The sequence below is a fragment of the Chromobacterium sphagni genome, from assembly GCF_001855575.1.
In the GTDB taxonomy this organism is placed as follows: Bacteria; Pseudomonadota; Gammaproteobacteria; order Burkholderiales; family Chromobacteriaceae; genus Chromobacterium; species Chromobacterium sphagni.
Genome location: NZ_MKCS01000004.1, coordinates 163,982 through 221,652, shown reverse-complemented (window position 1 = coordinate 221,652; position 57,671 = coordinate 163,982). Strand labels below are relative to the sequence as shown.

The following is a 57,671-nucleotide window of genomic DNA, read 5'->3' as shown; positions in this document are numbered from 1 at the left end:
CAGAACAAGAGCCCCATCTGCCGGCTCAATCTGATTCCCACCCCAACGCGGGAGAGGCTCGCCTTCTTCACGCTGACGCATATGCAGCTGCCGTTGCAGGTAATCATCCGCCGCGAAGTGGCGGCGAAAGCGCCATTGAACGACAAAGGCGAGGTAGTACTGGAACAACTGATCCGCCAACCGGATCTGCGCGGCATCGTCGCCGCCGGCAGGAGCTATACCGCCGGCATCGACAGGCAGCTGGCCAGCGACAAGGACAAGTCCAATCTGCGAGACATCCAGAACCTGCCGTCGAATGAGGGCTTGTTCAAGCTGCTGCAGCTGGGCCGGGCCGACTACACGCTGGACTACGAATCCGATCTCAATTACCAACAGCGGAGCCATGGCAACCAGGCTCTGGTCAGCCTGCCGCTGGCCGGCGCCGCGCTGATACCGGTCGGCATCGCCTGCCCGCGCACGGAGTGGGGTCGGCAGGCCATCCTGAAAATCGACGCGCTGCTTGCCCAGGTGGTGAACGACCCCGCCTACCGCGCGGCGCAGGAGCGCTGGCTGTCGCCGGCATCGCTGCAACGCTACAAGCCGGAGCTGGACAAGTTCTACCGGCAACGCGGCCATGCATCCGACCCCGCGCGGTTTTCGCTGACCGCCCATCCCTGACCCAGCGGAAGCGAAAAAGGCCAGGCGGCAACATCCATCCGGCCCCATGCCGCTGACCAGCAGCCTTAAACCTGGAACTGCGCCACCGACTGCCTGAGGCTGCCGGTCACCTCGTCTATGCGCTGTATGCTCTCGGACGCCTGGGTAGCCGCCACCGCGTTGCCGGACGCCACCTGGGCGATCTGCTCGACGTGACGGGCGATGTCCTGGCTGGCGGTGCCCTGCTCCTGCAGCGCGTGCGAGATGTCGTTGACCACCCGCACCACTTGGCTGGCGCTGCCATGAATCTGCTGGATCAGCTGGCCGCCGTGCTCGGCCAGCTCCAGGCCGGTTTTCACCCTGGTCACCGTCTCGCTCATATTCTGCCGCGACAGGTCGGAACTGGCCTGGATCTCGTCGATCATGGTCGCGGTCTGCTCCGTCGCCTTGGCGGTGCGTTCGGACAGCTTGCGCACCTCGTCGGCCACCACGGCGAAACCGCGGCCGCTCTCGCCGGCCCGCGCCGCCTCGATGGCGGCGTTCAAAGCCAGCAGATTGGTCTGGTCGGCGATATCCTTGATCACCTGCATGATATTGGAGATGGTGGCGGTCTTGCTGGCCAGGTCGGCAATCGCCGCTTCGGTCATGTCCACCGTAGCGCTGATGCCCTGCATCTCCTCCACGGCGCGGGCGATCACTTCGCTGCCGGTCTCCGACAACTGGCCGGAATCCTGCGACACCGAGCGAGCATCCTTGGCGTGCTGGGCGATATGGTTGATGCTGACGGTCAGTTGCTCCACCGACGCCGCCATCGCCGCCGCGCCCTCGCTCTGCCCCTGGGAATTGTCGGCCACCATGCGGGCGCCGCCCACCACGTCGGCGTTCAGCCTGCCCAACTCCTCGGCGTCGCGCATGATCTCGCCCACCAGTTGGCGCAACTGAGCCTGCATCTCGCGGATGTGGGCCAGCAGGCTGTCCTTGTCCCCCGCGGCCAGACGTATCTCGCGGTCCAGCTTGCCGGCGGCGATTTCACGCACAATGGCGGCGGCCTCGGACGGCTCGGCGCCCAGTTCGCGCATCACGCTGCGGTACACCCACCAGCCCAGCGACAGGCTTACCACCATGAACAGCAACACCTGCGCGCCCACGCTCAACACCTGGTCAAGCAGCACCGCGTTGATGTCGTCCAGATACAAGCCCGTGCCAACCACCCACCCCCAACGGGAGGTGGTCTGGAAATAGGCCAGCTTGGGCTGCGGCACGCGGGCTCCCGGCTTGTCCCAGTAATATTGGGCGAAGCCCTTGCCGCCGTTCTCTCGCAGCACCCGGTCGAACAGCTGGCCCATGCCTATGCCGGTCGCGTCCTTGACGCCGTGCATGTCCTTGCCCACCAGCTTGGGATTCATTCCATGGGCCAGCCACACCATATTGCGGTCCAGAGTGAAGAAATACTCGTTGCCGTCGAAACGCAGCCGCGCCAGCTCCTGCAAGGCCTGGCGCTTGGCATCGGCCTCCGGCACCATGCCGGCGGCCGCCTGCTCCTCATGCGCCGCCACCAGGCTGGCGGCGGCCTCCACCTGATGGCGCACCAGATCGTGCCGGTCGGACAGCATCTGCTGGCGCAAAGCATTCATCAACAACGCGCCCAGCACACATACCAATACGATGGTGCCGGCCGTCTGCAGCAGCAATCGTCGCTTCAATGAAATTGTTCTCGCCATTGCCCCATCCAGTTGATTTGTAAACAACGGGCAACGATAACGCATTCGATTATTCAATTTCAATATCAATCTTAATATTATTGACTTTTGTCATTAAATAACCCACACACAAAACCGGATTTTTCCAGACAACTGAACTTGCCGCTTGACTTTCATATCTTAAGACATATATCTTAAGACTGTTTTTCGTATTAGGAGCCGTCATGCGCCCCCTACACCACAGCCCCTCGCAACGCCCCAACTCGCTCCGTCGCCTGTTGCAGGCCATGACGGGACATCATCGCCGCGGCGGCGGCAGACGCCACGCCCACTACGCCGGCGACAACGAACATCTGTCGCGCGGCCGCAAATTCAGTTCGGACGACCTGCAACTGCTGCTGCTGGCGCTGATCGCCGAACGCTCCAGCCACGGCTACGAACTGATCAAGGAGCTGGCCGGCCGCTCCAACGGCTATTACAGCCCCAGCCCAGGCATGGTCTATCCCGCCCTCACCTATCTAGAAGAAGTCGGCCATGTCACCGTCGCCAGCAGCGGCAACCGCAAATGCTATTCGATAGCCGAGTCCGGCCATCAGCATCTTGCGGTCAAGCGCGAGCATGTGGGGCTGATGCTGGCCAAGCTCAACCACATCGGCCGCAAGATGGAACTGGCGCGCCGCGCCTACGCCGGCGAGGAGATCGGCGAAGACGGCGCCGCCGGCTGGATCAAGGAGCTGATAGAAGCCCGCCGCGCGCTCAAGCACGCGCTGCTGCTGCGCGACAAGGCAGACTCCTGTGAGCAGCGCCGCATTGCGGAGATCCTGCAGCGCGCCGCCACCGAAATCACCGGCCCAACAAAATAAAGGAACCCACCATGCATCAGGATCTGACCATACAAAAACTGCGCCACCCGCTGAAATTCCGCCTGCTGCAGGTAAGCCGCGTCCAGCGGCTTGCCGGGCGCATGCTGCGCATCACGCTGAAGGGTGAAGACCTGGCGGGCTTCGTCTCCGCCTCCTTCGACGACCACATCAAACTGTTCTTCCCCGCCGCGGGCGAGAGCCAGCCGGCCATCCCCACAGTCGGCGAAAGCGGCATCACCTTTCCCGCCAGCCAAGCGAAGCCGGCGATGCGCGACTACACCCCGCGCCGTTACGATGCCGCCGCCGGCGAGCTGGACATCGACTTCGTGGTGCATGACGGCGGCGTCGCATCCGACTGGGCGGCACAGGCGCAAGTCGGCCACTACCTGGGAATAGGCGGCCCGCGCGGCTCGCGCGTGGTGCCGACCGGTTTCGACTGGCACTGGCTGATAGGCGATGAAACGGCGCTGCCGGCCATCGCCCGCCGGCTGGAGGAACTGCCGGCGGACAGCGTCGGCACCGCGCTGATCCTGGTGGACGATGAGACCGCCCGCTTGCCGCTGAGCCGCCCCGCCGGCGTGGAAATCGTCTGGCGGCACCGCGATCAGCAGCAGAATCTGCTGCAAGCGGTGGCGCAAATGGCTCTGCCGGCCGGCGCGGGCTATGTCTGGGCTGCGGGAGAAAGCGGCGAGATGCGCGCGCTGCACAAGCATCTGCAACAGCTGGGAATAGACAAGGACAGGATGCGCGTGGCCGGCTACTGGAAAAGCGGCGACGTCGGCGCGCATGAAACCATAGGAGAATGATGAAAAGCCCGGCGCCATGAGGCCCGGGCTTTTTCGCGGCGGCGCGGGCCGCTTACTTGCTGCCGCTGGAGGAGTATTCCACGTCGCTGACGACATCTCGCTCATCGAACGACACCACCAGCAGCTTGCTGTAAAGCTTCATATTGAACACAGTGCCGGTAACGTGGGTATAGGCATATACCACGCCCTTGCCGGTCTTGCTTTTGATAATGGGATAGATCGCCTCGCCGCTGGGCTTGCCCAGCAGCGCGATCACCTCGGAGCGGGTGGTCGCGCCCTTCCGCAACGCCGACACCTTGCCTTCATCAAAATCGGTGGCGTCTTCGGCGAACGAACTATTGAACTCCTCGCCAACCAGCACATCCTTGAAAGTGGAAAATACCATGGCGCGGGCCGGTGTGACACCGGGGTAGCGGGCCGCGCCCGACGTGGAAGCATAAGCATAACGCGCCAGTTTGATGGTTTGGTCGTTCTTCATCGCCTCGCCGCTTTGCTGCGGCTCGCCCATCACCCTGGCCACGTCCGCCGCCGTGGATTGGCCAAGCGTCAGCGCGCCGGCATCCGGTCTTTTGAAATTGGTTCCCGCGCAACCGGAAAGCATGGTCGCCGCCAGCAGGGAAAGTGTCAGGATAGTCTTTTTCATTTTAATCTCTTCACGGAATCGGCAATGATTGGTATCAAGCGCCAGGTACGCCATTTCCTGGAGCGTATCCGGCCGGGCCATATTCGTCCTCAATGGATTCCGGCCGGACAGGCGGCGATTATCGCAAAAACGCTTTTCCCCGCCAATGACAAAGCAATGAGAGACCGCAAACAGGCGCGATTCCAATTCAAAACGGAAAATTCCCGATTGGATTTTGCCTGCATGATTTCCCGCAAGCGCCGCCATCGCGTCATGAAAAGGCCGACGGATACGTCCGCGCGGAAAACGAACCAGACGCGCAAGCATCCGCGGCAAACCAAACGCATTGTCATTGCGGTTGCCCGCCGGCGCAACGCACGTTCTTCCCGCAACCATCGCCCAGGCCCCGGAAACGAAAAACGGAAGCCATCTGGCTTCCGTTTGCTTTCGCTGCTCACAACCGCACTGCCGAATCAACCCACCCAGCGCCGCGCCGAGGCGAACATGCGGAACCAGGCGCCGTTCTCGCCCCATTCAGCCGGATGCCAGCTGTTCTGCACTGTGCGGAACACCCGCTCGGGGTGCGGCATCATGATGGTGAAGCGGCCGTCCGGCGTGGTGACGCCGGTGATGCCCGCGGGAGAACCGTTGGGGTTCAGCGGATAGGTTTCGGTGGCGCGGCCGTCGAAGTCGATGTAGCGCAACGCGGTCAGCACCTGGTCCTGGCTGCCCGGCGCGAACACCGCGCGGCCTTCGCCATGGCTCACCACCACCGGCAGGCGGCTGCCCACCATGTCCGCCAGGAAGATCGACGGCGACGCCGTGACCTCCACCATAGTGAAGCGCGCCTCGAACTGCTCCGACGCGTTGCGGCGGAACTTCGGCCAGTACTCGGCGCCGGGAATGATGGACGACAGGTTGGACATCATCTGGCAGCCATTGCACACGCCCAGCGCGAAGGTGTCCTTGCGGCCGAAGAAAACCTCGAACTGTTGGCGCGCGCGCGGATTGAACAGAATGCTCTTGGCCCAGCCCTCACCGGCGCCCAGCACGTCGCCGTAGCTGAAGCCGCCGCAGGCCGCCAAGCCCTTGAAGTCGGCCAGTTGCACGCGGCCGGCGATGATGTCGCTCATGTGCACGTCAACCGCGTCGAAGCCGGCGCGGTCGAACGCCGCCGCCATCTCCAGCTGGCCGTTGACGCCCTGCTCGCGCAGGACGGCCATGCGCGGACGCGCGCCAGTGGCGATGAACGGCGCCGCCGGGTTGCCCTGCACGTCGAAGCTCAGCTGGGCGAACAGCCCGCGCGGCTTGGCGTGGCTGCGCAGCAGCTGTTCGCTGTCGGCGCAGGCCGGATTGTCGCGCAGGCGCTGCATGCGGGCGCTGGTTTCCGACCAAGCGCAGAACAGCTCGCTGCGGCTCTCGCTGAACAGGTCCTTGCCCTTGTGCTTGATCACCAGGCGATCATAACCGTTGATGCGGCCCAGCACGAACAACTCGCGGCCGATGCCGGCTTTCATGAAGCGCGCGATCACCTCGGGCGTGTCGCCCTTGCGCACCTGCAGCACCGCGCCCAGCTCCTCGTTGAACAGCACGCGCATGATGCGGCCATGGGTTGCCGCCTCTAGCGAAGGCTGCACGTAGTCGTCGATGATGCGCTGGGTGTTTTGCCGCTCTATCACCAGTTCCTGCAGATCGACGCTGATGCCGACATGGCTGGCGAACATCATTTCCGCCAGCGTGGCGAACAGGCCACCGTCGGAGCGGTCGTGGTAGGCCAGGATCTTGTCGTCGCGCAGCAGCGACTGCACGGTGCCGAAGAAAGCCGCCAGCTGCTGCGGGCTTTCCACGTCCGGCGCGCGGCCCTTCATGTCTTTCCACACCTGGCCGTAGATCGAACCGCCGAGGCGGCAGCGGCCATAGCCCAGATCGATCAGGATCAGATCGCTGTCCTTCACGTCCTGCAGCGCCGGGGTGACGGTCTTGCGCACGTCCTCCACCGGGGAGAAGGCGGAGATCACCACCGACATCGGCGCGGTAACCGACTTTTGCTCGCCGTTCTCCTGCCATACCGTCTTCATCGACAGCGAGTCCTTGCCCACCGGGATGCTGACGCCCAGGCTCTGGCTCAGCTCGGACACCGCTTCAACCGTGCGGTACAGGCGCACGTCTTCGCCCGGATGGCCGGCCGGCGCCATCCAGTTGGCGGACAGCTTGACATTGCCCAGATGGCCGACGAAAGCCGCGGCGATATTGGTCAGCGCCTCGCCTATGGCCATGCGGCCCGAGGCCGGCGCGCTGAACAGCGCGGCCGGCGTGCGTTCGCCCATCGCCATCGCTTCGCCGCGATAGGTGTTGAAACCCATGGTGGTGACGGCAACGTCGGCCACCGGCACCTGCCAGCGGCCCACCATCTGGTCGCGCGCGGTCATGCCGCCGACCGAGCGATCGCCGATGGTGATCAGGAAGGACTTGTCGGCCACCGTCGGGTGGCGCAGCACGCGGTAGGCGGTTTCGCGCAGCGGATACCTGGACGCGTCGAAGGTCTGGAACTCGGGCTCCAGCGTCTTCACGTCGCGGGTCATGCGCGGCGGCTTGCCCAGCAGCACTTCCAGCGGCATGTCCACCGGATTGTTGTCGAAATGGTCGTCGCGCACCTGCAGATGGCCGTCGTCGGTTGCCGTGCCCAGCACCGCGAACGGACAGCGCTCGCGCTCGCACAGCGCGCTGAAGCGCTCCAGGTCCTGAGGCAGGATGGCCATCACGTAGCGCTCCTGCGCCTCGTTGGACCAGATCTGCATCGGCGTCATGCCCTTCTCTTCCAGATGCACCTTGCGCAGGTGGAAGACGGCGCCGCGGCCAGCGTCGTTCACCAGCTCCGGGAAGGCGTTGGACAAGCCGCCGGCGCCCACGTCGTGGATGGAGACGATGGGGTTAGCCTCGCCCAGCTGCCAGCAGCGGTCTATCACCTCCTGGCAGCGGCGCTCGATTTCCGGATTGCCGCGCTGCACCGAATCGAAGTCCAGGTTTTCGCTATTGGCGCCGGTGTCCATCGACGAGGCGGCGCCGCCGCCCAGGCCGATCAACAGGCCCGGACCGCCCAGCTGGATCAGCAGCGCGCCTTCCGGGATTTCGTTCTTGTGGATCTGCTGCTGCTGGATGCTGCCCAGGCCGCCAGCCAGCATGATGGGCTTGTGGTAGCCGCGCATCTCGCCGTTCACTTCTTCTTCAAAAGTGCGGAAATAGCCGGTGAGGTTGGGACGGCCGAACTCGTTGTTGAACGCCGCGCCGCCTATCGGGCCTTCCAGCATGATCTGCAGCGCCGAGGCGATGCGGCCGGGCTTGCCGTACTCCGCCTGCCCATCGCGGTACAGCTCCCACGGCTGCTTGAAGCCGGGAATATTCAGATTGGACACCGAAAAGCCGGTCAGACCGGCCTTGGGGCGCGAGCCGCGTCCGGTGGCGCCTTCGTCGCGGATCTCGCCGCCGTTGCCGGTGGAGGCGCCGGCGAAGGGCGAAATGGCGGTCGGGTGGTTATGCGTTTCCACCTTCATCAGGATGTCGGTGGGCTCGCTATTGTAGGCGTACTGATGGCTGCCCGGCTGCGGGTAGAAGCGCTCGATGAAAGCGCCTTCGATCACCGAGGCATTGTCCTTGTAGGCCACCAGGGTGCCCTGCGGATGGGCGTCGTGGGTATCGCGTATCATGCGGAACAGCGATTTGCCCTGTTCGACGCCGTCGATGATGAATTGGGCGTTGAATATCTTGTGGCGGCAGTGCTCGGAGTTGGCCTGGGCGAACATCATCAGCTCGACGTCGCTGGGGTTGCGCTTCATCCGTTGGAAGTTTTCCACCAGATAATCCACTTCATCTTCGGACAAGGCCAGACCCAGCTTGGCGTTGGCGTCGGCCAGCGCTTCGCGACCGCCGCCCAGCACATCCACGCGGGTCATCGGCTGCGGGTCGATATGGACGAACAGTTTCTCCACCTCGTCGAACGAGGCCAGCACCGTTTCGGTCATCCTATCGTGCAAGAGGCCCGCCAGAATGTGGCGAGCCTCTTTACTTAAAGATTTATTTGCGGACTTGACCCGGAATGCGGTGCCGCGTTCGATTCTGCGGATTCTTGGCAGGCCGCAGTGCCTGGCGATGTCGGTGGCCTTGGACGCCCATGGCGACAAAGTGCCGATACGCGGCGTCACCAGGAACAGTTCGCCTTCCGGCTCCGCGCTCAGCGGCGGCTCGCCGTAGCTGAGCAATTGGCCCAGCACGCCTACCTCTTCCAGCGTCAATTCGCTGTCGCTTTCCGCAAAATGCCAATACTCGGCCATCAGGACCAGATCCTTCAAACCGGCATCGGCCGCTGCCGCCTGCAGTTTTTCAAGACGAAACGGTGACAGGGCAACGCCACCGCGCAGCTTGGTAATGTAAGACATTAGACACCCGCGACAAGTACCAGGAAAGGGCGTCATAATACAGCAAAACATCGTTGTATTTAAGGCCACGCCGGACTTTCCGGACGCATATTGGCAATTTTTGCGATTTACCCCTCCGTCATCCCGTTCTATCAGGAGCATTCCGCAATGAAAAAGGTCGAAGCCGTCATCAAGCCGTTCAAGCTGGACGAAGTGCGCGAGGCGTTGTCCGAGATCGGCGTCAACGGCCTCACCGTTTCCGAAGTCAAAGGCTTCGGCCGGCAAAAAGGCCACACCGAACTGTACCGCGGCGCCGAATACGTGGTGGACTTCCTGCCCAAGGTGAAGATAGAGGTGATCCTGCCAGACGACCTGGTGGAGCGCGCGATCGAGACCATCGTCGCCACCGCCCGCACCGGCAAGATAGGCGACGGCAAGATCTTCGTCACCCCAGTGGAGCAGGTGGTGCGCATCCGCACCGGCGAAACCAACGAACAGGCGATCTGACACCCGGACCGTCCAATAAAAAGCCGCCCCTGACTGGGACGGCTTTTTTGCGCCTAGCGTAAAGATCGGGACGCGCTCACTTCCACAATTTCCACCACGGCATTTCCTCAACCGTCCACTGGGCGGACAGGTAATGGCTCTTGGGATAATTCAGCGCCAGCACGCGGCGGGCGTCGTCGCGCAGCTGCGGCAGCTGCAGCTTGTCGTAGGCGGTTACCATGATGGCCAGCGCCTCTTCCGGGTACTTGGTATTGGCGAAGTCCTTCACCACGCCCTGCGCGCGGTTGGCGGCGGCCAGATAGGCGCCGCGCTTCATGTAGTAGCGCGCCACATGCATCTCGTTGCCGCCGAGCGCATCCACCAGCTTGGTCATCTTGGCGCTGGCATCCGGCGCGTAAGTGCTGTTGGGGAAGCGGGTAACCAGCTCGCGGAAGGCGGTGAAGGCCTCGCGCGCCGCGCGCGGATCGCGTTCGCTCATGTCCTGGCCGGCCCATTTGGCGAGCAGGCCGGAATCGTCATTGAAATACACCAAACCCTTCAGATAATAAATGTAATCGAGGTTGGGGTGGGTCGGGTGCAGCTTGATGAAACGGTCCGCAGAAGCGATCGCCTGCTCCGGTTCCCCATCCTTGTAGTGGGTGTAGGCCAGGTCCATTTGCGCCTGCTGCGCATAGCGTCCGTAAGGGAAGCGCGACTCAAGCGTTTCATAGAGCTTGACAGCACGGGTATAATTGCCGCTGTTCAACTCGTCGTGAGCTTCCGAATACAGCTTTTCCACGGTCCAGCCGCGCGTTTCGTCGTAGGTTTCCGTGGTTGCACATCCGGCAAGCCCCATCACCAACATTGCTGCAACAACGTATCTTTTCATGACTGATCCTTACATTGACCCGGACGATTATAGCGACATCTCGGAAAACGAGATATCTGCTACGCAACATCTCGAAATTCCGCTGTCGCTCGGCGGCGAAAGACTGGACGCCGCGCTGGCCAAACTGCTGCCCGATTACTCGCGCAGCCGGCTGACCCAATGGATAAAAGACGGCTTGGTCACGGTGGACGGCCAGGTGATGGCGCCCAAGACCAAGATGCTGGGCGGCGAGAAGCTGGTGGTCACTTTACAGCAGACCCATGAAGAAATGGCTTTCCAGCCGGAGGCGATGGATCTGCCCATCGTGTTCGAAGACGAGCACATCCTGGTAATCAACAAGCCAGCCGGCCTGGTGGTGCATCCCGCCTCCGGTAATTGGAGCGGCACCCTGCTCAACGGCCTGCTGCACCACTGCCCTTCGCTGGCGGGCGTGCCGCGCGCCGGCATCGTGCATCGTCTGGACAAGGACACCTCCGGCCTGATGGTGGTGGCCAAGACCCTGCCGGCGCAAACCGAACTGGTGCGCCAGATGCAGGCCCGTACCGTCAAGCGCATCTACCGCGCCATCGCCGACGGCGTGGTACCGTTCGACGGCACCATCGACGCCAATATCGGCCGCGATCCGCATAACCGTCTGAAGATGGCGGTGCTGAAATTCGGCGGCAAACCCGCCATCACCCATATCCGGGTGCTGGAGCGCTTCGCCAGCCACTCCTATATCGAATGCAAGCTTGAAACCGGCCGCACCCACCAGATCCGCGTCCACATGCGCGAATCCGGCCATCCGCTGTCAGCCGATCCGGTTTACGGCAATCCGCGCCACAAGATGGACGACGACACCGCGGCCGCGGTGAGGGCGCTGGACCGCCAAGCGCTGCACGCCTATGCGCTGGCCCTGGTGCACCCGGCCACCGGCGAAGAGCGCAGCTGGAAGGCCCCGCTGCCGGAAGACTTCCGCCGTCTGCTGGACCTGCTGCGCGGCGATGGCGCGCTGCCCGACGAGGACGCCTTCGTCCCGGCCGAGGAGCTGGACGATGAAGACTGGGATGACGACGACGAGGACGACGGCGACGTCGAAGTAATCTATGCCCGCTGAAAACTGGATCGCGGCGGACTGGCCGGCCCCGGCCAATGTCCGCACCCTGGCCACCACCCGCCAGGGCGGCGTCAGCCAGCCGCCCTACGCCAGCCTGAACCTGGGCGCGCACGTGGGCGACGACCCTGCCGACGTCGCCGCCAACCGCGCGCGGCTGCGCGCAGCGCTGCCGGCGGAGCCTTTCTGGCTCAATCAGGTGCACGGCACCGCGGTGGCCAATGCAGCCTCGGCGGCTGAGCTGCCGCCGGACGCCGACGCCAGCTTCGCGCGCGCTCCGGGCGCGATCTGCGCGGTGATGACCGCCGACTGCCTGCCGGTTCTGCTATGCGACGACGCCGGCAGCGCGGTCGCGGCTGCCCACGCCGGCTGGCGCGGGCTGTGCGACGGCGTGCTGGAGGCCGCCATCGCGGCCATAGGGCCGGCGCCATCGACGCTGATGGCCTGGCTGGGTCCGGCCATCGGTCCGGACGCATTCGAAGTGGGCGCGGAAGTGCGGGAAGCCTTCATCGCCCGCGACCCCGCCGCCGTGGAAGCCTTCGCCGACATCGGCGAAGGCAAATACCTGGCGGACATCTATGCGCTGGCGCGCCAGCGCCTGGCCGCGGCCGGCGTCAGCCGGGTGTACGGCGGCGACTTCTGCACGGTGATAGACCGCGAGCGCTTCTTCTCCTACCGCCGCGACCGCCAGACTGGCCGCATGGCCTCGCTGATCTGGCTGCAGGACTGAATCCTGGCGCCCCGCCTCCCGGCGGGGTGTTTATTTTATTCGCCTCCAGACAATTATTCCCCAGCAATTTCCCGCCGCCGCATTGACCCCGCCCGGCCACGCGAACATCATCAAGCCTATCCCCACTCGCCGATCACAACGCCGCATGGACATCGCCATCGTCACGCTGGACTGCTTCAATGAACTGGACTCCTTCATCGCGCTGGGCATGCTTGGCCGCATGCAGCCTCATGGTTGGAACGTGCGCATCAGCAGCCCCTTCGCCACGCTGCAATCGAAGAACGGCGTGCGCATGCAGCGCCAAGAAAACCTGGAATTCGCCAACCGCGCCGACGCCGTGCTGATAGGCAGCGGCTTCCGCACCCGCGACTGGGTGGCTGACGATGCCATTACGCGCCAATTCCGGCTGGATCCGCAGCGCCAGCTGATCGGCGCCCAGTGCTCAGGCGCGCTGCTGCTGCACCGGCTGGGACTGCTGCCGGACAATATCGCCTGCAGCGACGACCTCACCCGGCCCTGGCTGGAGCAGGCCGGCGTCGCCGTGCCGCGCCAGGCCTTCCGCGCGAGCGGCAACATCGCCACCGCAGGCGGCTGTCTGTCCTCGCAATACCTGGCCAGCTGGGTGTTGCTGCGCTTGGCCGGCATCGAGCGCGCCCGCGAAGCGCTGTCCTACGTCGTGCCGGTGGGAGAAGAAGACGCCACCATCAGTCGCCTGTTGGCCACCGTGTCCACTTCCGCCGCGGCAGAAGCGGAATGAGAGTCGCCGATCTCGCAAGGTTGTCGTCCGCCGACCTGCACCCCTGCTTTCTGGAGGCCTTCAGCGACTATCTGGTGCCCGCCCAGCCCGATCTGGAACAACTGCGCCGCATGCTGCTGCGCCGCGGCTGGGTGCCGGAACTGAGCGCCGGCGCGTGGCAGGGCGGCAGGCTGGTGGGTTTCTGGCTCTGCGCCACGCCGGAGATCGCCGGCCGCGTCGAAGGTTATTGCATCGCCGCCGGCGTCTCGCCCATCGCCCGCCGCCACGGCGCGCTCAGCGGGATGGCGGCAAAAGTATCGCAGCTGCTGGCAAAGCGCGGCATCTTCCAGCAAAGACTGGAAGTGATGGAAGACAACCAGCGCGCTCGCCCTGCCTACGCCAAGCTTGGCTTCCAGCCGGCGCGGCAACTGGACTGCTATCAGATCCAGATGCTCATCGCCGGCTCGCGCTACTGGCCGGTCACCACCCACGCCGGCTATCTGCCGGCGCAATGGCCGCAAACCGACTGGCTGGCCTACCCCCCGGCCGTACCCAACCGTCGGGACTCTCTGCTGCGCGCCGACCCAGCCCCGCGCTGGCTGAGCGTGCGCAGCGGCGATGTCCTGCAGGGCTCGCTGCTGTTGTCGGCCGACGGCGAGGTGCTTGAGCTGATGGTTACTCCCGGCTGCCGCCGCCAGGGCATCGCCAGCCAGTTGCTGCATGCCGGGCAATCGCTGTCGCCGGGCGGGCGGCTGACGTTCAACAACGTCGACCGCCGCGACCTGGCGATGATCAGCCTGCTGCTCCGGCATCAGGCTGTCTATCGGCTGTCGCAATGGGAGATGCTGAAGCCGGCTGGACCTTAGGACGGGCATTCATGCCATCCGGTGATAAAATGAAAAGCGCAGGCAAGCGGATTCTCCCGCTGCCGCGCGGCCAACCGTCCCCGCTCTCAAACGACGGCGCAATCACGCATCACAACCAGCCCGGCCGGCCGCAAGCGCTGCGGAAGGCCCGGCGCAGAACCAAGGCCTGCCCGATGAACCCACAACAACAAACCGACTGGCAGCACCGCCTGATCGCACTGCTTGAACAGCAACCTCCCGACAACGACGGCGCCCACGACCTCAGCCACCTGCACCGGGTATGGGCGGTGGCGCGCCAGCTGCTGGCGCAATACCCCGAAGCCGACACGCGGGTGGTCATGGCCGGCTGCTACCTGCACGATCTGGTCAATCTGCCCAAGAACCACGCCCAGCGCCAGATGGCCTCGCGCTGGTCAGCCGAGCGCGCGCGCCAGTTGCTGGCGGACAGCGGCCTGTCCGCCGCGCAGATGGACAATCTCGCCCACGCCATCGAGGCCCACAGCTACTCGGCAGCCATCGCGCCGCGCAGCCTGGAGGCCAGAATCGTCCAGGACGCCGACCGCATGGACGCGCTGGGTCCGGTGGGATTGGCGCGGATGTTCTACGTCTCCGGCCGCATGGGCCGCGCGCTGGCCCACCCGCTGGATCCGCTGGCCAAACAGCGCGCCACCGACGACCAGGCCTGGGCGATAGACCATATCGCGGTGAAGCTGGCCAAGCTGCCCGGCATGATGCAAACCGACGCGGGCAGGCAGATGGCGGAACGCAAACTGCAGTGGCTGCTGACCTTCCGCGATGAATTCTGCCAAGACTGGATGGCCCGCTAACACAGGAACCCGCAGCCATGATGATCCGCAAACTGCCGCGCAATACCGAAGGCCGCGACTGGGTGGTCGGGGATCTGCATGGCTGCTTCAGCCAGCTTGGCCGGCTGCTGAGCATCATCGCCTTCAACCCGGCGTGCGACCGCCTGCTGTCGGTGGGCGACCTGATAGACCGCGGGCCGGAAAGCCATCTGGCGGTGCAATGGCTGGCGCAGCCCTGGTTCCATGCGGTGCGCGGCAACCACGAACAGATGGCGCTGGACGCGATGCGCAACCCGCCGGACAACCAGGAGCGCCACCTGTGCAACGGCGGCGCTTGGCTGGCCGAGCAAGGCCAGGCCGAGCGCGACGCCTGCCTGGCAGCCATCTCCCAACTGCCGTTGGCGCTTGAAATCGCCGTAGTGGGCGGCCGGATAGGCGTGGTGCATGCCGACTGTCCGGATAACGACTGGCGGTCGCTGTCCGCGCGGCTAGACGCCGACAACCCCAGCGAACAGGACTACAGCACGCTGCTGTGGTCGCGCAGCCGGGTGAAGAATGGCGGCGGCGGCCAAGTCCAAGGCGTAAACCTGCTGCTGGTGGGACACACCCCGCAAGAGCATGCCATCATGTACGACAACGTGATGCACCTGGACACCGGAGCCGTCTACGGCGGCAAGCTGACGCTGTTCTGCATCAACGACTTCGTCGAAGTCTCCCTCCCAGCCAACGTCGAGTACATGGCGCAGTTCCTGGTGCATTAGACGCCCGGCGGCGCAAACGGCTAGAATGCGCGACCCGCTTACAAGGAAACACCATGGCCGAGCACAAGAAAAAATCCTCCGGTCCCAAGCCGGGCCAGTTGGACCGCCGCATCCAAGAGCAGCGCTACGGCCAAGCCGAAGCAGCTTGCAGCCGGCTGACCGCCCTGCTGGAGGATCTGGCCAAGGACGGCCGGCTGGACGGCAATCAGCAGGCCGGCCAATACCTGAACTCCACCCGCGCCTACTACCGCCGCATCCGCAACGGCAAGGTGATGGGCCCGGCCGACTTCACCGCCGCCGCCGATGTGTGCGCCAGCGTGCGCCGCGCGCTGACCGCGCTGGACCCGGCCCTCGCCTTTGCCGGCCTGCGCCAGGCCGACGACTTGCAACAAGCCCTGCAGCAAGGCGCGCTGGTGGAGGCGGAGATGCAGAAGATCAAGGCCGCCGGCAAGGCTGGCTGAGCCGCAAATACCTATGGCATGATGATGGCACCCTCCCTCAAAGGTCCGTCATCATGTACAACCTTATCCCCCATCTGCGCGTAGCCCGTCCGGTCAGCAATCTCCCGACCAGCAAGGCCATGTATTGCGAAGGCCTTGGCCTGCAGTTGCTGGGCAGCTTCAGCGAACACGACGGTTTCGACGGCATCATGCTGGGCCTGCCCGGCGCCGGCTATCACCTGGAATTCATCGTCGACCGCCAGCACCCGGTTCCGCCCACCCCGACAGTAGAAGACCTGCTGGTGCTCTACCTGCCGGATCACGCCGAATGGCAGACTCGGTGCGCCTGCATGCGCGCCGCCGGCTTCCGCGCCACGCCGTCCGCCAATCCTTACTGGGACGAACACGGCGTTACCTTTGTCGACCACGACGGCTATCGAACCGTGCTGCAGAATGCGAAGAGTCCGGTGTAAGGCTTGAGCGCCCGACATGAATCGATGCGGGCGCGGCAAACGGTGCCAAAATTCTGCCCGCAGCGCTATTCCCCCGCCGCGTTGACGATTTTTTCAAGCTGTCCGGACGCGCGCATTTTCTCGATCGCCTTATTGAATTCGGGAATCCATCTGGCGGCTCCCGACGCCTTGGAAAGCCCGAAAGAAGCGTAGCTCAGTTGGCCGATAGGCACGTTGGAAACCCCTATCGTCTCCCCGACTCCCTGCTGATCGACAAGATACCTGCCCACATTCGAATCGATGGTTGCCAGATCGATGCGGCCGGAGTCGATCATCTTGATCAGGGCGACGGAGTCGGCCGCCCGCTCGATTGGATGGGAGGACGCAAAAGCGGCCTCCATAGCCTTATCGACAACCGAACCTATTTCCATGCCCAGCCGGTGTTTTTTAAGCTTGTCATAGTTTTTCCAGTCCACATCGCCGTGAAATGCGCTTTTTTTATACAAAAAACAGTTGTATTGCTTCATCACCGGCGCGGAAAACTCCAGATACTGTTCGCGTTCCGGGGTTTTATACAGGGGAAGGATGCCATCCAGCCTCCCTTCCTTAGCCTCGGCCTGGCAACGCCCCCAAGGCAGAATCCTGACGACGACGACTAGGCCAAGCTGTTTGGCGATCTCTTGCAACAGACGAACCTTGATGCCGCTCTCGGTCACGGCACCAAACTCCCCGATGGCGTAGGGGGGATACTTGTCATAGCACATCGCCAGCGTCCGGCCTTCGGCATGAACCTCAAACGCCAACAGCATTGCGAGCGGCATGAAAAGCAGCCTGGCGATCACGCAACCTCCTTGTCCTGGTAAGCGACTATGCGCAACTACGAAACGGCGCCGCCCGAACCCGGGCCGCGCCGTTCCGCATTGAAATCCGCCTTGCCGGAAAGCTAGCCTTCCACCGCCTCGCTCTCCTGCTGCAGCCGCCACATCTCGGCATAGCGGCCATTCTTTGCCAACAGTTCGCGGTGGCTGCCCTGCTCCACCACCCGGCCAGCGTCCAGCACCAGGATGCGGTCGGCGTCGACGATGGTCGACAAGCGATGAGCGATGATCAGCGTGGTGCGGTTGGCCGATATCTCCGCCAGCTCATGCTGGATAGCCTTTTCGGTGCGTGAATCCAGCGCGCTGGTGGCCTCGTCGAAAATCAGTATCGGCGGGTTTTTCAGGATAGTGCGGGCTATCGCCACCCGCTGCTTCTCGCCGCCGGACAGCTTCAGGCCGCGCTCGCCCACCAGGGTGTCGTAGCCGTCGGGCAGGCCGACGACAAAATCGTGGATGTGGGCCGAACGCGCCGCCTCCATCACCTCCTCTCGGCTGGCCCCGGCTTTGCCGTAGGCGATGTTGTAGTAGATGCTGTCGTTGAACAGCACGGTGTCCTGCGGCACGATGCCGATGTGGGCGCGCAGCGAATCCTGCGTCAAATGGCGGATGTCGGTGCCGTTGATGCGCACTGCGCCGGCGTTGACATCGTAGAAACGGAACAGGATGCGCGACAGCGTCGACTTGCCGGCGCCGCTGGCGCCCACCACCGCCAGCGTCTGGCCGGCCGGGATGGAGAAGTCCACATCGTGCAGAATCTGGCGCTTGCTTTCATAGGCGAAGCCCACACGCTCGAAACGGATGGCCGCGCTGCGGGCATCAAGCAGTTGGGCCTCTGGCGCATCCGCCACTTCCAAGTTGACATCCAGCAGCTTGAACATGCGTTCTATATCCGCCAGTGAATGCTTGATTTCGCGATAGACAAAGCCCAGAAAGTTGAGCGGCGCGTACAGCTGGGTGATGAAGGTGGCCACCAGCACCACGTCGCCCACCGTCATGGTGCGCGCCACCACCGCGCGCGCCGCCAGCACCATCACCAGCGTCACGCCCGCTGCGATGATGGCGGCCTGGCCGGCATTGAGCAGCGACAGCGACACCTGGTTTTTCACCGCGGACGCTTCCCAGGCTGCCAGATTGCCGTCGTAGCGTTTGGATTCGTACTCTTCGTTGTTGAAGTACTTCACCGTCTCGTAGTTGAGCAGCGCGTCTATCGCCTTGGAATTGGCCTTGGAGTCCAGATCATTCATGGTGCGGCGGTAGACGGTGCGCCACTCGGTCACCACCAGGGTGAAGGCGATGTAGAGCGCGATGGTGCCCAGCGTCACCGCGGCGAACTCCCAGGCGTAGCGGTGGAACAGTATCGCCGTCACCATGCCGATTTCCAACAGCGTGGGCAGGATGTTGAATACGGTGAAGTTGAGCAGAAAGCCTATGCCCTTGGTGCCGCGCTCGATATCGCGGCTCATACCGCCGGTGTGGCGCTCCAGATGGAAGCGCAGCGACAGCTTGAACAGATGGCGGAACACGCTGCGCGCCACCTGGCGCACCGCGCCCTGTATCACCCGGGCGAAGATGGCGTCGCGCAACTCGCCCAGCACCCCGGACAACAGCCTGGCGCAGCCGTAGCCCACCAGGGCCAGCACCGGCACCGCCAGCAGCGTGGCCGGCACCGACAGCTGGTCGACGATGTCCTTCAGGTACAGCGGCACCGTCACCGCCGCCACCTTGGCCAGCACCATGCAGGCCAGCGCCAGCGTCACCCGGCCCTTGAAAGTCCATAGATACGGCAGCAGCGTCTTGATGGTTTCAAAATCGTTTCGATTGGCCGGCGCCGGGCCGCTATGACTGATGCGCATAAAAGGTTTGCCTGTAGCTTGATCCTGTCCGAAAGTGAAGGAAGCTCACTCAACAAGGGGCAGGCATCATGTGGATTCTGTTACTGGAAGCTTTTGGCGCGGGAGCGCTCGCCTCTCTCATCGTCTGGTGGACCTGGCCGCGCGAGGACGATGATCCATCCTGTAAACACGACTAGTGCAGCACCCGCGGGGCCACCAGCGTCATTTCCGGGATTTCCGCCTCGAAGCGCTGGCCGTCGTCGGCCACCAGCTGGTAGCTGCCCTTCATGCTGCCGTACGGAGTTTTCAAATGGGTGGCGCTGGAGTATTCGAAGGCCTCGCCCGGGTCCAGATGCGGTTGCTCGCCCACCACGCCCATGCCGCGCACCTCCTGTACCTGCTGGTTGGCGTCGGTGATGATCCAGTGCCGGCTGACCAACTGCGCCGGCTCGCTGCCGGTATTGGTGATGCGGACGCGGTAGCCGAACACGTATATGTCGTTGGCGACATTGGATTGTTCGTCGATGTAATGCGGCTCCGCCATCACTTCCATGAGGTAGGTCTTGTCGGCCATTGCGGCTTCTCCTGATTGGTCTGGTTTTCATTTTATCCCGCCAATGGCCTTTTGGCGCGGTAGAATGCCCGGCATCCGTGTTTAATCGATGCCAGAGCAATCGCCATGCGCACTTTCCGTATCGCCCCCAGCATTCTGTCCGCCGATTTCGCCCGTCTGGGCCAGGAAGTGAGCGACGTCGTCGCCGCCGGCGCCGACATCATCCACTTCGACGTGATGGACAACCACTATGTCCCCAACCTGACCATGGGCCCGATGTTTTGCGAGGCCATCCGCCCGCATACCCAGGCGCCGATCGACGTGCATCTGATGGTGAAACCGGTGGATGCGCTGGCGGCGGCCTTCGCCAAGGCCGGCGCCGACATCATCACCTTCCATCCAGAAGGATCGGAACACGTGGACCGCACGCTGGGCCTGATCCGGGACGCCGGCTGTAAAGCCGGCCTGGTCTTCAACCCGGCCACGCCGTTGCACTTCCTGGACCACGTGATGGACAAGATAGACATGATCCTGATCATGTCGGTCAACCCCGGCTTTGGCGGGCAGTCGTTCATCCCGCACGCGCTGGAAAAGGTGAGGCAGGCGCGGACGCGCATAGACGAATACACCGCCAAGCACGGCGGCGAGATCTGGCTGGAGGTGGACGGCGGCATCAAGGCGGACAATATCGCCGCGGTGGCCGCCGCCGGAGCCGACACCTTTGTCGCCGGCTCGGCCATCTATGGCCAGAAGGACTACAAGGCCGTGATAGACGCGATGCGCGCCGAACTGGCCCGCGTCGAACCGTAAATCCATAGGGGAGCAACCACCAGATGCATGCCTTCATCGTCACCGGCGCCTCGCGCGGCCTGGGCTACGCCATTTGCGAAACCCTGCTCGCCGACGGCGATTTCGTGGCGGGCATCGCCCGCAATGCCGCCGCCGCGCTGGCGGGCTTGGGCGAACGCCATGCCGAGCGCCTGCTGGCCATCAATGCCGATCTCGCCGACTCCGGCCAGGCTGCCGCGGCGGTCCACAGCGCGCTGCAGCAGCTGCCGCTGACCGAGTGCGCCAGCATCACGCTGATCAATAATGCCGGCGTGGTCACCCCCATCGCCCAGGCCGGCCACTACCCGGCCGACCAACTGGTGCAGGCTGTCGCCATCAACGTCACCGCGCCCATGTTGGCCGCCGATGCCCTGCTGCGCGCCACCGATGCGCTGCCGGCGCGCCGCCGCATCCTCAACATCTCCTCCGGAGCCGCCGCCAAAGCCTACCCGGGCTGGAGCGTGTACTGCGCCACCAAGGCCGCACTGGACCACTTCAGCCGCAGCGCGGCGCTGGAGCAGGAAGGCAAAGCCAACCCGGCGCAGATCGTCGCGCTGTATCCTGGCGTGGTCGACACCGACATGCAGGGCAATATCCGTGGCAGCAACGAGGGCCAGTTCCCGCAAAAAGCCCGCTTCGACGCCCTCAAGGCCGAAGGCGGCCTGGCCACCCCGGCCGCCGCGGCGCGCCAGATTGTCGACTACCTGACGTCGCCGGCCTTCGGCAGCCAGCAGGTGGTGGACATCCGCGATCTGTAAGCAACGCAATTTTCCATCCCGCCGCGGCCTGCCAGGCTGCGGCCACGCAATAAAGCCAGCCATGAACCTGAAACACATCCAAGCCGTCGCCTTCGATCTGGACGGTACCCTGGTGGACTCCGTCCCCGACCTGGCCGCCGCCGCCAACGCGATGCGCCATCACCTGGAACTGCCGCCGCTGCCGGAAATGCGCATCCAGGAACATGTGGGCGACGGCATCGCCAGCCTGGTGCACCGCGCCATCACCGACCAGCGCCACGCCGAAGCCGAAACCGGCCTGTGGGAGCGCGGCTACCGCTACTTCATCCAGCATTACCGCCAGCATCTGACCGACCTGACCACAGTCTACGACGGCGTGCGCGACGGTCTGGGCCTGTTGCGCGCGCGCCAGCTGCCGCTGGTGCTGATAACCAACAAATCGGAGCGACTGGCGGTTCCCCTGCTGGAACAGCTGGACCTGCGCAACCATTTCAGCCTGGTGATAGGCGGCGACACCCTCAGCGAGAAGAAGCCTTCCGCCCTGCCGCTGCTGCACTGCTGCCAGGTGCTGGGCATCCAGCCCGACCAACTGGCGATGGTGGGCGACTCCGCCAACGACGTGGCCGCCGCGCGCGCGGCCGGCAGCGCCGCAATCGCCGTCAGCTACGGTTACGGCGACGCCGCCACCCTGGGCGCGGACCTGACCGTGGCCAGCATTGCCGAGCTGTACGATTTGATGAAGAATGACGGCTCCATCTCACTCTGAAACCGGAAACCTCTGACCCATGGCTTTTCTTCCCATACCCGCCAGCTGGCGATGGCGTCGCTAGTCCCGCCCCCCTGCACGCCGCCCCAAACTGACAGAACAAAAGGAAGAACATCCATGCAGCACGAGACTTTCCAACAACTCGCCGCCGAAGGCTACAACCGCATCCCGGTTACCCAGGAACTGCTGGCCGATCTGGACAGCCCCTTGTCCATCTACCTGAAGCTGGCCAACCAGCCGTACAGCTACCTGCTGGAATCGGTGGTGGGCGGCGAACGCCACGGCCGCTACTCCTTCATCGGCCTGCCCGCCGCCACCCGCCTGCGCGTCAGCGGCCAGCGGGTGCAGGTGGAGTGCGGCGACAAGGTGATAGAGCGCCACGACGGCGACCCGCTGGCCTTCATCGAGGCTTTCCAGCAGCGTTTCAGCACGCCGACGCTGCCAGGCCTGCCACGCTTCTCCGGCGGCCTGGTAGGCTATTTCGGCTACGACACCGTGCGCCATATCGAAAAACGCCTGGCCGGGGTGGAGAAACCCGATCCGGTGGGCACCCCCGACATGCTGCTGATGCTGTCCGAGGAAATCGCCGTGGTGGACAACCTCTCCGGCAAACTCTACCTGGTGGTGTACGCCGACCCGGCCGTGCCCAACGCGCTGCACAAAGCCGAAGCGCGGCTGGCCCAGCTGCGCGCCAAGCTGCGCGAGCCGCTGACCATTCCGCTGTCGCTGCCCACCGGCCAAACCGGCGCGGCGGTGTCGGAGTACGGCGAGCAGGCCTTCAAGGACGCGGTGGCCGCCAGCCAGCGCTACATTCACGAAGGCGACATCATGCAGGTGGTGCTGGCGCAGCGCATGCAACAGCCCTACCAGGGCTCCCCCATCGCGCTGTACCGCGCGCTGCGCAACCTCAACCCGTCGCCGTATATGTTCTTCTACCACTTTGACGACTTCCACGTGGTGGGCGCCTCGCCGGAAATCCTGGTGCGCCGCGAAGGCGAAACCGTGACCGTGCGCCCCATCGCCGGCACCCGCCCGCGCGGCCATACCCGCGAACAGGACGAGGCGCTGGCGGAGGAGCTGCTGGCCGACCCCAAGGAAATTGCCGAGCACGTGATGCTGATGGATCTGGGCCGCAACGACGTCGGCCGCGTCGCCAGGATAGGCTCGGTGGAAATCACCGACAATATGGCGATAGAGCGCTACTCCCACGTGATGCACATCGTCTCCAGCGTGGAAGGCAAGGTGGACGGCAAGATCAGCAACATCGAGGTGATCAAGGCCACCTTCCCGGCAGGCACCCTGTCGGGCGCGCCCAAAGTGCGGGCGATGCAGATCATCGACGAATTCGAACCCACCAAGCGCGGCGTCTACGGCGGCGCGGTCGGCTATCTGGGCTTCAACGGCGACATGGACCTGGCCATCGCCATCCGCACCGCGGTACTGAAGAACGGCATGCTGTACGTGCAATCCGGCGCCGGCGTGGTGGCGGATTCGGTGCCGCAGTCGGAATGGCAGGAAACGCAGAACAAGGCGCGCGCGGTGCTGCGCGCCGCGCAGATGGTGGCGGACGGGCTGGACGCCTGAGCATCCCCCTCCGCGCTCAAAACCGCCGGGCCCTCGCCCGGCGGTTTGTCTTTCATGCCCTGATAGGCCGCGCCCGCTAGGCCGGGTTCGGCTTGGTCCCGCCATAGATGGCCATGGTGCCGAACAGGGTGGGGATCTGCCGTATCAGCCGCACGTCGGCGAAACCCGCCTCGCGCATCAACTCCGGCAACACCCCCTCGACATTACCCTGGGTGGTGGTGAAGCCGTCCAGCAGTTGGATGCTGTAGAACAACACCCGCATCAGCCGGTTTTGCGGCGCGCCCCAATCGGCGATATACAACTCGCCTTGCGGTTTCATCACCCGCCGTATCTCGTCCAGGGTGCGGCGCTTGTCCTCCGTGCCCAGGTGATGGAAAAACAGGCTGGACAACACCCGGTCGAAAGCATTGTCCAGATAGGGCATCGCAAACGACATGCCCTGGCGGAACGTCAGCTTGGCCCCGGCGCGCACGGCCTTGCCCGCCGCGCGGCGCAGGATGTTGTCGTCGCCGTCCAGTCCCTGCACCACCAGCCCCGGCGTTTGCAGGCTGGCGGCGATGGCCAGCGTGCCGGTGCCGCAGCCCACATCCAGCACCCGTTGTCCCGGCCGCAACTGCGCCGCAGCCAGCAACGCCCCCTTGAAATGCTTTTCCCTGGCGGTAAACGCCACCAGCGGGTCATAAAGCGCGGTCAATGCCGAAAAACGCATCGCATAGATATATTGCTGCCTGGGTGACGCCATGGTGTTCTCCTGTGTTGGCCGGCAACGCACGAACGCCGCCGTATCTTCATGCCGCAACGCCCTACCGCCTCAACGCCATGCGGGCGTCTGATCCCCGCCCCTCAAACCCGGTCCTCCAGCCGGAACAGCCGAAGCGCGTTGCCGCGCCCTATCCTCTCCCTGTCGTTGTCGCCGATCTCGGCCCGATCAAACCAGTCGCATGCTTCCACCATATCTTCAAACGGATAGTCGGTGGCAAACAAAACCCGCTCCGCGCCGATTTCATCCATCGCCTGGCGCATGGCTATGGTGTGGAAATTGCCGCTGGTGCTGACATGAAAATGCTTGCGGAAGTAATCGATAAAGGGCTTCTCCGCTCTCACGCCCTGCGGGTTTCGGCCTGAAGCCGACGCCCAGTGGCTGCTGCGCCAGATGTGGCCGGGCAGCATCTCTCCCAGATGCCCCAAAATGATGTTGAGCCGGGGATGGCGGTCGAACAGCCCGCTGCCCATCAGCCGCAGGGCATGCAGTCCGGTCTCCATCGCAAAGGCCCAGGCGGGGCCCAGCAGCCAGGGTTGGTCGCGGTAGGCCAGTTGCTGGCTGGGCAGCGGATTGCGCGGATGCAGGTAGAATGGCACGTCCAGGCTCTCCAGTTCGGCCCAGAACGGCCGGTGCTCCGACTGATCGTAGTAGCTGGCGCGCTCGCCGGCGCTGGTCTGCGAGAAACCATTCGCCAATGCGCCGACGCAACCCAGCTCGGTCACCGCCCGCCTCAACTCCCGGCTGGCGGCGTCCGCATCCTGCAGCGGCAGCGCGGCGAAGGCGGCGAAACGCTTGGGCCTGCGCGCCACCTGTTCCGCCAGGAAATCATTGGCGCGCCGGGCGGCGTCCACCGCCCGCGCCGCATCGTCTATCGCCTGGATGGCGGGGGAGTTGAGCGACAGGATGGCCAGCTCAATCCCGCAACGGTCCATCTCCTCCAGCCTCCGATCCTGGATATCCAGCAACAGCCGGCGGCGCGCCGGCCAGGAGTCGGCCGTGAAATACTGTTGCGAATCCTGGATCGTGTCCGCCATGGCGAAATGCTCCTCCAGCGCGATTTTGCCTTCCATTCCAGCCTCCCTGTTCGCTTCGGCCGCCTGCCGCTGCCAGTTCAGCCGACGGTTCGCGCGGCTCGACTCCGCTTACCCTAGCCGACCGGCCCTCGCCGTCAAACCGTCAAAACTGCCATCTTTGCCGCCACAACTACCGCCATCGCGCTTTTCAGGCCTGACTAGTAGCAACCGCGCAACAGTGCGCAACCACAAGATCTGGCGGCAGGCCGCCGTGTGGCACCTGCTGCCGGCAAATGCGCGGCTTGCCGCAACTTTCTAACAAGCGCATTCAGGCCGGTTCCGGGCGGCAAAAAATTTCTTCCCGCGCAAAGCCAATAACGGCGCGGCTTTCGCTGGTTTCAAACAAAGTCAAGACTTGAACTGTGTCACCCTCACCACTAGAATTTGGGCATACCTAGCGGTGCCGACGGTACATCTTGTGTTTACCCACAGCCCGCACACAGCTTTTCAACAGAATTGTCCACAAGCCGACCTGCCCCCAAGAACACAGCGCGGCCGGACATAAACTTCTCCTTATCGAGGGATACATGCAATTGACCACCTTTGAAGGACAAACTGCCGCGGAACTCGGCCGCGCAGCCGCGCCGCAGGCCGATTTCAGCCTGTACAAGACCATCCGCCGCAACGGCGCGGTGGTGGCGTTTGAGCCTGTCAAAATCTCCATCGCCATGACCAAGGCCTTCCTGGCCGTGGTTGGCCAGCAGGGCGCCACCTCCGCCAGCATTCGCGAAAAAGTGGCCCAGCTGACCGAACAGGTGGTCAATGCGCTGATGCGCCGCAAGCCGGAAGGCGGCGCGATCCATATCGAAGACATCCAGGACCAGGTGGAACTGTCGCTGATGCGCTTTGGCGAGCACGACGTGGCCCGCGCCTACGTGCTGTACCGCGAACAGCGTTCGCAAGAGCGCGCCGCCCGCGGCGAAGCGCTGACCCAGGTGCAGATCAACGTGCTGCGCCGCGATGGCCGCAAGCTGCCGCTGGATGTGGCCCGCCTGCGCGCCAACATCGAATCCGCCAGCAAGAACCTGGCCGGCATCGACGTGGACGCCATCCTGAGCGAAACCCTGAAGAACATCTACGACGGCGTGCCGGAAGAGGAAGTCGGCAAGTCCGCCATCCTGGCCGCCCGCTCGATGATCGAGCAAGATCCGGCCTACGATTACGTCACCGCCCGCCTGCTGATGGGCAATATCCGCCTGGAAATCCTGGGCGAAGCCGTCGGCCAGGACGAAATGGCGGCGCAATACCCGGTCTATTTCGCCAACTTCATCAAGAAGGGCATCGCCGCCGAGCTGCTGGACGAAAAGCTGGTCGAATACGACCTGAAAAAGCTGGGCGCCGCGCTGGACGCCGAACGCGACCTGAAGTTCGGCTACCTGGGCCTGCAAACCCTGTTCGACCGCTACTTCCTGCACATCGACGGCACCCGCATCGAAATGCCGCAGGCCTTCTACATGCGCGTCGCCATGGGCCTGGCGCTGAACGAAGTGAACCGCGAAGAGCGCGCCATCGAGTTCTACAACGTGCTGTCCAGCTTCGACTTCATGTCGTCCACCCCGACGCTGTTCAACTCCGGCACCCGCCGCAGCCAGCTGTCCAGCTGCTACCTGACCACCATCGCCGATGACCTGGACGGCATCTACGAAGGCATCAAGGACAATGCGCTGCTGTCCAAGTTCGCCGGCGGCCTGGGCAACGACTGGACCCCGGTGCGCGCGATGGGTAGCCACATCAAGGGCACCAACGGCAAATCGCAAGGCGTGGTGCCGTTCCTGAAAGTAGTCAACGACACCGCCGTGGCGGTGAACCAGGGCGGCAAGCGCAAGGGCGCGGTCTGCGCCTACCTGGAAACCTGGCACGCCGACATCGAGGAATTCCTCGAGTTGCGCAAGAACACCGGCGATGACCGCCGCCGCACCCACGACATGAACACCGCCAACTGGATTCCGGACCTGTTCATGAAACGCGTGATGGATGGCGGCGAGTGGAGCCTGTTCTCCCCGTCCGAAACGCCCGACCTGCACGACCTGTACGGCCGCGACTTCGAAAAGGCCTACACCGCCTACGAAGCCCGCGGCGAACGCGGCGAGCTGAAGGTATACAAACGCATCCCGGCGCTGTCGCTGTGGCGCAAGATGTTGACCATGCTGTTTGAAACCGGCCATCCGTGGATGACATTCAAGGACCCGTGCAACATCCGCAGCCCGCAGCAGCACATGGGCGTGGTCCACAGCTCCAACCTGTGCACCGAGATCACCCTCAACACCAACGACGACGAGATCGCGGTGTGCAACCTGGGCTCGGTCAACCTGGCGGCCCACCTCAACGCCGACGGCAGCCTGAACGGCGAGAAGCTGCAACGCACCATCCGCATCGCCCTGCGCATGCTGGACAACGTGATCGACATCAACTTCTACCCGGTGAAGAAGGCGCGCAACTCCAACCTGAAGCACCGCCCGGTAGGCATGGGCATCATGGGCTTTCAGGACTGCCTGCACCTCAAGCGCGTGCCGTACGGCTCCAACGCCGCGGTGGAATTCGCCGACGAATCGATGGAAATGGTGGCCTATTACGCTTACCTGGCCTCCACCGAGCTGGCGGAAGAGCGCGGCCGCTACCCGTCGTACAGCGGTAGCCTGTGGGACCGCGGCGTGCTGCCGCACGACAGCATCAACCTCTTGGCGGCCGAACGCGGCGGCTATCTGGAAGTGGACCGCACCGAACGCATGGACTGGAACCTGCTGCGCGACCGCATCAAGCAGTTCGGCATGCGCAACAGCAACTGCCTGGCCATCGCTCCGACCGCCACCATCGCCAACATCATCGGCGTATCGGCGTCCATCGAGCCGACCTACCAGAACCTGTTCGTCAAGTCCAACCTGTCCGGCGAATTCACCGTCACCAACGAATACCTGGTGCGCGACCTGAAGGCCGCCGGCCTGTGGGACGAAGTGATGGTTGCCGACCTGAAGTACTTCGACGGCAGCCTGGGCCAGATCGACCGCGTGCCGGCCGAACTGAAAGCCATCTACGCCACCGCCTTCGAGCTGGACCCGCGCTGGCTGGTGGAAGCGGCCTCCCGCCGCCAGAAGTGGATAGACCAGGCGCAATCGCTGAACCTGTACATGGCCGGCGCTTCGGGCAAGAAACTGGACGAGCTGTACAAGCACGCCTGGGTAAAGGGCCTGAAGACCACTTACTATCTGCGCACCCTGGCCGCCACCAGCGCCGAGAAGTCCACCGGCCGCGGCGGCGAGCTGAACGCAGTGTCCAGCAGCGGCGCCAGCACCCAGCCGGCGCCGGCCGCCGAGGTGGACAACACCCCGGCCACCGACGCCAAGTTCTGCAGCATCGACAATCCGGATTGCGAATCCTGCCAATAAGGCAGCGCCTCAGGCGTTTTGCCCAAATAAACGGCCACCTGTGCAGGTGGCCGTTTTTATTTCTTCTCCACCAAACACGCGGCAAGACAAATACCCGCCCCCACTCGCGCGCGCAACCCCATCGACCGCCCGCGGTTGATTCTCACCCGGCAGGAAAACGGCTAGCGCTGAAACTGTCGCCGCCCCAGATCTGGAATTGCACGGCCATAGAGACATCGGCGACGCAATTATGCAAAATGCCATAAATAAATAAAATTAACATGCAAAAAATACAAACCATGTAAGTCACGCCCAGGCGAGAATTGCAACAAGACTCAGACCGAACCAGGAATCCGCACCATGATCTCGACCCATCAGACCGCGTCACCGCTCGCGCCGGGCCTGCCCGACACCGGCAACTGGCTGACGTTCCGCAAGCCGCGCCCCAGGGCCGAACTGCGGCTGCTCTGTTTCCACCACGCCGGCGGCGCAGCCCTGGCCTACCGCAGCTGGACTGAACGCATGCCAGACTTCATCGACGTCTGCCCGGTGCAACTGCCGGGACGCGGCGCCCGTTACGGCGAAGACCCATACACCCGGGTGGAACGCTTGGTTCCGTCGCTGCTGCTGGCGATCCGTCCGCTGCTGGACCGTCCGGTGGCGCTGTTCGGCCACAGCATGGGCGCCGCGCTGGCTTTCGCCACCGCCCAGGCGCTGGAACGCAGCCAGGCCCAGGTGCTGCACCTGTTCGCCTCCGGCCGCCGCCCGCCGCTGCCGGAATACCGCACCGAGCTACACCGGATGGGCGACGCCGAACTCACCGCTTACCTGCGCCAACTGGGCGGCACGCCGGAAATCGTGTTCCAGGAGGAAGAGCTGAAGCACGCGGTTTTTTCGCTGCTTCGCGCCGACCTGGAGATGAACGACCATTTCCAGGCCTCCACCCCGCTGCTGAACGTGCCCATCACCGCGCTGGGCGGCGACAGCGACGAGCATGTGCCGGTCGAGGCGCTGGAGAGCTGGCGGCGGCTCACCCGCTCCGGCTTCAACCGCCAGTTGTTCAGCGGCGGCCATTTCTTCGTCCGCGACATGGAAACCACAGTGATCCAGCATGTGACCTCCACGCTGTCCTCCAGCGTGGCCGGCCCGCTATGAGCGCATTGCGGCAAGCGCTGGCGGCGCCCGGCGCGGGAATAGACGTGATCGCCATCCCGCTGGACGGTCCGCCCTGCGCGGACGCGCTGTCGCCAAAGGAGCGCGAACGCGCCGGACGCTTTGTCCGCCCGCAGGACGGCATCCGCTACGCCGCCGCCCACAACGCGCTGCGCCATCTGCTGGCGGCGGCGCTGTCGCTTGAACCCGGCTCGCTGGAGTTCGATGCCCACAGCGGCGGCAAACCTTGGCTGCCCGCCTATCCCGGACTGGCTTTCAATCTAAGCCATTCCGGCGACATCGGCCTGGTGGCCATCGGCCGCGGATTGCGGCTGGGCGTGGACGTGGAGCAGCGCCAGCGCAATGGCCGCGAACTGGATTGGCGCGGCATCGCCGAATCGTACTTCACCGTGCGCGAACTGCAGGCGATAGGCGACGACGACGACGCCACGCTGCGCTTTCTGCGGATGTGGACCGCCAAAGAAGCCGTGCTCAAGGCGATAGGCAGCGGCTTGTCCGGGCTGGCCGAGGTGGAAACCGCGCTGAACGATGAAAACCAAGCGTGGCTGCTGTCGGCGCACCGGGCCGAATGGCGGTTGCAAACGCTGGAACTGGCCGGCGGCCACGCCGCCGCGCTGGCCTACGATGGCCCGCACAGGCCGCTGCGCCAATGGCTGTGGCAGGACTTTGCCCAACCTTTCCCCACCTGAGAAGGACACCACTCATGCGCCAGCGGCCGGCTGGCCGTGGGCTACGGCGCCAAGGCCGGCGAGATGGAGCCCGAACTGTCCGCCTTCATCTCCAAACTGGGCAGCGGCCCGCTGATCCTGTGCCGCGGCGAGGAGTCCAAGGCTCTGCTGCTGCAGCCTGTCAACCCCACCCCATCGCCTCTCGGCAGGCGATGGCCGGAGACATCCGTATGACGTACCCAAGCCCCCAGGCTCAGCCTTGCGCTGGCGGCGCTGTTGATCATCGCAAGCCTTGCCGCCTGCTCCACTCCGAATCCCAACGAGTGGGTCACCGGCGACGGCGGCAGTCGGTTGCTCAAGCTTGGCTCCAAGCAGGTGACGGTGGACCTCACCCCGGCCGAACAGCAAACCCTGGCCCAGATCCAGGACAAAACCTATCAACGCGTGCAAGCTCCCTCCGCCGTCAACGCCAGCACCTCCGCGCTGCAGGCGATGGGCTTCAAGCCGGTGAAGGCCGATATAGAAACCATGCCGGTGGAAGGCGAGCTCAACCGCGTGGTCGGCGTGCGCTGGCGCGAGGCGATTCGCGCCATCTTCAAGGCCAAGGGCATTCCGCTGCCGGCCAAGCCCGACCATGAAAGCGTTAGCGCGATGGTGATGGTGCGGCCGAACCATAGCGGGGCAACACGGTGCGCGCCCGCTTCAAGATCACCATCTGGGACACCAACGGCGACTCCAAGACCTCCACCGTGACCGACCCCAAGATGTACGACCACTTCTTCTCGCTGCTGCAAGACTCCCTTTCCGGCAAAACCTCCTGACCCGGCGGACGGGCAATCCGAAACTTGCAATCCGGTTTCGCCTCGGGTAGCCTCGCACCCTTCGGCCAGCAACCGGACAGCACTTTGGTGGCGACCTTGACGATCTCCGCCTGCGGGATGCGTGCGAAAAAACAACGCCGCCACCCACCCGCCGGAGCGCCCGCCAGCCCGGAAAATCAACCACAACCTATACCCCTGCTCGCGATATGCAGCCACAAATTTCACTAGATATTGTAAGAATCCACATCTAATACACCAGATATGCTAACCTTAAACAACTGCGAAAACAGTCTGGATATGGATGGCATTCGCCCCTCAAAGCCTTATTCCACAGTCGTTTGCCGGCAGGCGGCTGCGAAATGAGGCGTCGGACAGACGGTGCCGCTCAGCCCACCATGGCAGAGCGAAACGCCGCGCCGATTTGCAAGCGCAAAGCCCGCCCCATAACCATGATGAAACCGACCATGAGCCTGGAAACATTCTTCAAACAATACCAAAAAAGCTATTCGCGGCTGGACGTGGCCGGGGTGACCAGTCGCTTTACCGTGCCCTTCACCGCCACCCATCATGGCGACCTGACCTGCTGGCCGGACATGGATGAACTGGAAGCCACCACAGCTTCCCTGCTGGAGTGGTACCGCAGCCAGGGCTTTGTCCACGCCAGCCACAGCCTGGAAAGCGTGCAACTGATGGGCAACGACGCCGCCAGCGCGGTAGTGGCCTGGACGGTGGAGCGCAGCGGCCAGCCGCCCTGGCATTACCACACCGGCTACCACCTGAAACGGGTGGCCGGCCAATGGAAGATCTACGGCGTGGTGCAGCACGACACCGCGCCGGAAACGGAAACGACGGCGATGGCCTAGCCATCGCATCCTCAAGCCGCCTGGCGACAGGCGGCTTCGGGATGGAACCGCAGGGGCTGCGGCAAAGCGCCCCGCATGCATGGCAACTGGCAGCGCCTTGGGAGGCAAAGATGCAGACATTTGAAAACATCGGCATTACCGGCTTTTGCGAAGAAAAATCGCACAATCCGGACAAGCAGTTCCTGCTGTTCAATCTGTACCTGCAGCTCAACCTGGCCCCTCCCAACGAATGGAAAGACTTCTTTCTGGAATCGCGCCGCATCCCGCGCAGCCAGCGCTGGCGCAAAGCCTGGGTGGAAGGCGACACCCTGGTGGTCTACTGCCAGCCGGAAGAGCTGCAGCAGGAAATCGAAACCCTGAAGCAAGACATTGCCGCCGCCAACCAGCAATACCGCCAGCTGCGGCAACTGCGCGCCGAGCGCAACCGGCTGCAGGAGCAACTGGAGCAGGAAGAAGCGCGCGAACGCGTCCTCATCCGCCAATTGGCCCAGCAACTGCGCTTCTAAGCCGGGAGACGCCATGAGCACCACCGCCTATTACCTGCTGCGCAAAAGCGTGGCCGGCCGCCGTCCCGCCATGGTGGGCGCCGGCGTCCACGCCGTCAGCGTGCCGGCCGCGCCGCAGCCGGAAGCCGCCGTAGCGCCGGGCGAGGTCCGCATCATCCAGCACAGCCAGTTGCAACCGGCGCAAGCCGCGCAACAACGCAAAGAACACGTAGTAAAATCCGCATAAGCAACCGCCGCGCCCCCCGCGCGGCAATAGAAGACAATCAGGAGCACCCATGCTGAACTTTGAAGACACCCTCCCCTCCACCCCGTCCGCCACCGCCAGCCCGCAGGATGCCCAGGGCCACGGCCGCGTAAACGTGTTGGACAAGAAGGTGATCAATGGCACCACCGACGTCAACCAGCTGGTGCCGTTCAAGCACAAATGGGCTTGGGAAAAGTACCTGGCGCAGTGCGCCAACCACTGGATGCCGCAGGAAGTGAACATGCAGCGCGACATCGAGCAGTGGAAAACCGGCCAGCTCACCGAAGACGAAATGCGCGTGGTCAAGCGCAACCTGGGCTTCTTCGTCACCGCCGACTCCCTGGCCGCTAACAACATCGTGCTGGGCACCTACCGCCAGATCACCAGCCCGGAATGCCGCCAGTTCCTGCTGCGCCAGGCCTTTGACGAAGCCATCCACACCCATGCCTACCAGTACATCGTGGAAAGCCTGGGCCTGGACGAAGGCGAAGTATTCAACGCCTACAACGAAATCAAATCCATCCGCGACAAGGATGAATTCCTGATTCCGTTCATCAACGTGCTGTGCGACCCCGCCTTCAAGACCGGCACCCTGGAAAACGACCAGAAGCTGCTCAAATCGCTGATCGTGTTCGCCTGCATCATGGAAGGCCTGTTCTTCTACGTCGGCTTCGTGCAAATCCTGGCGCTGGGCCGCCAGAACAAGATGACCGGCGCCGCCGAGCAGTACCAGTACATCCTGCGCGACGAGTCCATGCACTGCAATTTCGGCATCGACCTGATCAACACCATCAAGCTGGAAAACCCGCTCTTGTGGACCGACAGCTTCAAGGCGGAAGTGACCGAGCTGTTCAAGCAGGCGGTGGAGCTGGAATACGCGTACGCCGAAGACACCATGCCGCGCGGCGTGCTGGGCCTGAACGCCAGCATGTTCAAGGAATACCTGCGCTTCATCGCCAACCGCCGGATGCAGCAGATTGGCCTGGATCAGCTGTTCCCGGGCGTGAACAACCCCTTCCCGTGGATGAGCGAGATGATCGACTTGAAGAAGGAGAAGAACTTCTTTGAGACGCGGGTGACCGAGTATCAGACTGGCGGGGCGTTGAGCTGGGATTGATTAGAAATGCGGCTACGATGTAGCCGCTTTTTTTTCGCCTTAAAAAGGCCTTTAAAATGATAGAAAATCAACTAAAAAAATCCAACAAACCCGCATATCTTTTTGTAGGCTCTGGCTTTTCACGGCGTTACATTGACTTAGAGACCTGGGAAGAGTTGCTTAAGAAATTTTCCCTAAAGAACTATGTCCTATACAGCGGAAAATCCAGGGGTGACCTGCCTCTTTCTGCAAAATATATTGCTGAAGATATTTTTGAAGCGATTTACAAAGAACCAGAAAGCCATGCGGGATTTCTAGAAAAATTTGGAGACCTAATCGGAAGGGATGGTGCAAATGCCCTAAAGTGCAAAATATCAGTCCACCTAGAAGCCCAATTAAAAGAAAAGGAAGCGCAGCTTCTTGCAAATTCAGAAATAGAGGAGCTTTCTAAAGCAAATATAGATGGAATAATTACAACAAATTGGGATTGCGCTATTGAAAAAATATTTCCCAAGTTTACAACCTTTGTTGGGCAAGAAGAACTGTTATTCAAAAGCACTTTCGGAATAGGTGAAATATATAAAATACACGGCTGCTCAAGCAAACCAGAATCCTTAATATTAACAAGTGATGACTATTATAAATTCAGCAATAGCAATGCTTACGTAGCCGCCAAACTGACAACTATTTTTGTTGAACACCCCGTTATATTTATAGGGTATTCAATATCAGATTCCTATTTAATAGAAATATTACTTGAGATAGTAAAAAGCCTTGGAAGAAGAAAGGACAAACTCTCCGAAAATCTTTACTTCCTTCGCCGACCAAGTCATGGCGAAACTGACCATGTGACTAGAAGTCAAATGCCACTTGGAGAATTCTCTCTACCAATAACACAAGTTGTAACAAATGACTTCAAGAAGGTATATCAAGCCCTCTCAAACACCCAACGAAAAATCCCTGCGCATGTCTTAAGAATGTTGCGTGAACAAATCTATGAGATAACACAATCTTCAACTCCTGAAAAAAGAGTTGCGCTTGTGGATATTGATGACAATGAATCACTAAGCGGAATTGATTTTGTTGCCGGGTTTGCAGTAAAAGAGAAATTTGAAGAAACAATGTCAACCATTGGATTAAAAGGACTAAGTCGAGACGATTTAATGAAAGACATATTATTCAACACTATAACAGCAAGCCCAGAGGACATAATAAAAACAGTCATCCCAAATATCAGAAAAGGCAGAACCTTTGTTCCAGTTTATAAATATTTAAAAATGTCTGGAATTGAAAATAATGCATCATTTATCAGTGCAAATATAAATTGGCCACGCGGCCTTCCTGACAAGTGTTGCTACAACAACGATGACTACTACGCGCGCACAGGGAGGGAGCTCAGCCTCGAAAAAATAGAAGAAAAATTTAAAGACCGCGTAGACTTTTCAGCTAAAGCAATTCTTGGGTTTCCATTTGAAAAAGCCCTAGAAAACCTAGATGGAATTGAGAAATTTCTTATTAATAATTACGATAGGTTACTATCGAGCAGCTACAAATCTGACTTCTACAAGCTCATATGCCTTTATGATCACGTAAAAAATGGATGGTAGGCTAAACAGGTAAGACTGAACTTGTGAAGCCCAACGTTTACCGCCAAATTGCAGCGATCTATCGAGATAGTCATTATGTTTTTGGAATCCGCTTCGCGGATAATATTTGGCATGCCGGTTCCGCCCGGCGAACGGGCAAGGGGATTGCGCGGCCAATCCCCTTGCAACCCCAGGCCGCCCCTACAGCGCCGCGAAACCCCGTCTTTCAAATCAGTCTCGGGGAGCTGCCGGAACTAGCGGGGCGCTACCGTCGCCCCGCGTCGAACAGCCGGCAGCCTAAAACCCCGAGTCTGATTCGAAAGACGGCTTGTGCTGAAGGGGATCGTCTAATTGATTCGATCCTAACAATTTGAAAACTAGCGTAGTCCAATCACTATTGAATTCAAACTCTGAGTGAGTATTAAAAAGTGCTTGAGAACATTGGGCTTATAGAGAAATTTCATAGCTTAGACAATAGAGAAATTGCAACTCTATTCTGGTTAGCTATTTTTCTAACCTGGTGCTTAAAAATAAAAGAGATTAGATCTTCGCTCCCACCCTTGATTTATTCCATATTCGCAACAAAGCTTATTATACCAATAATCACATTAATCGTAGTGATAACAACTGAATCACTTGCACTACATCATTATGACCTGTGGAGCATAAACCAGTTCAAAATTGCAGTTATTTTGACGTTAATTATAGGCGTACCAACCCTTGGGGAAAGTATAAAAATAGCTCAAGAAAAATCGACCCTAACAAATAACATACGCAGCACGTTAGGCCTATCTATACTTGTTGATTTTTTCATAAATCTTTATAAATTTCCATTATTTGTGGAGCTGGTCTTTGTTCCAACCATGGCGCTAATTGCCGCTTTAATTGCAATCTCCTCGAATAAAAGTGAATATAAACCAGTAAAAATATTTCTTGAAAAAACAATACTGCTGATAGTAGGAGTAATTATCTGCTTTCAGCTATATAAAATCGCATACAGTTTTTCTGAAATATCTAACAAAAACACGATTCTAGACTTTGCCTGCCCACTATTCTACATGGCATTAGAAATCCCCCTCATTTGGATTTTTAGCCTATACGTAGCATATGAAGAAGTGTTTATTAAGATCAAGATCACCTCCCCGATTTGCGCAGATCACACCGGCAGTTTTTACGTCAAATTTCAAATTATAAAAAGATTTAAAACAAACATAAAATCTTTAAATGAATGGATTAAGTCCACATCAAGCAAAAATCTTAAATCAAAAGAGGGAATAGTAAAATCCCTGAGAGCTAGTAAAATAAATTCAAGCTAAACTTACAACCTATCGTCACAAGACTTCCTTACTTACGCATAAAGCACATAGACGCTGACTTAAAAATAAATCCAAAGCTTAAAACAGCCAGCACCCTATGTATGGTTATCATTTTTTTGAGAAAGAAAAAGGGCAAACCCATTAATACACAAGTTGAAGATAAAAATGAAACATGCACTATTCATAGCAATATGCTTAGCCATGCTCCCAGCCACTGCTGGCAATACAGAAAATTCTGACGTGGGAAAATTTCTCAAAACCGCCGATCTGTGCGAGCACTTATTGGGAGAAGTCGGTAGCCCAGGTTCAGCCAAGGACCAAAAACAGCTAGTAAGCAAAGCAAATCGCTACTGTGATATCGCCAAGCGCCAGTTCAAGAAAGTCGATATCAAGTACAAAGCCGATAAAGATGTTCAGGCCATCTTGGATGATTACCGCGACGAACTGGTGGATTAGTCGAAAAGCCCGCAACTGCGGGCCTTTTTCATTCGTCCATAGTCAACAGCGAAACCTGCCCATTCTGTCGGGAAGGTGAAAGCCCTGCCCCAGCCTTCTACGCGTAAAATCGCCTGATGGTGCTCAACACACCTCCGTTAGCGGTGGCCCACGCCCGAAAGCCGTGGTTGTTCAACACGCCCTTGCATTGCATCCCAAACGCGCGCTTGCGCTCGCAATGCTTGGTCGGGCAAAGCCGTTTGGAGACATCGCTATGGATGCTCGTTTTGTCGTTTCTCTTTCTCCTCCTCTTATTCTCCCTACCCACCGCGTATCGCGTGCCTCGTTGCGCCTGCGCGCCGCGTATCGGCTTGCGTTTTTGGCGGCACGGTTTGCGCGTTTGCTTGGGGAGGCTCGGCCATGAATGCGGCTATGGATCAGCAGGTGAACACGCCGCTGCGGCTGGATTTCGCCAAGGGTTTGGCCATGCGGGTGGTGCGGCGACCGGAGGGGTTTTGGCTGGTGGCGGCGGAGGTGGCCGCGTCCATGAAGCTGGAGGTGAAGGATTTGCTGAAGACGCTGGGCGAACCGCTGGGCCGGCTCTTGCGGCTGGCGGACGAGGCGGAGCCGGTGTTGTGCCTGTCTGAAGGCGAGCTGGACGAAGTGTTCCGCCGCATCAAGAAACCTGGCGCGCGGCGGCTGCGGCGCTGGTGGCTGGAGGAAACCCGGCCAGCCTTGCTGCAGGAGGCCGGCGCGGCCAATACGGCGGAAACCCTGCACCTGGCGCTCGCCCTCGCCGCGGAGGCGGCGCAACAGGTCAGCCGCGCGGTGATGGAAGCCGTGCTGCGCGAACCCGGCACCTGGCAACATTCGCGCTGGGTGGTGGCGCTGGACTACGCGCCCAACAACAAGCAGCGCTGGCCGTACGGCAGGCTGATCGGCCTGAGCAGCAGCGTCTCCACGCTCAGCGGCATGGCGGAACTGATCGCCCCGCCCGGCAAAATGCCGGCCACCAGCGCGGAACTGCTCAAGCTGGCCACCGCTTGCCAGCTGCGTTTGTCGGAGCGGATAGACAAGTTCGTCAGCTAACTGCGCATCGCAATAAAAAACACCGCTTCAGCGTTGTGAAGCGGTGTTTTCGTTTCACCTGCCACACTTCATGCTTGAATAAAAACGAATCCTAGAATTTTAAAGGCAATCTACTGTCCGGCTTCTTTCTCAAAGTATTGACCTGAATATGAGGCCAGCGCGTCACCTGGCCGTTTGAACCGAACATGAATTCAAAAAATAGCACCTGCTCATACTGAAGTTGCAATACTTCGCAGCCATCGCTGTCTATCACAGTTTGAATCCATAAGTTCAGATTCATTTCCGTCACATTGGCAAATGTGCTCACGAATGGGGTATTCAAAATCCCGCCTTGCGGTCCGCCATTGTGTTTGCTGCTGAGCTGAATCAGCGTATATTTTTTAATGCGCTGATCTTTAATCGCGTCACGCAATCGCAAATCAGGACGAACGGAATACGGATAGTTTGAATGAGCGACAATCCGTTGGAAATATGTCAGATTGCTGTCGGGCTGTGTTGCCGGCAATGACTTGTCAAATGCCCAGGCAGGAGCCGGCTCATCAAGATTGAGCGGCGCGGCGGGCGAACCGTCCCCCACTGACAGCAATGGAGATGCGCCCATGCTGGGTGAAATGGCGAGCGGAGATCCTGCCAAGGGCACGGGGTTGGCAGCAATGGCAGCGGGCACGGTATCGTCTTGCGGTTGCGGAGTCGTTGGCCACGAGTTTGTAAACGGCTGGGTCCAGCAATCGGTGCCTATAGGATATTCCGGTTTGCCCGGGATATCAGCCTGAAACCCGCCGGTAATCATGATCGCACTGCCATGGGGTATCGTCCCGCTACGCGCAATGGAATACGGCGGCACATAATTTGGCCCGTTGGCGCCGGCGCCAATGGCAATTCCGGGGAAACCGTTGTCTGAAATAACGGATTCTTCAGTAGCCGCATGGTTGTACATCGGGTTCATCCATAGATACATCCCATCTTCTTCGTGAATACCGACACCATCACTTACACGTTGTATGCTTTGATTGTATTTCACCGCGCCAGCAAACTGTTCGTTTGCGCCACCGCGATTCCGTACGCTCCCATCAACCAGAGTAAACGTAAGTTCCTCTGTATAGTTTTCACAAAGAAAATGAAATATGCCAAAAATCGTTTCTGAGTTTGTTCCCGGTGATGGCATACAGGTGGTATGCAATCCCCACCCCACATCTTTTTTGTCCGGATTGTAGTTAGTCCATGTGCCTTCAAGCTGCTTCAGTACACCATAGTCAGCCTCCTTAATCAGTACCGCATCCGAATATTCCGGATACGGGGGAGTTGGTGTTTGAGCGATATCGTTTTCAGACATGGAAACCTCGCGCGGTTATTCATCTTGATAAAGGGCAGCACTGTGGGAAGGCGATGAAACCAGAATGGCCTGCGTCAGGCTTTGTGGGCGTATCCTTACAAATCAAAAACATACGGATGAATGGCTATTGTTTTCAGCAAGGCTGCATTTACAATTCAGCAATCTTCTGCAAACCACTTGCTTATAAGCTAAATAAATTTCGCTTATACAAAAATCCTAGCACTAGACATGATGATGTCAAGACGGATTATCCGGATAATTATTTTAATTTCACAAAGAAAAGTCTGAATTAGGTCAAGTTTTCAGAGATGCAATCTGTTGAAAGAATGCAATCATGGAAACGTTAAAACCCAAACTAAAGCAAGGTGGAAGCCACAGCCGAATTTCTCCTGGAAATGCGGGGAAGGACTGTGCGCCTAGAGCCGCTTGTATGGACGCCTCCCATCAACGGCCAAACCGCTTTCTGCTTTCACCCCAAGCCCCCTCCGCCGCCGATTGCCACGAAATGGATAAACACATACAATCAATGACAAAGTCATTTTAAAATTGACATATTCCCCTCTGGAAACCGCCTCAAGCCATCGCCCCGGCAAGGCCGATTCCCAGACGCCACAGGTGTCCAACCGCAGCAACTACGCCAAAAGCACAACTCCATGTCAATCAAAAAACTGCTCTGCCTCGCCGCCTCAACACTGCTGACCAGCGCCGCCTTCGCCAATGCGGTGCCGGCATCCGGCGCCGCCGAAACTGCAAAACCGCAGGCCGCGCGCCTATCCCCAATGGCCTACGGCCAGACGCAATGGATCATGCTGGGCTCGCCGGTGCCGGAAGGCTGGGTGATTACCCGCAGCACCGGCAACCAGAACGAGATCACCGATACCAGAGGCGCTTCCTACACCCAGCAGCTGTCGGTGATGCTCGGCTCGCCGGTCCCGCAGGACTGGGTGGTGATACGGTCGACCGGCACCATGAACGTCATCTACTACACCAAGGGCGCTCAGCTGGGCGCCGAGGTCTCGGTGATGCTGGGCTCGCCCACTCCTAGCGGCTGGGTTGTGATCCGCTCGACCGGCAATATGAACACGCTGCACAATCTCAACGGCTCCAGCTACGGCAGCGAGATCACCGTGATGCTGGGTTCCCCCATCCCGACAGACTGGGTGGTGATACGCTCCGGCAACAACAACAACGTCATCCACTACGTCAAAGGCGCGCCGCTTGGCACCGAGATATCTGTGATGCTGGGCTCGCCGACCCCGGACGGCTGGGTGGTGGTCCGCGCCACCGGCACGATGAATACGCTGTACAATCTCAACGGCTCGCGCTATGCCAGCGAGATCACCGTGATGCTGGGTTCGCCCATTCCGGCGGACTGGGTGGTGATACGCTCCGGCAATAACAACAACGTCATCCACTACACCAAGGGCGCGCCGGCCGGCACCGAAATCTCGGTGATGCTGGGCTCGCCGGTACCAGCAGGCTGGGTGGTGGTGCGCAGCACCGGCAATATGAACGTGATCCGCTACTTGGGCAAATAAGCCCGCGGCGCCACCTCTACGCAAGAAAAGGCTTGCCCATGGCAAGCCTTTTGTTTGCCTCCGCCGCATGCCGACTTCCATCCCAGACGCGGCCAGGGTAGGCTGCGTGAAACAGATCGACCGTCATGCGCAGAAGTCGATGCCCCTGCCGAACGCATCAACATGCTCGCCACGCAAGAAAAAACGCCACGGACAAGTCCGTGGCGTTTTCAATTCCCAGCTCCGGCATGCCGGAGCGGCGATGTTTACAGCACTTCGATGATGCCGGCAGCACCCATGCCGGTACCGATGCACATCGTCACCATGCCGTAGCCCTTCTGACCGGAGTCGCGCATGCCATGCACCAGGGTGGCGGTGCGGATGGCGCCGGTTGCGCCCAGCGGGTGGCCGAGAGCGATCGCGCCGCCGTGCGGGTTAACCTTGGACATGTCCAGCTCCAGATCGCGCGCTACCGCCAGTGCCTGGGCGGCGAAGGCTTCATTCAGTTCGATCCACTTCAGATCGTCCTGCTTCAGGCCGGCTTGCGCCAGCGCGGCCGGGATGGCCTCTTTCGGGCCGATGCCCATGATTTCCGGCGGCACGCCCTTGACCGCGAAGGTCACATAACGGCCGATCGGAGTCAGGTTGAATTCCTTCAGCACGCGCTCCGACACCAGGATTACCGCGCCGGCGCCATCGGACATCTGCGAAGAGTTGCCGGCGGTGACCGAACCCTTGGCGTCGAATACGGTCTTCAGCTTGGCCAGGCCTTCCAGCGAAGTCTCGCGGCGCGGGCCTTCGTCGGTATCCAGCACGCGGGTCTTGGACACCACTTCGCCGGTTTCCAGATTCGGCGTGCGGTAGGTGACTTCCAGCGGAGTGATCTCGTTCTTGAACTTGCCGCCGTCGATGGCGGCCAGCGCACGGCGGTGCGACTCCACCGCGAAGGCGTCCTGGTCCTCGCGCGAAACGCCCCACTGCTGCGCCACCTTCTCGGCGGTCAGGCCCATGCCGTAGGCGATGCCGTAGTTTTCATCCTTGGAGAAGATGTCCGGGTTCAGCGACACCTTGTTGCCCATCATCGGCACCAGCGACATCGACTCCGAACCCGCCGCGATCACCACGTCGGCTTCGCCCAGGCGGATGCGGTCGGCCGCCATTTGCACGGCGTTGATTCCGGACGAGCAGTAGCGGTTGATGGTGATGCCGCCCACAGTGTTGGGCAGGCCAGCCAGCAGCACGCCGATGCGCGCCATGTTCAGGCCCTGCTCCGCTTCCGGGAACGCGCAGCCGACCACGCAATCGGAAATCAGTTTCGGATCCAGATTCGGCACCTGCGCCAGCGCGCCGGTGATCACATGCGCCAGCATGTCGTCCGGGCGCACATTGCGCATCATGCCGCGCGGCGCCTTGCCCACCGGGGTGCGGGTGGCGGCGACGATGTAAGCTTCTTGTACTTGCTTAACCATTCTTTTGCTCCTTCGCGACCGGCGGCAGGATTTGGTACCTACCGCCCGTCTTTGCATTCTTGGATGTTTGAGCCGTTTACAAGCGCCTGGGGCAAGGCGCGTCGACGCAGACAGTACATCTAGTACGGCAAGTCGGCGCAGCGCAGCATCAGGCGTCTTGTGGGCGGCTCATATTAGTTGCGCAGCGGCTTGCCGGTGGTCAGCATGTTGGCGATGCGGTCCTGGGTCTTGGAGTTTTTCAGCAGGGTCATGAAGGCCTTGCGCTCCAGGTCCAGAATCCATTGCTCGTTCACCAGGGTGCCGGCTTCCAGGTCGCCGCCGGTCATCACGTCGGCGATCTGCGAGGCGATGAAGAAGTCGTGCTGGCTGATGAAGTTGCCTTCCAGCATATTCACCAACTGACCCTTGATCGACGCCGCGCCGGAACGGCCGGCCACCGGGAAAGCCTTCACCTTCAACGGCGGACGGTAGCCGGATTCGGCCAGCGCCAGCGCCTGCCGCTGGGCAACATAGAGCAGCTCGTAGCTGTTGAACACCACCGGATCGCCCTTGCGGAAGAAGCCGATTTCCTGGGCTTCCACGCCGCTGGTGGCGACCTTGGCGGTGGCGATGGCCATGAAGTAGTCCTTCAGCGCCGCCAGCACGTCGCCGCGGGCTTCCTGCGAAGCGCGCAGCGCGAATTCCTTGCAGCCGCCGCCGCCCGGCAGCAGGCCTACGCCCACCTCAACCAAGCCGACGTAGGACTCCAGCGCAGCAACAGTCTTGTCGCAGTGCATCGCGAATTCGCAGCCGCCGCCGAACACGTAGCCCTGGGTTGCCGCCACGGTCGGGATCTGGCTATAGCGCAGGCGCATCGCGGTGGACTGGAAGCGACTGATGGTGGCGTCGATAGCGTCCCAGTCGCCCATCATGAAGGCCGGCATCATCGACTGCAGGTCGGCGCCCACCGAGAACGGCTCTTCGGTTTGCCAGATCACCAGGCCCTTGAAGCGGTCTTCGGCAATGTCGATGGCGGTGTTCAAACCTTCCAGCACGGCCGGGCCGATGGCGTGGGCCTTGGACTTGAACGACACCACCAGCACCTCGTCGCCGGTGGTGAAGGCGCGCACGCCCTCGTTCTCGAACACGGTTTCGCCCAGCGGCGCCACGGTTTCGCCCAGCACCTTGGCCGGAGCCAGCTGACGCTGGTAGACGTCCAGGGTAGAACGGCCAACCAGCTTCTTGTCGGCGGCGTTGAACGAGCCTTCGGCGAAATGCACGCCGGCGCGGTCGCTCTCCAGCGCCCAAGCCGGCAATGCAGCGGCGGTCAATGCCTTGCCGGCCTTGACGTCCTCTTCCAGCCACTTGGCAACCTGCTGCCAGCCGGCCGACTGCCAGGTCTCGAACGGACCTGCGCTCCAGCCAAAGCCCCAGCGGATGGCGAAGTCGACGTCGCGGGCGCAGTTGGCGATGTCGCCCAGGTGGAAGGAGATGTAATGGAACACGTCGCGGAAACATGCCCACAGGAACTGCGCCTGCGGATGCTCGCTATCGCGCAGCTTCTGGAATTTCTCCGCCGGGTTGGCGATCTTGAGGATTTCCTTGACAGCGTCGTCGCCCTTCTCGCCGGAGCCGACGTACTCGCCCTTCGCCGGGTCGAGCACCAACATGCGCTTGCCGTCCTTCTTGTAGATGCCGGCCTTGGTCTTGGAACCCAGCGCGCCTGCGGCGATCAGCTTCTGCATCCAGTCCGGAGTCTGGAACAGGCCGTGCCACGGGTCTTGCGGCAGGGTGTCCTGCATGGTCTTCACCACATGGGCGAAAGTGTCCAGGCCCACCACGTCGGCGGTGCGGAAGGTAGCAGACTTCGGACGGCCCAGCCGCGGGCCGGTCAGGTCGTCGACCACGTCGAAGCGGATGCCGTACTTGGCGGCATTGGCGATGGTGGCCAGCATCGAGAATACGCCGATGCGGTTGGCGACGAAGTTGGGGGTATCTTTGGCGCGGATCACGCCCTTGCCCAGCGTGGACACCAGGAAGCGCTCCAGGTTGTCCAGGATGTGGGCGTCGGAGGTGACGCAGGGAATGATTTCAACCAGGTGCATATAGCGCGGCGGGTTGAAGAAGTGGACGCCGCAAAAACGCGGGCGCACGGAATCCGGGCAGCTTTGCGCCAGCGCGTTGATCGACAGGCCGGAGGTGTTGGTGGCGAAGATGGTGTGTTCGCCCAGATGCGGAGCGACCTTGTGGTACAGGTCGGCCTTCCAGTCCATCCGTTCGGCGATGGCTTCGATCACCAGGTCGCAATCCTTCAGCAGATGCAGATGGTCGTCGTAGTTTGCCGGCTGGATGTGAGCCACCACGTCCTGGCCCGCCAGCGGCGAGGGTTTGAGCTTCTTCAAGCCGTCCAGCGCCTTGAGCACGATGCCGTTCTTGTCGCCGTCCTTGGCCGGAAGGTCGAACAGGATGGTGGGGACTTTGGCATTCACCAGATGAGCGGCGATCTGCGCGCCCATCACGCCGGCGCCGAGAACGGCTACCTTGCGCACATTGAATTTGGTTTGAGACATGGTTTCCTCGATTTGTTGAAACACACATGAGACAGGCCCCTCTTGCCTGTCCAGCTTGCTTCAAGGACGGGCGTTGATTCGTCCTTGCCCTGAGCCCGCGCCCGCGGGGGCCGGCGCGGCGCAGGCGGGTACTGCTTGATAGAACGACCGGCGATTTCGCTATTGTTCCGGTCTGTCGCCGCTACCAGCCTGCTGCCAGGCCGGCTTTGTAGACCATCGGTTTTTCACGCTTGGCTTGAAAACGCCCAGACGATCTGCAAGTGCAGATAAAATATCAAACACTCGCTTTTATGTCGGATTAGTCTAACCCATTTTGGGCAAAATCAAAGCAGGTTTTGTAAAAAATCTGCATGCGGCGCTGGCGCGGCCGCAACAAAGCCATCCACTGTGCCGCAACGACAACAGGGCAGACGCTGCGCGCCTGCCCTGTTGGTGATTTCAAGCCGTCAACGACGGCTTAGAAACGATAGTTGTACTGCAGGCCCACCAATTGCAGATAGGTCTTGTAGGTGCCGTTGACCGTGCCGCCGTTGCCGGTACATGCGCCGCCAGTGGTCGGACTGGTGCCTGCCGGGCTGCAACCATCGGTGTAATTGACGTTGGCGTTCTTGAAATCGATGAAGCTGTAGGCCAGATCGATCGAGCTTTGCTTGTTGATCTTGAAGTTGGCGCCCAGCGATAGCCAGATGCGGTCGCTGTCCGGAATCGCCGGATGGCGATCCTGATCATCCTTAACCGGCGACTGCTCCCAGGCCAAACCGCCGCGCAACATCCAGCTGTCGTTCAACTGATAGTTGGAGCCGACCGACACCCGCCAGGTGTCTCTCCAGTTCTGGTGCAGCACCAGATCGCCCTGGGCCACGCCATTGACGGCGGATTGCTTGATGTCGATCTGTTGCAGGCGCGAGTTGCGCACCCAGGTCACATCGCCCATCAGCGCAATCTTCGGATTCAGTTGATGGAAAAAGTTGGCGGAAGCGGTTTCCGGGGTGGAAACATCAACCGAAGAGGAGGCGTCGGGGTGAGCCAGTTTTGCCAGCGCGCCCGGAGTCGAATTGGTCGGCAAACCCAGCGCTGCGTAGACCGACGCAGGAACCTGGCCATTGACATTATTGAACGTCCAAGTAGAGTTGCCGCTCAGAGTCTGCTTGACGCTGGAACGGTAAGCCAAACCAAAGCGGGTGTTCTCATCCAGCTGGAACATATAGCCAATATTCCAGCCAAAGCCCCAGTCATCGCCTTCCACATGTGCCAGACCATCGCCGTTGATGCCAAACGAACCCACTTGAGCGCCTGCGATTTGCGCGGCCTGAGCTTGCGGATAACCGGCTTTCACCAATTGTTGCGTAATAGCCGAAGTCAGTTTGCCGTTAAGGCCGGTTGTCGCATCAGCCATCTGCTCCAGCGTCGCCTTCATGTACTGGGCGGAAACGCCAAAACCGAGCGAGTTGCGCTCATCCAGTTTGAAAGCGATGGAAGGATTGATGTTCAGCGACTGCAGATTGATGCTCTTCAGCGCGTAGCGACCGGCCCACCCGAAGCCATAGTCCAGCTTGGCGCCGTAGGGTACGTACATGCCGATGCCGGCGGTGATCTTGTCATTGATTTTGCTGGACAGGTAAAAAGTCGGCGCTGCCACGGCCTTCGGGGCAAAAGTGCCGCCGTTGCCGCCTCCAGTGGGCTGGCCCAGTACATTGGTGGAGCCCGTGTCATTGTATTCTGAATGCGGCACCACCAGCGTGACGCCGGTGGAAAGCTGGGTGCCATCCAACCGGGTCAGCCCGGCCGGGTTGGAGAAGATGGTGGACGGATCGTTGGCTTCCGCGCCGTTGGCGTGGGCGGTGCCCTGGCCGGAGACGCTCTGCGAACCGAACTGATAACCCGAGGCAGCCGCCTGAGTGGACGCCAGGCCGAGCGCAGTGCCCATGATCATCACGGACAGGCTAAGATGCTTGAGCTTCATGCTTCCCTCTCTGATATTTCTTGAGTAGATATTTTCATTAACGATGACCCAGTCATGGCGTGAGTCATGGTCGATGCTACCAGAGAATTAGAGCAATCCAACCAATAAGCAGAGCTTTTGTTCCAAACGTTCGTTTAATGCAACATTTCCACAACATTGGGACAATGTGGAAACAATTTCCTCAGTCCTGCCCCAGCAATCGCGATTTGCCGTCACAGTCTATGGCGACGTAGGTGGCGATCACCTCGGTGACGCGCACATGCGAGCCATCCATCCGCTCCGCCTCGACCGATATCTTCAGCGTGATCGACTTCTGCCCTATCCGCAGCCGTTCGACATACATGTCCACCACATCGCCCAGCATGATGGGCGCGGCAAACTGGAAGGCGTTGACCGCCACCGTCGTCACCGGGCCGCGCGACAGCCGCTCGGCGTCCAAGCTGCCCGCCATGTCGATCTGGCTCATCAGCCAGCCCGCCTGCACCCGTCCATAGGCATTGGTGCTGGTAGGCAAGGCCCTGACCCGCAACACCGGAATCCGGCTTTCCTGATGCTCCATTGTTTGCACTCCTGCCCATACGGGCGATACGCGTTGACGAAAACGGCCGCGACCCCGTCGCAGCCGTTTTCGTCAACGCCGGACACGCGGGGTGTCCGGCGATACTACCACCTTGCCGATCTTAGAAAATCAGCCGCTGCAGCATTTTTTCGTCATGCTGCTCCAGCTTCATGTCGAAGTCGTCCACCATGATCACGTCGCGCTTCAGCTTGCGGGCGCGGGATACGGCGTCGAACTCGGCCTGGCTGATCAGGCCGGTCTGCAGCGCTTCCGCCAGGCGGTCGCGCGCGGTGATGGCGCTGAACTTGCCGTCGCGGGCAAGCTTGCGCAGCTTCTGCTCCACCGGCTCGGTGGCCAGCACGGCCTCCAGCGCATAACCCAGCACGCCAACCGCATCGGTCTCGTCCTTCGACACATACATGCCGCGCGTGAGGCGGTCGCGGGTGCCGCCCGGCTCCATCATGGCGCGCGCCACCTTGGTGCCGACGCGGTCGGACGCCGGCTTCAGCGTCAGGCCCCACGGGAAGATGATGCGGCGCAGAATCCAGGCCAGCGCGCGGTTGGGCAGGTTGGCCAGGAAACCGTCCATCGCCACCTGCACGTCGTACAGCGCGCTCTCCACCGCCCAGCTCATCACCGCCACATCCTCCTGCGGCGCGCCATCGCGTTCGAAGCGCTTCAGGCTGGCCGAGGCGATATACAGGCCGGACAACATGTCGCCCAGACGGGCGGACAGCTTTTCGCGGAACTTCAGCGAGCCACCCAGGCTGAACATCGCCATGTCGGACAGCAGCGCGAAGGCGCTGGACAACCGGGTCATCTGCTTGTAGTAGCGTGCGGTGACACCGCCCTTGGGGCTGCTGGCAAAGCAGGCGCCGGTCAGGCCCAGCCAGAAGGCGCGCACCTTGTTGCTGATCACGAAGTTGATGTGGCCGGTGATCGCCTTGTCGAACTCGGCGCCATCATTGGCCATCGCCGCCTTCATCTCGCGCAGCACGAAGGGATGGCAGCGGATGGCGCCCTGGCCGTAGATGATCATCGAACGGGTGAGGATATTGGCGCCTTCCACCGTGATGCCGATCGGGATAGCCTGGTAGGCGCGGGCCAGATAGTTGCGCGGCCCCAGCACCACCGCCTTGCCGCCGTGCACGTCCATCGCGTCGTTGATGGTTTTGCGCATGCGCTCGGTGTTGTGGTACTTCAGGATGGCGGACAGCACCGACGGCTTCTCGCCGTTGTCCAGCGCGGTCAGCGCCAGGTCCTGCGCCGCCTCCATCTGGTAGGTGTAGCCGCCGATGCGGGCCATCGCCTCGTCCACGCCCTCGAACTTGCCGATCGGCAGGCCGAACTGGTCGCGGATGCGGGCATAGGCGCCGGTAGCGTAGCTGGTCACCTTGCCGCAAGCGACGGACATGGCAGGCAGCGAGATGCAGCGGCCCACCGACAGGCACTCAACCAGCATGCGCCAGCCCTGGCCGGCAAAGTCGCGGCCGCCGATGATCCAGTCCAGCGGAATGAACACATCCTTGCCCCAGGTCGGGCCGTTCATGAACGCCGCGCCGCCCGGGAAGTGGCGGCGGCCGATTTCCACGCCGACATGCTCGGTAGGCACCAGCGCGCAGGTGATGCCGATGTCTTCCTTGTCGCCCAGCAGATGGTCCGGATCGTACATCTTGAACGCCAGGCCCAGGATGGTGGCCACCGGCGCCAGCGTGATCCAGCGCTTTTCCCAGCTCAGGCGGATGCCCAGCACGTTTTCAAAATGCTCGCCGGTGCGCGGATGGGTGTAGGAGCCGCGACACACCACGCCGAAGTCCGGGATGCTGCCGGCGTCGGAGCCGGCGTACGGACTGGTCAGCGCGAAGCAAGGCACTTCCACGCCCTTGGCCAGGCGCGGCAGATAGTAATCCTTCTGTTCCTCGGTGCCATAGTGCTGCAAGAGCTCGCCCGGTCCGAGCGAATTGGGCACCATCACCGACACCGCGGCGGAGCCGCCGCGGGTGGCGATCTTGATCACCACCTTGGCGTGCGCGTAGTTGGAGAATTCAAGGCCGCCGTACTTCTTCTTGACGATCATGCCCAAGAAGCCATTGTCCTTGATGAACTGCCACACTTCGGGCGGCAGATCCTTCAGCTCGTGGGTGATCTTCCAGTCGTCGATCATACTGCACAGCTGCTCGGTCGGACCGTCCAGGAAGGCCTGCTCCTCGGCTGTCAGCTTGGGATCGGGGAAGGACAGCAGGCGCTGGTAATCCGGCTTGCCGGAGAACAGGTCGCGGTCCCACCACACGGTGCCGGCGTTGATCGCTTCCTGTTCGGTCTGCGACATTGCCGGCGTGATTTTCTTGAAGATGCCGAATACCGGGCCGGTGAACACGGCGCGGCGCAGCGGCACGATGTTGAGCACCGCCGCGACAACGGCGAATACCGCCCACGCAGCAGCGGACGGCGGACAGTGGAAGACGAACTGGAGCGCGGCGAGCCAGGCGGCGATGCCTACGGTCCAGGCCAGCACCGGCGCGGCGAAATACGCCAGCGCGCCGAGCAGCACGATCAGAAGAATGGCAGCAATCATTTTGTATTACCCTCGTGTTGACCCCTCACTCCCGCAAACCGCTGCCTTGCTGTTGTAATCCTTGGCAGGCGGCGCGGAATCAGCCTTCGACAGGCGAAACCAAACCGGCAATCACGAAAGGCACCAGATACTTGACTATCATGTCCGGGTCTCTGGCGGTAACGATCTGGCTGCGGGTGAAAATTTTCAGCACATCGTTACCGGCAAAGGCATTGAACATGACGCTGAAGGCGAGGTGCATGCGCCAGGCCAACTGCTCCGGCTCCAGATGGGGCAAGGCCCTCTGGAAAGCGCAGGTATAGCGCTGCACGAATACGCTGTATTGCTGGGAAATGGTTTCGCGCAGCAGGCGGTGGTTTTCCACCAGCGTGCGCGACAGCAGGCGGACAAACATGGCGCCGCCGCGCGACGGGTCCTTGGACAGGGCCAGACAGGGTCGAATGAACGACAGCACCAGCTGATCCAGGGGCAAGGCGCCCTCCTCCGCTTCCAGCTTGTCGAGTTCCAGCAGGCAGTCTTCCAGCAAGGGTTCCAGCCTGCGCATGAACACGGATTCAAACAACGCATCCTTGGAGCCGAAGTGATAGTTCACCGCGGCCAGATTCACCTCGGCCTGCTGGGTGATCATGCGCAGCGAAGTCGCCTCGAAACCGTGCTCCACGAATAGACGTTCTGCAACATCCAAAATGCGGGTAGCGGTGTCGGGACGGTTTGCCTCCATGTTCTCCAGAGCCTTTATTGTGTTTGCTTGTGGTTTTGTCTTGCTCATCTCAGCCTTCGAACAAGCGTTTCAAACTTACGTTTTAATTTGATCAATGTCAAGGCGCAACCATGCCCGCGACATTCACCACTCAGGGCAATCCAAAACAAATACAAAAACGGCAGTCCAATTTTAGACTGCCGTTTGAATGAAACACGCGTTAAAAGCGCTTAGTCAAGGCCTCTCAACAGATCTTGCTCAAGGTCGGCCACATTTTCCAATCCGACACTGATACGCAACAGTCCCTCGACAATTCCCGCCCGGTCGCGGGCTTCCTGGGTTACGCGCGCGTGTGTGGTGCTGGCCGGATGGGTGATGGTGGATTTGACGTCGCCCAGATTGGCGGTGCGCGAAATCACCCGCACCGCGTCCACCACCTTCCAGGCCGCTTCGCGCCCGCCTTTCACCACGAAGGACACCACCGCGCCGCCGCTATTTTGCTGGCGCAGCGCCAACTGGTGCTGCGGATGGCTGGGCAGGCCCGGGTAGAACACCCGCTCCACCTGCGGCAGGCTCTCCAGCCATCGCGCCAGCGCCAGCGCATTGGCGCTATGCTTTTCCATCCGCAAATGCAGCGTCTCCATTCCGGACAGCAAGGTCCAGGCGTTGAACGGCGACAGCGACGGCCCGGCCGCGCGCACGTGCAGGTAGATCTGCTCGATCAAGGCATCGCTGCCCACCACCGCGCCGCCCATCACCCGGCCATGGCCATCGAGGAATTTGGTGGCGGAGTGCATCACCAGGTCCGCGCCCAGCCTCAGCGGCTGCTGCAAGGCCGGCGAACAGAAGCTGTTGTCCACCACCAGCAAGGCGCCGTGCGCGTGGGCGATGTCGGCAATAGCGGCCACGTCGGCCACCTCGGTCAGCGGATTGGACGGCGTCTCCAGGAACAGCAGCCGGGTTTCCGGCGTGATCGCCGCGCGCCAGGCGTCCAGGTCCCGCGCGTCGACGAAGCGGGTAAGCACGCCGAACTTGGACAACTGGCCGGAAAAAAGATTGGTGGTGGAGCCAAACAGGCTTTGCGAGGAAACGATGTGGTCGCCGCTTTTGAGCAGCGTCATCATGATGGCCTGGATCGCCGCCATGCCGGTGGCGGTGGCGATGGCGCGCTCGCCGCCCTCCATCGCCGCCAGCCGCTGCTGGAACGCCGCCACGGTGGGATTGGTGAAGCGGGAATAAGTGTAGCCTTCAATTTCTCCCATGAACATCGCGGCAGCCTGGGCGGCGGATTCATAGGTGAAACTGGAGGTGAGGAACAGACCCTGGCTATGCTCGCCGAATTCGCTGACGGTACGGCCGGCGCGGATGGCCTGCGTTTCCGGGTGCAGGGTGGATGGTTGCGGGTCGGACATGCGCTTCTCTCTTTCTCATCATCCGGCCGGAGCCGGTTGTCATTACCCGCCCATCTTGCCTGAAAACCGCGCGCTTGCTAAATGCCATCCAGCGCTATCGTCCTGCCCGGTGCGGCATTTGGCCGAAAAGGGCGAATAAAAACCCGCCATCTCGACGATGGCGGGCAGATAGCCGACCGGCCAGAACCGGACTTACAAGGCGGCGCGGAAAATGGCGCAAACCTCTGCGTGACTGGCTTTGCGCGGATTGGTCAGGCCGCAGGCGTCGTTGAGCGCATTGGCGGCCAAAAGCGGAATGTCCTTCTCCTTCACCCCCAGCTGCGCCAGTCCCGCCGGGATGCCGACATCGGCCGCCAGCCGGCTGATCGCCGCGATCGCCGCGTCGCTGCTGGCGCTTGCCTCGCCCAGCGCCCGCGCCACATCGGCCAGGCGCGCGCCTGCCGTCTCGGCGTTGTAGGCTTGCACATGCGGCAGCAGCACCGCGTTGCACACGCCGTGCGGCAGGTCGTAGAAGCCGCCCAGCTGGTGCGCCATCGCGTGCACATATCCCAGCGAAGCGTTGTTGAAAGCCATGCCCGCCAAAAACTGGGCGTAGGCCATCTGCTCGCGCGCCTCCATATCCTGGCCGTTGGCTACCGCTCGACGCAGGAAGCCGGCGATCAACTCCATCGCCTTCAGCGCGCAGGCGTCGGTGATGGGGGTGGCGATGGTGGAGACATAGGCCTCCACCGCGTGGGTCAGCGCGTCCATGCCGGTGGCGGCGGTGAGAGACGGCGGCATGCCGGCCATGGTTTCCGGATCATTGACCGACAGCATCGGCGTGGTGTGCTTGTCGACGATGGCCATCTTGATATGGCGCGACTCGTCGGTGATGATGCAGAAGCGGGTCATTTCCGACGCGGTGCCGGCGGTGGTGTTGATCGCCACCAGCGGCAGCTGCGGCCGGGCGGACTTGTCCACGCCCTCGTAATCCTGGATCTTGCCGCCATTCACCGCCACCAGCGCGATGCCCTTGGCGCAATCGTGCGGCGAACCACCGCCCAGCGACACCACCACGTCGCACCGCTTCTCCTTCAGCAGCGCCAGGCCGGCATTGACGTTGGCGCAGCTGGGATTGGGATGGACGCCATCGAAGATCACCGGCTCGATGTCGGCCTCGCCCAGCATGCCGGCCACCTTGCCGGCCAAGCCGGACTTGACCAGCCCCGGATCGGTGACGATCAGCGCGCGGCGGAAGCCATGGTCGCGCATGGCGTCTATCGCCTGCCGCAGACAGCCCGCGCCCATCAGATTGACAGAGGGAATGAAGAAAGCGCTGGTGCTCATGGTTCGTCTCCATTTAGTGGACCGATGTCATGCGCACAGTCTGCGCCCCTCCGCCCTCCCTTCGCCTTGCCTCAAGTCAACAAAATCCGTCTGGGATGCGCGCGGCGATCAGTGAAAACTGGCGGCGTTGTCGCGCAGCCATTGCGCCGCCAGCTCGCCCAAGCCATCCCACATGATCTGCACCCCCAGGCACAACAGGATGAAAGCGGACAAGCGCAGGAACACCACCGAGCCGGTCTGCCCCAAGTAGCGCAGCAGCTTGTCGGCATTGCTGTAACACAGGTAGACCAGCACGCTGCAGACGAGAATGGCGGCGGAGCCCGCCAGCGGCGCCACCGCATAGCGGACGATGCCCTTGCCGCTGCCGGTGAGGGTGGCGCCGATGGTGATGGCGACGGAAATGGAGCCCGGCCCCACGGTCAAGGGAAAGGTCAGCGGATAGAAGGCGCGCTGCTTGAGCTCGGCCTGGCTGTCGCCGCGCGCCGGTTCGGCGGACGGCTGGCTGGCCTCGGCCGGATTGTCGTTGAGCATGCGCCAGGCGGCGAAGGTGATCAACAGGCCGCCGGACATCTGCACCACCGGCAGCGACACGCCGAAAAACGACAGCACATACCCGCCGACGTACATGCTGCCCACCAGCAGCAAGGCGCAATACAAGGCGATGCGGCGCGCCAGATAACGACGCTGCTGCGGCGTGTTGCGCGCCGTCATCGAGATGAAGATGGGCACCAGGCCCGGCGGATTCATGATGGGCAGCAGCGCAGCCATCACGAACAGGAATTTGGTCAAAAAGATGGACAGCAACTGCATCAGGGCGGCTCCGCGGGCAAACGTTTAAAATCTTTTCAGGATCGTAAATGTAAACGTAAAAAAGCCAGCGTGCCAGAGGCGCCTTTATTCCAGCACAGCCATTGCGCGCAGCGCGGCGGCAGCGCAAACCGAATTCATCGCGGACTGGGGTCAGGCCGGAGACGAAAAACCGCATCTCGCCGGCCCGTCGCCGCGCCGGCCAGGCGCGGCTCTCAAATTGACGGCAAAGGAATCATGCCCAGCTGTTATTGTTGGGATTGAAAGTCTTCACCACTGTCTCGAAACGGTCCAGCAAGCCCAGGATGGCGTTGCGCAAGGATTGGTAATTACCCAGAATCTGCTGGATGCGCGCCTTGCCGGGGCCATTCAGCCCGTTGGCGATCGCCGTCGCCCGGGCCAACGACACCGGGGTATGCAAAACACTATTCGGATCGGCCTGGCGGGTTTGTCCGGGATTGGCGATATAGGCGCGCAAGGCGGTTTCATCGACCAGGTTATTGATCACCTCGTCAAATGCTCCCATCACTTGATTCTTCCAAGCCTGAGTCTTGCCGCCGACCCGGCGATCTTCGATTCCGCCCTGAAAACCGGCGCAGACGACTTCGCACCAATACCACTGCAGACGGTTGCCATAGCCGCCGAACATATGGGCATGCCGATCCACCTCCGGCGCCCCCTGGCGGGCGACAACCGGCGGATGGGCTCCGGTGTGGCCCAGGTCGACCTGGGTCAGCCCAGTCCACTGCGCGGCCAAATTCGCATTGTAGGCGCGCATACGGTTCTGCCAGTTGACGCCGCCGCCGAATATTTCGGTCAAGGCATTGCCGACAACTCCGACCACATCCCCAAACACGTGGTCGCCCTGAGCCGGCGCCAGCCGGGGAGACTGAGCCACCTGCGGCACCGCAGGCAGGATACCGCCGTTGATCGGATTTTGATAAGCGCAATGAACAATCAGAGACATGCGATTCTCCTTCGATGGATTATGGCTTGGCCACCCGGCAGACGCTGCGCTCGCCATGGCTCAGCCAGCAGGCCGGTCCTCAGTGGACGCCTCGCCGCCGCTTCCGTGAAACCGCCCCCGCCGCACCGGCGCAGTGCCGGCCGCAACCAGACCACGCCCCATATGCAAACAGGCCCCGACGGGGCCTGTTTTCTTGATGCGGATGCGACGAAGACGAATGGGCGTTGGTGGTCAAGCCTTGGCTGCCGCCAAACGGCCGCCGCGGCTTTCCTCGCGCAACTCCACCGCCTTGCGATGGGCATCGGCAAGGTCCACCTCGGCCAACGGCACCATGCGGGTCTTGTGCTTGAAACGGTAGCCCCACCACAGCGCCAGGAACAGCGGAATGCCCAGATAGGTCGCCACCACGCCGTGCCAGTCCACTTTGGCGGCGGTGAAGGCGGTGTAGTTCTGGCCCAGCATGATCAGCAGGCACAGCGCGAAGGCGAACAGCGGCCCTAGCGGGAACCACTTGGCCTGATACGGCAGGTCGTCCAGGCTGTAACCCTGCTTCACATAGGCGCGGCGGAAGCGGTAGTGGCTGATGGCCACGCCCAGCCAGGCGATGAAGCCGGTCATGCCGGAGGAGTTGAGCAGCCACATGTACACCGCGTTGCCGTCGAACAGCGAAGTCAGGAAGCACAGGCAGGCCACCAGAGTGGTGGCGTACAGCGCGTTGCGCGGCACGCCGTTGTCAGTGAGCTTGCCGAACAGCTTGGGCGCCATGCCGTTCTTGGCCATCGCGTACAGCATGCGGGTGGAAGCGTACATGCCGGAGTTGCCGGCCGACAGGATGGCGGACAGGATCACCGCGTTCATCAGGCTGGCGGCGAAGGCCAGGCCGGCGCGGTTGAACACCAGCGTGAACGGGCTGGCGCCGACGTCCTTCATCTCGTTCTTCAACAGCAGCGGATCGTTGTACGGCAGGATCAGACCGATGATCAGGATGGACAACATGTAGAACATCAGGATGCGCCAGAAGATCTGCCGCACCGCGCGCGGAATGGTGCGGCCGGGATTGGCGGACTCGCCGGCCGCCACGCCTATCAGCTCCGTTCCCTGGAAGGAGAAGCCCACCACCATGGCCACGCCGACGAATGCCGCCAGGCCGCCGACGAAAGGCCCTTGCCCCTGCGTCATCACGGAAAGGCCCGGCGCGATGCGCTGCGGCTGCGGTTCGGTCATGATGCCGAAGATCATCAGGAAGCCGACGATAATGAACGCGATGATGGTGGCGACTTTCAGCATCGAGCACCAGAATTCGGCCTCGCCGAAGCCCTTCACCGAGAAATAGTTGAGCGCGAAGATCAGCGCCAGGAAGCCGGCGCTCCACACCACGCCGGGCACCGCCGGATACCAGTAGTGCATGATGATGGCCGCGGCGGCCAACTCCACCGCGATGGTCACCGCCCAGTTGTACCAGTAGTTCCATCCCTGGGCGAAGCCGAAGGCCGGCTCGACGAAGCGCGAACCGTATACCTGGAAAGAGCCCGACACCGGCATGAACGCCGCCATCTCGCCCAGGCTGGTCATCAGGAAATACACCATCAGACCCACCAGCGCATAGGCCAGCAAGGCGCCGCCTGCGCCGGCGCCCGCCACCGTGGCGCCGGAAGCCAGGAACAGGCCAGTGCCGATGGAACCGCCGATGGCGATCATCGACAGATGGCGCGCCTGCAGCGAGCGGCGCAACTCAGGCGCATCTTGTTTCTTGTCCATATCCAACTCACTCTATTGTTCTGCCGCGCGGGGCTTGGTCCGCGCCGCCCTGGCTGGTAGCCGGGCCCGAATAATCAAAGCGGAAAAGAATGACATCGTTCGTTCGCATTGCCTAGCCTAAATCAGGCAAATTACGCAAAAAACGAAAATGTCATGTTCGAAAAAGAAACAACCCGCGTTGCCATGTCAAACCTGGCCGAGGCAAATCCTGGCAAACAAGACGGGGCGGACGGCGCGCCCGGCTCCACCACCACCGGTGGGCCGC

52 protein-coding genes (2 of these 52 running past the window's edge) are annotated in these 57,671 nt (G+C 61.6%); 31 read left to right on the top strand and 21 right to left on the bottom strand.

Going from position 1 to position 57,671, the window contains the following annotated elements; genetic code table 11:
• A protein-coding gene (locus BI347_RS21570) for a TIGR02285 family protein (protein WP_071114936.1) crosses the window boundary here: on the top strand, nt 1–657 show its 3' portion. It extends 243 nt beyond the left edge of the window; the window shows 657 of its 900 coding nt (coding positions 244–900); its start codon lies beyond the left edge, outside the window; it ends in the stop codon at nt 655–657.
• 65 nt (nt 658–722) lie between these two features.
• On the opposite strand, the gene BI347_RS21565 is transcribed toward BI347_RS21570, so the two are convergent.
• Nucleotides 723–2,357: a methyl-accepting chemotaxis protein gene (locus tag BI347_RS21565; RefSeq protein ID WP_071114937.1), complete on the bottom strand. Its 1,635-nt coding sequence runs from the start codon at nt 2,355–2,357 to the stop codon at nt 723–725.
• Between the two features lie 203 nt (nt 2,358–2,560).
• Between BI347_RS21565 and BI347_RS21560 the strand changes: the two genes are divergently transcribed.
• A complete protein-coding gene (locus BI347_RS21560; protein ID WP_071117062.1) occupies nt 2,561–3,199 on the top strand; it encodes a PadR family transcriptional regulator in 639 nt (212 codons plus the stop codon).
• Between the two features lie 11 nt (nt 3,200–3,210).
• Nucleotides 3,211–4,005, top strand: coding sequence for a siderophore-interacting protein (locus BI347_RS21555; RefSeq protein WP_071117061.1), 795 nt, complete (start codon nt 3,211–3,213; stop codon nt 4,003–4,005).
• 52 nt (nt 4,006–4,057) lie between these two features.
• On the opposite strand, the gene BI347_RS23820 is transcribed toward BI347_RS21555, so the two are convergent.
• Together BI347_RS23820 and purL are read right to left on the bottom strand one after the other, a co-directional pair.
• The gene (locus BI347_RS23820) at nt 4,058–5,161 is read right to left on the bottom strand and encodes a hypothetical protein (protein WP_158020837.1); all 1,104 of its coding nucleotides are present in this window, start codon (nt 5,159–5,161) and stop codon (nt 4,058–4,060) included.
• Nucleotides 5,101–9,060: a phosphoribosylformylglycinamidine synthase gene (purL, locus tag BI347_RS21545; RefSeq protein ID WP_071117060.1), complete on the bottom strand. Its 3,960-nt coding sequence runs from the start codon at nt 9,058–9,060 to the stop codon at nt 5,101–5,103. Before purL ends, BI347_RS23820 begins: the two co-directional genes overlap by 61 nt.
• Nucleotides 9,061–9,207: 147 nt before the next feature.
• Between purL and BI347_RS21540 the strand changes: the two genes are divergently transcribed.
• The gene (locus BI347_RS21540; protein WP_071117059.1) at nt 9,208–9,546 is read left to right on the top strand and encodes a P-II family nitrogen regulator; all 339 of its coding nucleotides are present in this window, start codon (nt 9,208–9,210) and stop codon (nt 9,544–9,546) included.
• A gap of 76 nt (nt 9,547–9,622) precedes the next feature.
• On the opposite strand, the gene BI347_RS21535 is transcribed toward BI347_RS21540, so the two are convergent.
• The gene (locus BI347_RS21535; RefSeq protein WP_071117058.1) at nt 9,623–10,414 is read right to left on the bottom strand and encodes an outer membrane protein assembly factor BamD; all 792 of its coding nucleotides are present in this window, start codon (nt 10,412–10,414) and stop codon (nt 9,623–9,625) included.
• On the opposite strand from BI347_RS21535, the gene rluD reads away from it, so the two are divergent.
• The 8 genes from rluD to BI347_RS21495 all read left to right on the top strand — a co-directional run bounded on the left by rluD (nt 10,413) and on the right by BI347_RS21495 (nt 16,319).
• Nucleotides 10,413–11,510 carry a 23S rRNA pseudouridine(1911/1915/1917) synthase RluD gene (rluD, locus tag BI347_RS21530; RefSeq protein WP_071117057.1) on the top strand — a complete coding sequence of 366 codons (1,098 nt, stop codon included), beginning with the start codon at nt 10,413–10,415 and terminating at the stop codon, nt 11,508–11,510. The two genes, BI347_RS21535 and rluD, sit on opposite strands and share 2 nt — an antisense overlap.
• Nucleotides 11,500–12,237 carry a peptidoglycan editing factor PgeF gene (gene pgeF, locus BI347_RS21525; protein WP_071117056.1) on the top strand — a complete coding sequence of 246 codons (738 nt, stop codon included), beginning with the start codon at nt 11,500–11,502 and terminating at the stop codon, nt 12,235–12,237. The genes rluD and pgeF overlap by 11 nt, the downstream gene beginning before the upstream one ends.
• A gap of 145 nt (nt 12,238–12,382) precedes the next feature.
• Nucleotides 12,383–12,994, top strand: a complete 612-nt coding sequence (locus BI347_RS21520) for an AraC family transcriptional regulator (protein ID WP_071114533.1) — start codon at nt 12,383–12,385, stop codon at nt 12,992–12,994.
• On the top strand, nt 12,991–13,839 hold the full coding sequence (locus tag BI347_RS21515; RefSeq protein ID WP_083339108.1) for a GNAT family N-acetyltransferase: 849 nt from the start codon (nt 12,991–12,993) through the stop codon (nt 13,837–13,839). The genes BI347_RS21520 and BI347_RS21515 overlap by 4 nt, the downstream gene beginning before the upstream one ends.
• Before the next feature lie 173 nt (nt 13,840–14,012).
• Entirely contained in the window at nt 14,013–14,666 is a 654-nt protein-coding gene (locus BI347_RS21510; protein ID WP_071114536.1) for an HD domain-containing protein, read from the top strand.
• Between the two features lie 17 nt (nt 14,667–14,683).
• Complete coding sequence (locus BI347_RS21505) at nt 14,684–15,406, top strand: metallophosphoesterase (RefSeq protein ID WP_071114531.1); 723 nt, start codon at nt 14,684–14,686, stop codon at nt 15,404–15,406.
• Nucleotides 15,407–15,459: 53 nt separating this feature from the next.
• Nucleotides 15,460–15,867, top strand: a complete 408-nt coding sequence (locus BI347_RS21500) for a hypothetical protein (protein ID WP_071114530.1) — start codon at nt 15,460–15,462, stop codon at nt 15,865–15,867.
• Nucleotides 15,868–15,920: 53 nt separating this feature from the next.
• On the top strand, nt 15,921–16,319 hold the full coding sequence (locus BI347_RS21495; RefSeq protein WP_071114529.1) for a VOC family protein: 399 nt from the start codon (nt 15,921–15,923) through the stop codon (nt 16,317–16,319).
• Between the two features lie 65 nt (nt 16,320–16,384).
• On the opposite strand, the gene BI347_RS21490 is transcribed toward BI347_RS21495, so the two are convergent.
• The 3 genes from BI347_RS21490 to apaG form a co-directional block, all read right to left on the bottom strand.
• On the bottom strand, nt 16,385–17,140 hold the full coding sequence (locus BI347_RS21490) for a substrate-binding periplasmic protein (protein ID WP_071114528.1): 756 nt from the start codon (nt 17,138–17,140) through the stop codon (nt 16,385–16,387).
• 101 nt (nt 17,141–17,241) lie between these two features.
• Nucleotides 17,242–19,029: an ABCB family ABC transporter ATP-binding protein/permease gene (locus BI347_RS21485; RefSeq protein WP_071117054.1), complete on the bottom strand. Its 1,788-nt coding sequence runs from the start codon at nt 19,027–19,029 to the stop codon at nt 17,242–17,244.
• Between the two features lie 172 nt (nt 19,030–19,201).
• Nucleotides 19,202–19,582, bottom strand: a complete 381-nt coding sequence (gene apaG, locus BI347_RS21480) for a Co2+/Mg2+ efflux protein ApaG (RefSeq protein ID WP_071114526.1) — start codon at nt 19,580–19,582, stop codon at nt 19,202–19,204.
• Between the two features lie 105 nt (nt 19,583–19,687).
• On the opposite strand from apaG, the gene rpe reads away from it, so the two are divergent.
• From rpe to trpE, 4 genes are all read left to right on the top strand, one after another.
• Nucleotides 19,688–20,371 (top strand): ribulose-phosphate 3-epimerase, encoded by a 684-nt coding sequence (rpe, locus tag BI347_RS21475; protein ID WP_071117053.1) that lies wholly within the window; start codon nt 19,688–19,690, stop codon nt 20,369–20,371.
• 23 nt (nt 20,372–20,394) lie between these two features.
• On the top strand, nt 20,395–21,147 hold the full coding sequence (locus BI347_RS21470; protein ID WP_071117052.1) for an SDR family oxidoreductase: 753 nt from the start codon (nt 20,395–20,397) through the stop codon (nt 21,145–21,147).
• Between the two features lie 61 nt (nt 21,148–21,208).
• Nucleotides 21,209–21,892 carry a phosphoglycolate phosphatase gene (locus BI347_RS21465; protein WP_083339107.1) on the top strand — a complete coding sequence of 228 codons (684 nt, stop codon included), beginning with the start codon at nt 21,209–21,211 and terminating at the stop codon, nt 21,890–21,892.
• A 117-nt stretch (nt 21,893–22,009) separates the two neighbouring features.
• The gene (trpE, locus tag BI347_RS21460; RefSeq protein WP_071117050.1) at nt 22,010–23,476 is read left to right on the top strand and encodes an anthranilate synthase component I; all 1,467 of its coding nucleotides are present in this window, start codon (nt 22,010–22,012) and stop codon (nt 23,474–23,476) included.
• Between the two features lie 76 nt (nt 23,477–23,552).
• Here the strand turns inward: trpE and BI347_RS21455 are convergent, their stop codons facing one another.
• Both BI347_RS21455 and BI347_RS21450 read right to left on the bottom strand, forming a co-directional pair.
• On the bottom strand, nt 23,553–24,218 hold the full coding sequence (locus BI347_RS21455; RefSeq protein WP_071117049.1) for a class I SAM-dependent methyltransferase: 666 nt from the start codon (nt 24,216–24,218) through the stop codon (nt 23,553–23,555).
• A 101-nt stretch (nt 24,219–24,319) separates the two neighbouring features.
• Complete coding sequence (locus tag BI347_RS21450; RefSeq protein ID WP_071117048.1) at nt 24,320–25,309, bottom strand: amidohydrolase family protein; 990 nt, start codon at nt 25,307–25,309, stop codon at nt 24,320–24,322.
• A gap of 530 nt (nt 25,310–25,839) precedes the next feature.
• Between BI347_RS21450 and BI347_RS21445 the strand changes: the two genes are divergently transcribed.
• From BI347_RS21445 to BI347_RS21400, 13 genes are all read left to right on the top strand, one after another.
• Nucleotides 25,840–28,695, top strand: a complete 2,856-nt coding sequence (locus BI347_RS21445; protein WP_071114225.1) for a ribonucleoside-diphosphate reductase subunit alpha — start codon at nt 25,840–25,842, stop codon at nt 28,693–28,695.
• A 339-nt stretch (nt 28,696–29,034) separates the two neighbouring features.
• A complete protein-coding gene (locus BI347_RS21440; RefSeq protein WP_071117047.1) occupies nt 29,035–29,829 on the top strand; it encodes a thioesterase II family protein in 795 nt (264 codons plus the stop codon).
• Nucleotides 29,826–30,536: a 4'-phosphopantetheinyl transferase family protein gene (locus tag BI347_RS21435; RefSeq protein ID WP_083339106.1), complete on the top strand. Its 711-nt coding sequence runs from the start codon at nt 29,826–29,828 to the stop codon at nt 30,534–30,536. Before BI347_RS21440 ends, BI347_RS21435 begins: the two co-directional genes overlap by 4 nt.
• Nucleotides 30,537–30,599: 63 nt before the next feature.
• Nucleotides 30,600–30,749, top strand: coding sequence for a hypothetical protein (locus BI347_RS24070; RefSeq protein ID WP_158020836.1), 150 nt, complete (start codon nt 30,600–30,602; stop codon nt 30,747–30,749).
• Nucleotides 30,750–30,791: 42 nt separating this feature from the next.
• A complete protein-coding gene (locus BI347_RS23815) occupies nt 30,792–31,268 on the top strand; it encodes a hypothetical protein (RefSeq protein ID WP_139167292.1) in 477 nt (158 codons plus the stop codon).
• Nucleotides 31,269–31,800: 532 nt separating this feature from the next.
• Nucleotides 31,801–32,199 carry a hypothetical protein gene (locus tag BI347_RS21425; protein ID WP_071117044.1) on the top strand — a complete coding sequence of 133 codons (399 nt, stop codon included), beginning with the start codon at nt 31,801–31,803 and terminating at the stop codon, nt 32,197–32,199.
• A 110-nt stretch (nt 32,200–32,309) separates the two neighbouring features.
• Nucleotides 32,310–32,705: a hypothetical protein gene (locus BI347_RS21420; protein WP_139167291.1), complete on the top strand. Its 396-nt coding sequence runs from the start codon at nt 32,310–32,312 to the stop codon at nt 32,703–32,705.
• A 13-nt stretch (nt 32,706–32,718) separates the two neighbouring features.
• Nucleotides 32,719–32,931, top strand: coding sequence for a hypothetical protein (locus BI347_RS21415; protein WP_071117042.1), 213 nt, complete (start codon nt 32,719–32,721; stop codon nt 32,929–32,931).
• Nucleotides 32,932–32,980: 49 nt separating this feature from the next.
• Nucleotides 32,981–34,066 carry a ribonucleotide-diphosphate reductase subunit beta gene (locus BI347_RS21410; protein WP_071117041.1) on the top strand — a complete coding sequence of 362 codons (1,086 nt, stop codon included), beginning with the start codon at nt 32,981–32,983 and terminating at the stop codon, nt 34,064–34,066.
• 56 nt (nt 34,067–34,122) lie between these two features.
• On the top strand, nt 34,123–35,652 hold the full coding sequence (locus BI347_RS23135) for an SIR2 family protein (RefSeq protein WP_083339105.1): 1,530 nt from the start codon (nt 34,123–34,125) through the stop codon (nt 35,650–35,652).
• A gap of 407 nt (nt 35,653–36,059) precedes the next feature.
• Nucleotides 36,060–36,947 carry a hypothetical protein gene (locus BI347_RS23810; RefSeq protein WP_139167290.1) on the top strand — a complete coding sequence of 296 codons (888 nt, stop codon included), beginning with the start codon at nt 36,060–36,062 and terminating at the stop codon, nt 36,945–36,947.
• A 165-nt stretch (nt 36,948–37,112) separates the two neighbouring features.
• The gene (locus tag BI347_RS21405) at nt 37,113–37,403 is read left to right on the top strand and encodes a hypothetical protein (protein ID WP_139167289.1); all 291 of its coding nucleotides are present in this window, start codon (nt 37,113–37,115) and stop codon (nt 37,401–37,403) included.
• Between the two features lie 399 nt (nt 37,404–37,802).
• Entirely contained in the window at nt 37,803–38,471 is a 669-nt protein-coding gene (locus BI347_RS21400; protein ID WP_139167288.1) for a BRO-N domain-containing protein, read from the top strand.
• A 91-nt stretch (nt 38,472–38,562) separates the two neighbouring features.
• On the opposite strand, the gene BI347_RS23805 is transcribed toward BI347_RS21400, so the two are convergent.
• Entirely contained in the window at nt 38,563–39,804 is a 1,242-nt protein-coding gene (locus BI347_RS23805) for a peroxidase, FMP-type (protein WP_139167287.1), read from the bottom strand.
• 653 nt (nt 39,805–40,457) lie between these two features.
• On the opposite strand from BI347_RS23805, the gene BI347_RS24290 reads away from it, so the two are divergent.
• On the top strand, nt 40,458–41,342 hold the full coding sequence (locus tag BI347_RS24290; protein ID WP_071117037.1) for a copper resistance CopC family protein: 885 nt from the start codon (nt 40,458–40,460) through the stop codon (nt 41,340–41,342).
• Nucleotides 41,343–41,587: 245 nt separating this feature from the next.
• On the opposite strand, the gene BI347_RS21385 is transcribed toward BI347_RS24290, so the two are convergent.
• From BI347_RS21385 to BI347_RS21335, 11 genes are all read right to left on the bottom strand, one after another.
• Nucleotides 41,588–42,790, bottom strand: a complete 1,203-nt coding sequence (locus BI347_RS21385; protein WP_071114887.1) for an acetyl-CoA C-acyltransferase — start codon at nt 42,788–42,790, stop codon at nt 41,588–41,590.
• A 173-nt stretch (nt 42,791–42,963) separates the two neighbouring features.
• Nucleotides 42,964–45,339, bottom strand: coding sequence for a 3-hydroxyacyl-CoA dehydrogenase/enoyl-CoA hydratase family protein (locus BI347_RS21380; protein ID WP_071114888.1), 2,376 nt, complete (start codon nt 45,337–45,339; stop codon nt 42,964–42,966).
• Nucleotides 45,340–45,796: 457 nt separating this feature from the next.
• Nucleotides 45,797–47,302, bottom strand: coding sequence for an OmpP1/FadL family transporter (locus tag BI347_RS21375; RefSeq protein WP_071117036.1), 1,506 nt, complete (start codon nt 47,300–47,302; stop codon nt 45,797–45,799).
• A 181-nt stretch (nt 47,303–47,483) separates the two neighbouring features.
• Nucleotides 47,484–47,861 carry an acyl-CoA thioesterase gene (locus BI347_RS21370; protein WP_071117035.1) on the bottom strand — a complete coding sequence of 126 codons (378 nt, stop codon included), beginning with the start codon at nt 47,859–47,861 and terminating at the stop codon, nt 47,484–47,486.
• A 121-nt stretch (nt 47,862–47,982) separates the two neighbouring features.
• On the bottom strand, nt 47,983–50,436 hold the full coding sequence (locus BI347_RS21365; RefSeq protein ID WP_071117034.1) for an acyl-CoA dehydrogenase: 2,454 nt from the start codon (nt 50,434–50,436) through the stop codon (nt 47,983–47,985).
• A gap of 79 nt (nt 50,437–50,515) precedes the next feature.
• Nucleotides 50,516–51,157: a TetR/AcrR family transcriptional regulator gene (locus BI347_RS21360; RefSeq protein ID WP_071117033.1), complete on the bottom strand. Its 642-nt coding sequence runs from the start codon at nt 51,155–51,157 to the stop codon at nt 50,516–50,518.
• Between the two features lie 209 nt (nt 51,158–51,366).
• A complete protein-coding gene (locus tag BI347_RS21355; RefSeq protein ID WP_071117032.1) occupies nt 51,367–52,548 on the bottom strand; it encodes an O-succinylhomoserine sulfhydrylase in 1,182 nt (393 codons plus the stop codon).
• A gap of 192 nt (nt 52,549–52,740) precedes the next feature.
• Nucleotides 52,741–53,874, bottom strand: a complete 1,134-nt coding sequence (gene yiaY, locus BI347_RS21350; RefSeq protein WP_071117031.1) for an L-threonine dehydrogenase — start codon at nt 53,872–53,874, stop codon at nt 52,741–52,743.
• A gap of 108 nt (nt 53,875–53,982) precedes the next feature.
• Nucleotides 53,983–54,684, bottom strand: coding sequence for a MarC family protein (locus tag BI347_RS21345; RefSeq protein WP_071114896.1), 702 nt, complete (start codon nt 54,682–54,684; stop codon nt 53,983–53,985).
• A gap of 232 nt (nt 54,685–54,916) precedes the next feature.
• Nucleotides 54,917–55,648, bottom strand: a complete 732-nt coding sequence (locus BI347_RS21340; RefSeq protein ID WP_071117030.1) for a hypothetical protein — start codon at nt 55,646–55,648, stop codon at nt 54,917–54,919.
• A gap of 231 nt (nt 55,649–55,879) precedes the next feature.
• A complete protein-coding gene (locus tag BI347_RS21335; protein WP_071117029.1) occupies nt 55,880–57,406 on the bottom strand; it encodes an amino acid permease in 1,527 nt (508 codons plus the stop codon).
• A gap of 153 nt (nt 57,407–57,559) precedes the next feature.
• On the opposite strand from BI347_RS21335, the gene BI347_RS24885 reads away from it, so the two are divergent.
• Nucleotides 57,560–57,671: the 5' portion of a hypothetical protein gene (locus tag BI347_RS24885; RefSeq protein ID WP_275638922.1), read on the top strand. It continues 14 nt past the right edge of the window; only the first 112 of its 126 coding nucleotides appear in the window; its start codon is at nt 57,560–57,562; the stop codon falls past the right edge of the window.

Excerpts from the sequence above, each read along its gene's own strand:
- BI347_RS21495 (WP_071114529.1), top strand. The coding sequence starts at position 15,921 with ATGTACAACCTTATCCCCCATCTGCGCGTAGCCCGTCCGGTCAGCAAT.
- trpE (WP_071117050.1), top strand. The coding sequence starts at position 22,010 with ATGCAGCACGAGACTTTCCAACAACTCGCCGCCGAAGGCTACAACCGC.
- BI347_RS21455 (WP_071117049.1), bottom strand. The coding sequence starts at position 24,218 with ATGGCGTCACCCAGGCAGCAATATATCTATGCGATGCGTTTTTCGGCA.
- BI347_RS21440 (WP_071117047.1), top strand. The coding sequence starts at position 29,035 with ATGATCTCGACCCATCAGACCGCGTCACCGCTCGCGCCGGGCCTGCCC.
- BI347_RS21485 (WP_071117054.1), bottom strand. The coding sequence starts at position 19,029 with ATGCGCATCAGTCATAGCGGCCCGGCGCCGGCCAATCGAAACGATTTT.
- BI347_RS21500 (WP_071114530.1), top strand. The coding sequence starts at position 15,460 with ATGGCCGAGCACAAGAAAAAATCCTCCGGTCCCAAGCCGGGCCAGTTG.
- BI347_RS21560 (WP_071117062.1), top strand. The coding sequence starts at position 2,561 with ATGCGCCCCCTACACCACAGCCCCTCGCAACGCCCCAACTCGCTCCGT.
- BI347_RS21445 (WP_071114225.1), top strand. The coding sequence starts at position 25,840 with ATGCAATTGACCACCTTTGAAGGACAAACTGCCGCGGAACTCGGCCGC.
- BI347_RS21335 (WP_071117029.1), bottom strand. The coding sequence starts at position 57,406 with ATGGACAAGAAACAAGATGCGCCTGAGTTGCGCCGCTCGCTGCAGGCG.
- BI347_RS24070 (WP_158020836.1), top strand. The coding sequence starts at position 30,600 with ATGGAGCCCGAACTGTCCGCCTTCATCTCCAAACTGGGCAGCGGCCCG.
- BI347_RS21505 (WP_071114531.1), top strand. The coding sequence starts at position 14,684 with ATGATGATCCGCAAACTGCCGCGCAATACCGAAGGCCGCGACTGGGTG.
- purL (WP_071117060.1), bottom strand. The coding sequence starts at position 9,060 with ATGTCTTACATTACCAAGCTGCGCGGTGGCGTTGCCCTGTCACCGTTT.
- BI347_RS21425 (WP_071117044.1), top strand. The coding sequence starts at position 31,801 with ATGAGCCTGGAAACATTCTTCAAACAATACCAAAAAAGCTATTCGCGG.
- BI347_RS21540 (WP_071117059.1), top strand. The coding sequence starts at position 9,208 with ATGAAAAAGGTCGAAGCCGTCATCAAGCCGTTCAAGCTGGACGAAGTG.
- BI347_RS21375 (WP_071117036.1), bottom strand. The coding sequence starts at position 47,302 with ATGAAGCTCAAGCATCTTAGCCTGTCCGTGATGATCATGGGCACTGCG.
- BI347_RS21415 (WP_071117042.1), top strand. The coding sequence starts at position 32,719 with ATGAGCACCACCGCCTATTACCTGCTGCGCAAAAGCGTGGCCGGCCGC.
- BI347_RS21450 (WP_071117048.1), bottom strand. The coding sequence starts at position 25,309 with ATGGAAGGCAAAATCGCGCTGGAGGAGCATTTCGCCATGGCGGACACG.
- BI347_RS21385 (WP_071114887.1), bottom strand. The coding sequence starts at position 42,790 with ATGGTTAAGCAAGTACAAGAAGCTTACATCGTCGCCGCCACCCGCACC.
- BI347_RS23820 (WP_158020837.1), bottom strand. The coding sequence starts at position 5,161 with ATGGGGCGAGAACGGCGCCTGGTTCCGCATGTTCGCCTCGGCGCGGCG.
- BI347_RS21410 (WP_071117041.1), top strand. The coding sequence starts at position 32,981 with ATGCTGAACTTTGAAGACACCCTCCCCTCCACCCCGTCCGCCACCGCC.
- BI347_RS21515 (WP_083339108.1), top strand. The coding sequence starts at position 12,991 with ATGAGAGTCGCCGATCTCGCAAGGTTGTCGTCCGCCGACCTGCACCCC.
- BI347_RS21380 (WP_071114888.1), bottom strand. The coding sequence starts at position 45,339 with ATGTCTCAAACCAAATTCAATGTGCGCAAGGTAGCCGTTCTCGGCGCC.
- BI347_RS21400 (WP_139167288.1), top strand. The coding sequence starts at position 37,803 with ATGAATGCGGCTATGGATCAGCAGGTGAACACGCCGCTGCGGCTGGAT.
- BI347_RS21355 (WP_071117032.1), bottom strand. The coding sequence starts at position 52,548 with ATGTCCGACCCGCAACCATCCACCCTGCACCCGGAAACGCAGGCCATC.
- yiaY (WP_071117031.1), bottom strand. The coding sequence starts at position 53,874 with ATGAGCACCAGCGCTTTCTTCATTCCCTCTGTCAATCTGATGGGCGCG.
- apaG (WP_071114526.1), bottom strand. The coding sequence starts at position 19,582 with ATGGCCGACAAGACCTACCTCATGGAAGTGATGGCGGAGCCGCATTAC.
- BI347_RS21555 (WP_071117061.1), top strand. The coding sequence starts at position 3,211 with ATGCATCAGGATCTGACCATACAAAAACTGCGCCACCCGCTGAAATTC.
- BI347_RS21565 (WP_071114937.1), bottom strand. The coding sequence starts at position 2,357 with ATGGCGAGAACAATTTCATTGAAGCGACGATTGCTGCTGCAGACGGCC.
- BI347_RS23135 (WP_083339105.1), top strand. The coding sequence starts at position 34,123 with ATGATAGAAAATCAACTAAAAAAATCCAACAAACCCGCATATCTTTTT.
- BI347_RS21360 (WP_071117033.1), bottom strand. The coding sequence starts at position 51,157 with ATGGAGGCAAACCGTCCCGACACCGCTACCCGCATTTTGGATGTTGCA.
- BI347_RS21370 (WP_071117035.1), bottom strand. The coding sequence starts at position 47,861 with ATGGAGCATCAGGAAAGCCGGATTCCGGTGTTGCGGGTCAGGGCCTTG.
- BI347_RS21365 (WP_071117034.1), bottom strand. The coding sequence starts at position 50,436 with ATGATTGCTGCCATTCTTCTGATCGTGCTGCTCGGCGCGCTGGCGTAT.
- BI347_RS24290 (WP_071117037.1), top strand. The coding sequence starts at position 40,458 with ATGTCAATCAAAAAACTGCTCTGCCTCGCCGCCTCAACACTGCTGACC.
- BI347_RS21420 (WP_139167291.1), top strand. The coding sequence starts at position 32,310 with ATGCAGACATTTGAAAACATCGGCATTACCGGCTTTTGCGAAGAAAAA.
- BI347_RS23805 (WP_139167287.1), bottom strand. The coding sequence starts at position 39,804 with ATGTCTGAAAACGATATCGCTCAAACACCAACTCCCCCGTATCCGGAA.
- BI347_RS21465 (WP_083339107.1), top strand. The coding sequence starts at position 21,209 with ATGAACCTGAAACACATCCAAGCCGTCGCCTTCGATCTGGACGGTACC.
- BI347_RS21340 (WP_071117030.1), bottom strand. The coding sequence starts at position 55,648 with ATGTCTCTGATTGTTCATTGCGCTTATCAAAATCCGATCAACGGCGGT.
- BI347_RS21435 (WP_083339106.1), top strand. The coding sequence starts at position 29,826 with ATGAGCGCATTGCGGCAAGCGCTGGCGGCGCCCGGCGCGGGAATAGAC.
- BI347_RS21405 (WP_139167289.1), top strand. The coding sequence starts at position 37,113 with ATGAAACATGCACTATTCATAGCAATATGCTTAGCCATGCTCCCAGCC.
- rpe (WP_071117053.1), top strand. The coding sequence starts at position 19,688 with ATGCGCACTTTCCGTATCGCCCCCAGCATTCTGTCCGCCGATTTCGCC.
- BI347_RS21470 (WP_071117052.1), top strand. The coding sequence starts at position 20,395 with ATGCATGCCTTCATCGTCACCGGCGCCTCGCGCGGCCTGGGCTACGCC.
- rluD (WP_071117057.1), top strand. The coding sequence starts at position 10,413 with ATGACTGATCCTTACATTGACCCGGACGATTATAGCGACATCTCGGAA.
- BI347_RS21510 (WP_071114536.1), top strand. The coding sequence starts at position 14,013 with ATGAACCCACAACAACAAACCGACTGGCAGCACCGCCTGATCGCACTG.
- BI347_RS21535 (WP_071117058.1), bottom strand. The coding sequence starts at position 10,414 with ATGAAAAGATACGTTGTTGCAGCAATGTTGGTGATGGGGCTTGCCGGA.
- BI347_RS21345 (WP_071114896.1), bottom strand. The coding sequence starts at position 54,684 with ATGCAGTTGCTGTCCATCTTTTTGACCAAATTCCTGTTCGTGATGGCT.
- pgeF (WP_071117056.1), top strand. The coding sequence starts at position 11,500 with ATGCCCGCTGAAAACTGGATCGCGGCGGACTGGCCGGCCCCGGCCAAT.
- BI347_RS21520 (WP_071114533.1), top strand. The coding sequence starts at position 12,383 with ATGGACATCGCCATCGTCACGCTGGACTGCTTCAATGAACTGGACTCC.